The organism is Streptomyces sp. NPDC026394 (assembly GCF_055567735.1).
This window is the reverse complement of record NZ_JBVHPX010000017.1, coordinates 1-55,392: the sequence shown is the minus strand read 5'-3', so window position 1 is coordinate 55,392 and position 55,392 is coordinate 1. Positions and strand designations below refer to the sequence as shown.

The 55,392-nt window shown below is 72.6% G+C and carries 52 protein-coding genes and 2 pseudogenes (1 of these 54 only partly in view); 32 read left to right on the top strand and 22 right to left on the bottom strand.

The window, feature by feature from the left end; genetic code table 11:
- Positions 1-1,143: the 5' portion of a PEP/pyruvate-binding domain-containing protein gene (locus ACZ4QV_RS30630; RefSeq protein ID WP_361151914.1), read on the bottom strand. 879 nt of this gene lie to the left of the window's left edge; 1,143 of the gene's 2,022 nt are visible here — the first part of the coding sequence; its start codon is at positions 1,141-1,143; its stop codon lies beyond the left edge, outside the window.
- Positions 1,140-2,624 (bottom strand): ATP-grasp domain-containing protein, encoded by a 1,485-nt coding sequence (locus ACZ4QV_RS30625; RefSeq protein WP_361151917.1) that lies wholly within the window; start codon positions 2,622-2,624, stop codon positions 1,140-1,142. Before ACZ4QV_RS30625 ends, ACZ4QV_RS30630 begins: the two co-directional genes overlap by 4 nt.
- A 360-nt stretch (positions 2,625-2,984) precedes the next feature.
- Here ACZ4QV_RS30625 and ACZ4QV_RS30620 point away from each other — a divergent pair, with 360 nt between their 5' ends.
- Both ACZ4QV_RS30620 and ACZ4QV_RS30615 read left to right on the top strand, forming a co-directional pair.
- Complete coding sequence (locus ACZ4QV_RS30620) at positions 2,985-4,274, top strand: PAS domain S-box protein (RefSeq protein ID WP_361583583.1); 1,290 nt, start codon at positions 2,985-2,987, stop codon at positions 4,272-4,274.
- 1,326 nt (positions 4,275-5,600) lie between these two features.
- Positions 5,601-5,795, top strand: a complete 195-nt coding sequence (locus ACZ4QV_RS30615) for a hypothetical protein (RefSeq protein WP_361151922.1) — start codon at positions 5,601-5,603, stop codon at positions 5,793-5,795.
- Positions 5,796-5,886: 91 nt separating this feature from the next.
- On the opposite strand, the gene ACZ4QV_RS30610 is transcribed toward ACZ4QV_RS30615, so the two are convergent.
- A complete protein-coding gene (locus ACZ4QV_RS30610; RefSeq protein ID WP_467763683.1) occupies positions 5,887-6,885 on the bottom strand; it encodes a hypothetical protein in 999 nt (332 codons plus the stop codon).
- On the bottom strand, positions 6,882-7,229 hold the full coding sequence (locus ACZ4QV_RS30605; protein ID WP_361151926.1) for a PadR family transcriptional regulator: 348 nt from the start codon (positions 7,227-7,229) through the stop codon (positions 6,882-6,884). The genes ACZ4QV_RS30610 and ACZ4QV_RS30605 overlap by 4 nt, the downstream gene beginning before the upstream one ends.
- 773 nt (positions 7,230-8,002) lie before the next feature.
- On the opposite strand from ACZ4QV_RS30605, the gene pcaDC reads away from it, so the two are divergent.
- From pcaDC to ACZ4QV_RS30590, 3 genes are all read left to right on the top strand, one after another.
- Positions 8,003-9,298: a bifunctional 3-oxoadipate enol-lactonase/4-carboxymuconolactone decarboxylase PcaDC gene (pcaDC, locus tag ACZ4QV_RS30600; RefSeq protein ID WP_361591462.1), complete on the top strand. Its 1,296-nt coding sequence runs from the start codon at positions 8,003-8,005 to the stop codon at positions 9,296-9,298.
- Between the two features lie 71 nt (positions 9,299-9,369).
- A complete protein-coding gene (locus tag ACZ4QV_RS30595) occupies positions 9,370-10,023 on the top strand; it encodes an MBL fold metallo-hydrolase (protein WP_361160416.1) in 654 nt (217 codons plus the stop codon).
- A gap of 30 nt (positions 10,024-10,053) precedes the next feature.
- Positions 10,054-10,833: an exodeoxyribonuclease III gene (locus tag ACZ4QV_RS30590; RefSeq protein ID WP_361160418.1), complete on the top strand. Its 780-nt coding sequence runs from the start codon at positions 10,054-10,056 to the stop codon at positions 10,831-10,833.
- A gap of 31 nt (positions 10,834-10,864) precedes the next feature.
- On the opposite strand, the gene ACZ4QV_RS30585 is transcribed toward ACZ4QV_RS30590, so the two are convergent.
- Positions 10,865-12,661 (bottom strand): SGNH/GDSL hydrolase family protein, encoded by a 1,797-nt coding sequence (locus ACZ4QV_RS30585; protein WP_361618621.1) that lies wholly within the window; start codon positions 12,659-12,661, stop codon positions 10,865-10,867.
- A gap of 131 nt (positions 12,662-12,792) precedes the next feature.
- On the opposite strand from ACZ4QV_RS30585, the gene ACZ4QV_RS30580 reads away from it, so the two are divergent.
- On the top strand, positions 12,793-13,215 hold the full coding sequence (locus ACZ4QV_RS30580) for a DUF6278 family protein (protein ID WP_361160422.1): 423 nt from the start codon (positions 12,793-12,795) through the stop codon (positions 13,213-13,215).
- 53 nt (positions 13,216-13,268) lie between these two features.
- Here ACZ4QV_RS30580 and ACZ4QV_RS30575 read toward each other — a convergent pair whose 3' ends face one another.
- Entirely contained in the window at positions 13,269-14,024 is a 756-nt protein-coding gene (locus ACZ4QV_RS30575; protein WP_361160424.1) for a GntR family transcriptional regulator, read from the bottom strand.
- 297 nt (positions 14,025-14,321) lie between these two features.
- Between ACZ4QV_RS30575 and ACZ4QV_RS30570 the strand changes: the two genes are divergently transcribed.
- The 4 genes from ACZ4QV_RS30570 to ACZ4QV_RS30555 are packed head-to-tail and all read left to right on the top strand — an operon-like array spanning position 14,322 to position 17,517.
- Positions 14,322-15,065 (top strand): amino acid ABC transporter ATP-binding protein, encoded by a 744-nt coding sequence (locus ACZ4QV_RS30570; protein WP_361591505.1) that lies wholly within the window; start codon positions 14,322-14,324, stop codon positions 15,063-15,065.
- Between the two features lie 14 nt (positions 15,066-15,079).
- The gene (locus ACZ4QV_RS30565) at positions 15,080-15,994 is read left to right on the top strand and encodes a glutamate ABC transporter substrate-binding protein (RefSeq protein ID WP_361160427.1); all 915 of its coding nucleotides are present in this window, start codon (positions 15,080-15,082) and stop codon (positions 15,992-15,994) included.
- 15 nt (positions 15,995-16,009) lie between these two features.
- Positions 16,010-16,654, top strand: a complete 645-nt coding sequence (locus ACZ4QV_RS30560; RefSeq protein WP_361591465.1) for an amino acid ABC transporter permease — start codon at positions 16,010-16,012, stop codon at positions 16,652-16,654.
- A complete protein-coding gene (locus tag ACZ4QV_RS30555) occupies positions 16,651-17,517 on the top strand; it encodes an amino acid ABC transporter permease (protein ID WP_361160432.1) in 867 nt (288 codons plus the stop codon). Before ACZ4QV_RS30560 ends, ACZ4QV_RS30555 begins: the two co-directional genes overlap by 4 nt.
- Positions 17,518-17,571: 54 nt before the next feature.
- On the opposite strand, the gene ACZ4QV_RS30550 is transcribed toward ACZ4QV_RS30555, so the two are convergent.
- The 3 genes from ACZ4QV_RS30550 to ACZ4QV_RS30540 form a co-directional block, all read right to left on the bottom strand.
- Entirely contained in the window at positions 17,572-19,224 is a 1,653-nt protein-coding gene (locus ACZ4QV_RS30550) for an alpha/beta fold hydrolase (protein WP_361591468.1), read from the bottom strand.
- Positions 19,225-19,375: 151 nt separating this feature from the next.
- Positions 19,376-20,590 (bottom strand): globin domain-containing protein, encoded by a 1,215-nt coding sequence (locus tag ACZ4QV_RS30545; protein WP_361591470.1) that lies wholly within the window; start codon positions 20,588-20,590, stop codon positions 19,376-19,378.
- 136 nt (positions 20,591-20,726) lie between these two features.
- Positions 20,727-21,173, bottom strand: coding sequence for an RrF2 family transcriptional regulator (locus ACZ4QV_RS30540; RefSeq protein ID WP_361160439.1), 447 nt, complete (start codon positions 21,171-21,173; stop codon positions 20,727-20,729).
- 274 nt (positions 21,174-21,447) lie between these two features.
- Between ACZ4QV_RS30540 and ACZ4QV_RS30535 the strand changes: the two genes are divergently transcribed.
- Positions 21,448-21,855, top strand: a complete 408-nt coding sequence (locus ACZ4QV_RS30535; RefSeq protein ID WP_361160442.1) for a four-helix bundle copper-binding protein — start codon at positions 21,448-21,450, stop codon at positions 21,853-21,855.
- A gap of 63 nt (positions 21,856-21,918) precedes the next feature.
- On the opposite strand, the gene ACZ4QV_RS30530 is transcribed toward ACZ4QV_RS30535, so the two are convergent.
- Positions 21,919-22,320: a DnaJ family domain-containing protein gene (locus ACZ4QV_RS30530; protein ID WP_361160445.1), complete on the bottom strand. Its 402-nt coding sequence runs from the start codon at positions 22,318-22,320 to the stop codon at positions 21,919-21,921.
- Positions 22,321-22,525: 205 nt separating this feature from the next.
- Between ACZ4QV_RS30530 and ACZ4QV_RS30525 the strand changes: the two genes are divergently transcribed.
- Positions 22,526-24,094, top strand: coding sequence for a carboxylesterase/lipase family protein (locus ACZ4QV_RS30525; protein WP_361160447.1), 1,569 nt, complete (start codon positions 22,526-22,528; stop codon positions 24,092-24,094).
- A 32-nt stretch (positions 24,095-24,126) separates the two neighbouring features.
- On the opposite strand, the gene ACZ4QV_RS30520 is transcribed toward ACZ4QV_RS30525, so the two are convergent.
- Complete coding sequence (locus ACZ4QV_RS30520; protein WP_467763682.1) at positions 24,127-24,870, bottom strand: hypothetical protein; 744 nt, start codon at positions 24,868-24,870, stop codon at positions 24,127-24,129.
- 250 nt (positions 24,871-25,120) lie between these two features.
- On the opposite strand from ACZ4QV_RS30520, the gene ggt reads away from it, so the two are divergent.
- The 5 genes from ggt (at position 25,121) to ACZ4QV_RS30495 (ending at position 30,659) form a co-directional block, all read left to right on the top strand.
- Positions 25,121-26,965, top strand: coding sequence for a gamma-glutamyltransferase (ggt, locus tag ACZ4QV_RS30515; RefSeq protein WP_467763681.1), 1,845 nt, complete (start codon positions 25,121-25,123; stop codon positions 26,963-26,965).
- A gap of 140 nt (positions 26,966-27,105) precedes the next feature.
- Positions 27,106-27,579, top strand: a complete 474-nt coding sequence (locus ACZ4QV_RS30510) for a MarR family winged helix-turn-helix transcriptional regulator (protein ID WP_361160454.1) — start codon at positions 27,106-27,108, stop codon at positions 27,577-27,579.
- Between the two features lie 122 nt (positions 27,580-27,701).
- Positions 27,702-29,297 carry an amidase gene (locus ACZ4QV_RS30505; RefSeq protein WP_467763680.1) on the top strand — a complete coding sequence of 532 codons (1,596 nt, stop codon included), beginning with the start codon at positions 27,702-27,704 and terminating at the stop codon, positions 29,295-29,297.
- A 62-nt stretch (positions 29,298-29,359) separates the two neighbouring features.
- Complete coding sequence (locus ACZ4QV_RS30500; RefSeq protein ID WP_467763692.1) at positions 29,360-29,992, top strand: TetR/AcrR family transcriptional regulator; 633 nt, start codon at positions 29,360-29,362, stop codon at positions 29,990-29,992.
- An 82-nt stretch (positions 29,993-30,074) separates the two neighbouring features.
- Positions 30,075-30,659, top strand: a complete 585-nt coding sequence (locus ACZ4QV_RS30495) for a hypothetical protein (protein ID WP_467763679.1) — start codon at positions 30,075-30,077, stop codon at positions 30,657-30,659.
- A gap of 239 nt (positions 30,660-30,898) precedes the next feature.
- Here ACZ4QV_RS30495 and ACZ4QV_RS30490 read toward each other — a convergent pair whose 3' ends face one another.
- Positions 30,899-31,603: a beta-ketoacyl-ACP reductase gene (locus ACZ4QV_RS30490; RefSeq protein WP_361160463.1), complete on the bottom strand. Its 705-nt coding sequence runs from the start codon at positions 31,601-31,603 to the stop codon at positions 30,899-30,901.
- A 346-nt stretch (positions 31,604-31,949) separates the two neighbouring features.
- On the opposite strand from ACZ4QV_RS30490, the gene ACZ4QV_RS30485 reads away from it, so the two are divergent.
- Positions 31,950-32,750, top strand: coding sequence for an MmyB family transcriptional regulator (locus ACZ4QV_RS30485; RefSeq protein ID WP_361160466.1), 801 nt, complete (start codon positions 31,950-31,952; stop codon positions 32,748-32,750).
- Here the strand turns inward: ACZ4QV_RS30485 and ACZ4QV_RS30480 are convergent.
- The 4 genes from ACZ4QV_RS30480 to ACZ4QV_RS30465 form a co-directional block, all read right to left on the bottom strand.
- Positions 32,732-33,664 (bottom strand): MBL fold metallo-hydrolase, encoded by a 933-nt coding sequence (locus ACZ4QV_RS30480; protein ID WP_361638992.1) that lies wholly within the window; start codon positions 33,662-33,664, stop codon positions 32,732-32,734. The two genes, ACZ4QV_RS30485 and ACZ4QV_RS30480, sit on opposite strands and share 19 nt — an antisense overlap.
- Before the next feature lie 247 nt (positions 33,665-33,911).
- Positions 33,912-35,531: a VWA domain-containing protein gene (locus tag ACZ4QV_RS30475; protein WP_467763678.1), complete on the bottom strand. Its 1,620-nt coding sequence runs from the start codon at positions 35,529-35,531 to the stop codon at positions 33,912-33,914.
- A 13-nt stretch (positions 35,532-35,544) separates the two neighbouring features.
- Entirely contained in the window at positions 35,545-36,744 is a 1,200-nt protein-coding gene (locus ACZ4QV_RS30470; protein ID WP_361160474.1) for an AAA family ATPase, read from the bottom strand.
- A 208-nt stretch (positions 36,745-36,952) separates the two neighbouring features.
- On the bottom strand, positions 36,953-38,509 hold the full coding sequence (locus ACZ4QV_RS30465; protein ID WP_467763677.1) for an FAD-dependent oxidoreductase: 1,557 nt from the start codon (positions 38,507-38,509) through the stop codon (positions 36,953-36,955).
- 288 nt (positions 38,510-38,797) lie between these two features.
- Between ACZ4QV_RS30465 and ACZ4QV_RS30460 the strand changes: the two genes are divergently transcribed.
- The 3 genes from ACZ4QV_RS30460 to ACZ4QV_RS30450 all read left to right on the top strand — a co-directional run bounded on the left by ACZ4QV_RS30460 (position 38,798) and on the right by ACZ4QV_RS30450 (position 42,217).
- Positions 38,798-39,877 (top strand): hypothetical protein, encoded by a 1,080-nt coding sequence (locus ACZ4QV_RS30460; RefSeq protein ID WP_361591486.1) that lies wholly within the window; start codon positions 38,798-38,800, stop codon positions 39,875-39,877.
- Positions 39,878-40,019: 142 nt separating this feature from the next.
- Positions 40,020-40,874, top strand: a complete 855-nt coding sequence (locus ACZ4QV_RS30455) for a nitrilase-related carbon-nitrogen hydrolase (RefSeq protein ID WP_361160484.1) — start codon at positions 40,020-40,022, stop codon at positions 40,872-40,874.
- On the top strand, positions 40,871-42,217 hold the full coding sequence (locus tag ACZ4QV_RS30450) for an aspartate aminotransferase family protein (RefSeq protein ID WP_467763676.1): 1,347 nt from the start codon (positions 40,871-40,873) through the stop codon (positions 42,215-42,217). Before ACZ4QV_RS30455 ends, ACZ4QV_RS30450 begins: the two co-directional genes overlap by 4 nt.
- A gap of 160 nt (positions 42,218-42,377) precedes the next feature.
- Here the strand turns inward: ACZ4QV_RS30450 and ACZ4QV_RS30445 are convergent, their stop codons facing one another.
- Both ACZ4QV_RS30445 and ACZ4QV_RS30440 read right to left on the bottom strand, forming a co-directional pair.
- Positions 42,378-42,581, bottom strand: a complete 204-nt coding sequence (locus ACZ4QV_RS30445; RefSeq protein ID WP_030020385.1) for a cold-shock protein — start codon at positions 42,579-42,581, stop codon at positions 42,378-42,380.
- A gap of 297 nt (positions 42,582-42,878) precedes the next feature.
- Positions 42,879-43,934: an NAD(P)-dependent alcohol dehydrogenase gene (locus ACZ4QV_RS30440; RefSeq protein WP_467763675.1), complete on the bottom strand. Its 1,056-nt coding sequence runs from the start codon at positions 43,932-43,934 to the stop codon at positions 42,879-42,881.
- A 204-nt stretch (positions 43,935-44,138) separates the two neighbouring features.
- Here ACZ4QV_RS30440 and ACZ4QV_RS30435 point away from each other — a divergent pair, with 204 nt between their 5' ends.
- Positions 44,139-45,050 carry a helix-turn-helix transcriptional regulator gene (locus ACZ4QV_RS30435; protein ID WP_361160493.1) on the top strand — a complete coding sequence of 304 codons (912 nt, stop codon included), beginning with the start codon at positions 44,139-44,141 and terminating at the stop codon, positions 45,048-45,050.
- Between the two features lie 267 nt (positions 45,051-45,317).
- On the top strand, positions 45,318-45,899 hold the full coding sequence (locus tag ACZ4QV_RS30430; protein ID WP_361160496.1) for a TerD family protein: 582 nt from the start codon (positions 45,318-45,320) through the stop codon (positions 45,897-45,899).
- A gap of 88 nt (positions 45,900-45,987) precedes the next feature.
- Here the strand turns inward: ACZ4QV_RS30430 and ACZ4QV_RS30425 are convergent, their stop codons facing one another.
- Positions 45,988-46,566, bottom strand: a complete 579-nt coding sequence (locus ACZ4QV_RS30425) for a TerD family protein (protein ID WP_030020389.1) — start codon at positions 46,564-46,566, stop codon at positions 45,988-45,990.
- Positions 46,567-46,899: 333 nt separating this feature from the next.
- Here ACZ4QV_RS30425 and hydA point away from each other — a divergent pair, with 333 nt between their 5' ends.
- Complete coding sequence (gene hydA / locus ACZ4QV_RS30420; protein WP_361160503.1) at positions 46,900-48,291, top strand: dihydropyrimidinase; 1,392 nt, start codon at positions 46,900-46,902, stop codon at positions 48,289-48,291.
- A gap of 21 nt (positions 48,292-48,312) precedes the next feature.
- Entirely contained in the window at positions 48,313-49,335 is a 1,023-nt protein-coding gene (locus tag ACZ4QV_RS30415; protein WP_361160506.1) for a TIGR03842 family LLM class F420-dependent oxidoreductase, read from the top strand.
- A 90-nt stretch (positions 49,336-49,425) separates the two neighbouring features.
- Here the strand turns inward: ACZ4QV_RS30415 and ACZ4QV_RS30410 are convergent, their stop codons facing one another.
- Both ACZ4QV_RS30410 and ACZ4QV_RS30405 read right to left on the bottom strand, forming a co-directional pair.
- On the bottom strand, positions 49,426-49,716 hold the full coding sequence (locus ACZ4QV_RS30410; protein WP_361619653.1) for a barstar family protein: 291 nt from the start codon (positions 49,714-49,716) through the stop codon (positions 49,426-49,428).
- Positions 49,717-49,840: 124 nt separating this feature from the next.
- Positions 49,841-50,134: a ribonuclease domain-containing protein gene (locus ACZ4QV_RS30405; RefSeq protein ID WP_361619655.1), complete on the bottom strand. Its 294-nt coding sequence runs from the start codon at positions 50,132-50,134 to the stop codon at positions 49,841-49,843.
- Positions 50,135-50,197: 63 nt separating this feature from the next.
- On the opposite strand from ACZ4QV_RS30405, the gene ACZ4QV_RS30400 reads away from it, so the two are divergent.
- From ACZ4QV_RS30400 to ACZ4QV_RS30380, 5 genes and pseudogenes are all read left to right on the top strand, one after another.
- Positions 50,198-50,611, top strand: coding sequence for a hypothetical protein (locus tag ACZ4QV_RS30400; protein WP_361160515.1), 414 nt, complete (start codon positions 50,198-50,200; stop codon positions 50,609-50,611).
- Positions 50,612-51,266: 655 nt separating this feature from the next.
- Positions 51,267-51,932 carry a hypothetical protein gene (locus tag ACZ4QV_RS30395; protein WP_361619657.1) on the top strand — a complete coding sequence of 222 codons (666 nt, stop codon included), beginning with the start codon at positions 51,267-51,269 and terminating at the stop codon, positions 51,930-51,932.
- Positions 51,933-52,161: 229 nt separating this feature from the next.
- Positions 52,162-52,482: a DciA family protein gene (locus tag ACZ4QV_RS30390; RefSeq protein ID WP_361619659.1), complete on the top strand. Its 321-nt coding sequence runs from the start codon at positions 52,162-52,164 to the stop codon at positions 52,480-52,482.
- Positions 52,483-52,511: 29 nt separating this feature from the next.
- Positions 52,512-52,856: pseudogene (locus ACZ4QV_RS30385) on the top strand (glycosyltransferase family 2 protein); the annotation flags it as partial.
- A gap of 136 nt (positions 52,857-52,992) precedes the next feature.
- Positions 52,993-53,268 (top strand): hypothetical protein, encoded by a 276-nt coding sequence (locus ACZ4QV_RS30380; protein WP_467763674.1) that lies wholly within the window; start codon positions 52,993-52,995, stop codon positions 53,266-53,268.
- Here the strand turns inward: ACZ4QV_RS30380 and ACZ4QV_RS30375 are convergent.
- Entirely contained in the window at positions 53,241-54,176 is a 936-nt protein-coding gene (locus ACZ4QV_RS30375; RefSeq protein WP_361640438.1) for a GlxA family transcriptional regulator, read from the bottom strand. The genes ACZ4QV_RS30380 and ACZ4QV_RS30375 overlap by 28 nt on opposite strands.
- A 71-nt stretch (positions 54,177-54,247) precedes the next feature.
- Between ACZ4QV_RS30375 and ACZ4QV_RS30370 the strand changes: the two genes are divergently transcribed.
- A complete protein-coding gene (locus ACZ4QV_RS30370) occupies positions 54,248-54,583 on the top strand; it encodes a cupin domain-containing protein (RefSeq protein WP_467763673.1) in 336 nt (111 codons plus the stop codon).
- A gap of 10 nt (positions 54,584-54,593) precedes the next feature.
- Positions 54,594-55,106: pseudogene (locus ACZ4QV_RS30365) on the top strand (IS5 family transposase).
- Positions 55,107-55,392 lie beyond the last annotated feature (286 nt).

Below are 55,392 nucleotides of genomic sequence, written 5' to 3'. Positions count from 1 at the left end.
GAGCCGGGCCGCGAGGTGCCCGTACAGGTTCTTACGGGGCGGGCGGGGGCGGCCGTAGAACGCGGTGAGGTCGGCCGTGCGGCTGTCGAGCACGTGGTGCAGCTCTCCGAGGCTGGCCGCCTTGGTGCCGTAGCGGTCCCGGTCGGCGCTGCGCAGCCGGTGCAGGGAGAGGACGGGCGCGTCCTCCAGGAGCGGTGGTTCCAGGCGGATGCGCTGCTGGTGCCAGGCCGGGGCCCGCAGCTCGGGGGCCTGCTCCAGCCGCTCCAGGGTGATCTCGTCCTCGCGGACCCGGTAGCTGACCCAGGCCCCGTCCAGACCGTCCCTCTCGACGAGCTGGTCCAGGTCGCGGACGATCGCGTTGGGGATGCCCCATCCGGAGGCGAGGACGTTGGTGTGGGACAGCGGGGTGATGGGCGCGGTGTTGATGAATCCGGCCACCCGCTGCACGCCGTCCGGCAGGCAGGGCATGGCGACGATGTCCGACCAGCCGAGTCCGCCGGCCGCCGCCTCGTACTCCGCCACGGTCTCGAAGCAGCGCAGCCGGCCGGTGGCTTCCCCGGCGTTGAGCGGCACTCGGACCTTGGAGCCGAAGAGCTGGTGGCCGAGGATGCGCGGCACCCGCTGCTCACTGACCGAGGCCAGTGCCTCCTCCTGACCGTGGTTGGCGGGCTTGAGCAGGAGCGGCAGCCTGCCGTCGACGCGCTCCCGGACGAAGCTGTAGAAGAACTCCAGCAACTCCCCGTGCATGGTGTCGGCCTCGGTGGTCTCCAGCACGAGGAAGGTGCCTTCGCGGCCCTCCCGGCCTTCCCGGTCCTCGTCGGTGTGCAGGGACAGCACTCCGAGCAGGAAGCGGCGCTCGGGGTCCATGTAGACGGACGCGTTGAACTCGTCGAGCCGGGCGTCAAGTTCGGAGAGGTCCATGCCGAGGACACGGGTGGCGATGTAGTTCACGTGGAAGGGGTGGGCGGCCGTGTCGAGCAGGTGCCAGGTGGCCTCGGCGCGGTCGACGACGACCTTCAGGTACGGGTGGCCTGCCAGGACCCCGGACAGCGTACGGAACAGCGGCAGCGAGAGGTTCTCCCCGACGACCGTGCGGTCGGTCGCGGGATCCGCGACGCTGACGGGGAGCGGAGTGGTGGTCATACGGCGACCTCCTCGGACGGTACGGCCGGCCGGACGCGCGGGCGGGTGGGGGATGGCAACGGAGTGGCCGTGGACGTGACCGTGGCCGGGGGCCGGGCGGCCGGAGCCTCGGACCGCGGCGCGGCGGGTACGGCGGGCGGCAGCACGTCGGGCAGCGCGTCCACCAGAGCCGTGAAGTCGCGCAGCACGGTGCGCGCGTCGGCGGCGGAGAGCAGGCACAGGGCCGCCATCGTGTTGGCGCCGCCGGCGGGGTCGTAGACCGGTACGGTGCTGCCGTCGGGCAGGGAACTCTCCGGTACCACCGAGAGCGTGCTGCCCGCGCTCAGCGCGACGGCCTCCTGCACCACGGAGAAGTCCCACCGCCTGCGGTCCCGCCAGGCCGCGCCGCGGCCGTCCACCGCGAGCACGACTAGGGAGCCCGCGGCGCCCCGCGCCTGCTCCGGGCCGAGGACCCGCTCGGGCCAGGCGACCGGACGGCCCAGAAGATGGTCCACGAGCATGCCGACGACGTCGAGCCCGAACACCTCCTCGATCTGCGGGACGGTCATCGCGCCGCCGAACCGGGCGGCCGTCTCGATCAGCCACATGCGCCCGTCGGCGCCGAGCTTGATCTCGGTGTGCGTGCCGCAGTCGCGCAGGCCGAGGGCGTCGACGGCCTCCCGGGCGAGGGCGACGACGCGGTCCTGGAGGTCCGCGGGAAGCGACGCGGGGGTGATGCCGGCGCGCTCGGTGAACGGCTGCACCGTCGGCATCCGGCCGCTGACGCAGACCGGCCGGAAGACGCCGCCGGTCACCACGCCCTCGACGCTGACGTAGTCGCCCCAGCCGGGCTCGTCGAACCAGCCCGCGGTGTCGCCGGTCACGATCTCCTCGACCACGAAGTGTCCGGCTGCCTCGGCCACATGGAGTTCGGCGAAGCCCAGCCGGGCGGACAGGGCCATGGTCTCGCGCGAGCGCCGCCAGGCGGCGTCGGCCTCCTGCGGGGAGCCGATGATCTGATGGGCGGTGGAACCGGCGCTCCAGGCCGCCTTCAGCAGCAGGGGAGCGGTCAGGGCGGCGACGGCCTCGTGGAGGTCCGCCTGGGTGGCTACGGGGCGGAACGCGGGCTGCGGCAGACCGTGCCGGTGCCAGGTGTGCCGCATCATCCGCTTGTCGCGGGCGAGCGCGGCGGCGTCTCCCGCCCCGGCGAGACCGAGCGCCTCACACGCCTCGGCGACGGCAACGACCGCGTACTCGGAGAAGGTGAGAACCGCGTCCGCGCCGACGGCTTCGGCTCGCGCGACGATCAACGAGACCAGGTCGGACCGCTCCGCGTCGGTGGGCAGCACGACCGAGGCGCACAGCCGCTCCGCGGACGCGGCGACCGACGGCGGAAGCGCGCTGAGCGCCAGCAGGTGCACGTCCGCCCGTGCGGCTGCCCGGGACAGGACATGGCCGAGCGGCGGACCACCCTTGGCGTGCACCAACAGCACCGTGCTCACGGAAATTCGTCTCCCATCGCTTGTTCTGTTCGCTCGTCCGTCCGGAGGCGTCGGGCCGGGACCCGGACACGGTGACGCAACCCGCGTAGAACACGGCGGGTAACCGGTGACACACACAAGGGAAACAGAAGGTGAGTGCCGGAAATGCCACCGGAGGCGGGCGCCAATCAGGCAAATGCCAAAGTCGTGGACATCGTTGGAGGGCGGACGAACGGTGGGGATCACCTGAGGCAAGCCGCCCCGGCGACGCGCTCACGTATCGCAGTCGGCCGATAACCGAGCATGGCCGGACTCCGCACGGGATAGGCATCGCCATGTCACTTCCCGCCACCCGGCGGGGACATGGACGGAAAGGCCGCCGTGGACGATCCCGGTCTCAGAGCACTGCTGGAGCGCCTCCCTGTGTCCTGGTGGGAGGCCGACGAGCAGGGGCGCGTCGAGGAGCAGGGCGGCGGGGCCTTCGCCGACCTGCCCACCGCGCAGCGCTTCCTGGACCGCGTGCGCCAAGAGCTGTCCGCTCCGGGGACCGCTCTCCAGGACGACCGCCACCTGGTCCGGTTCGACGGCCGGACCTTCGACGTGAGACGGCCCCAGGACGGGAGCCCGGGCTGGACGCGCGGGTTCGCGATGGAGGCCGGCACGCTGCCCGCGGGCGGCCGGCCGTACGCCGCTTTCGCGGACTTCGCCGATTTCGCACCGGCCGCGGCCTTCCTCCGCGACCGCGACGGCCGCTACTTATGGGCCAACCACGCCTACGCGCATCTCTACGGCACCACACCGGAGCGGGTCGTCGGCAGCCGTATCGAGGACCTCGACACCCCCTCCGACGCCGCCCAGTTCCGGGCCCTGGACCAGGAGATCCTCAGCCGCGGCAAGCCGGTCCGCCACCACCTGCGCTATCACCGTTCGGACGGCAGCACAGGACAGGCGGCCGGCCACCGCTTCCCGGCCCAGGAGAACGGCCGTACCTGTGTGGCCGGGATCTATGTCGACATCACCGACCACGTCCGCGCGACGAGCCAGCGCCAGGAGGCCGAGGAGAATCTGCGCGCGCTGCGGGATCACAGCGGCCTGCCCTGCGCGCTGCTCTCGGTCGGCGGCCGTATCGAACAGGCGGGTACGGCCGCCGCCGAACTGTTCCGGACACGCCTGTCCGACCTCGTCGGCCGCCGCGCGCACACTCTGCTCGCCGCCACGCCCGACCTCCGCCCCCTGCGTCGCGCCTGGGAGGGGCTGATCACCCGCCGCATCAGGCGGGCGGAGACCTCCGCCGTACTCCTGGACGCCGAGGGGCGCCAGCGCCGCGCACAGCTCCACCTGTCCACGGTGAGCGGGCCCGTCGGCCGTGTCGCGCACGTGTGGGCCGTCGTCACCGACCAGAGCATCGCCCACGAGGCCCACCCGCCGCTCACCGCCGCGCAGATCCGCATACTGTCCCTCCTCGCCGGCGGCCGCACCAACGGCGAGATCGCCACCTCGCTGAAGCTCTCCCGGCAGGCGGTCGACTACCACCTCAGCCGGCTCCGGGACCTGCTGGACGCCGAAACCAGGCCCGCCCTCGTCGCCCGTGCCTACGTCCTCGGCATCCTCGCCCCCCGCGCCTGGCCACCGCGCCCGGCCGCGACCCACGGCCCGCTCAGCTCACGCTGAGAGCCACGGGCCGCGCCCGCGGCCGCGGGCCGGCCACGGGAGGCAGCGAAGCCGGCGACTTGCCGGCATCGCGTCAGGCCCGCGCCGGCTCCTCGACGCCCGCCCAGGCCGGCAAAGGGGAACCCCGCCACGGTCACCTACCGCGTCCTCCGCCAGAAGCGCGCTGCAAACTGACGAAGGTGTCGGCCGTCAAGACCCGTACGCAGGCAATCAACCAGCTCAAGGCCGTCCCCATTACTGCTGATCTCGCCTTGCGGGAAGAACTGGCCGGACTGGGCAATGCCGGACTCTTCCGGGACCTCTGTCTGGTTCGCCGACGTGAGCGGTGCGGAGCAGGTGCCGTCGCCTTGGCCGCAACCGCCATCGGCGCAGCCCGCACTCGCCGGGCCGAGCAGCCCGCGACCGCGCCGGAAACCGCCGCACCGTACCCGGGCCGAGCGATGCCCCGAGCTGGCAGGAGGGCATGTGCGTTGAACGGGCTGACGTCCAGGGCGGTATCCGCGCCGGCCTGCCCTTGCGCCGAGGCGGCCCGCTCGTGTTGCGGTCTCCGCGGACTCTTGCCCCACCCTCCGGCAAACCGACTCACGGTCACCCTGCAAGCCGTAAAGGGGCGCGTCGTTCGGCACAGGGAATGCCGGTGGGCGACGCGACCTCTTCGATGGTGCGGGTGCTTGCGCCCGCACGGAGTCTCGCGTGGGAGGGCGGTGGGCCGCTGTGCGTCGCAGCAGCGGGTGTTCGGCGCGGCATCGACGGAGCGCCTCCCGGCCATGGCGGCAGGGCGCGCGCTGCTGTATCTGGCCTGGCGGGACGAACGCGATCGGGTGCTGTGGTGGGCGGTGAGCGACGGGCGGGTGGAGCGGGCCGCGCGCGGTACACCGGAGCCCGCTCCGGCCACGCCCCCGCGCGGCACCATACGGCGCGCGCTTTCCGAGGACGCCGCCCGCCGGTGGTCGCAGCCGGTCGCCGTACCTGTCCGCCCGCTGCGCGGGATCGCCTTCGCTTCACTCAGAGACTCAGAGAACCGTCCATGGCCGTTTGCGGCCCCATGTGGCCGCGTGTGGCGATGACGATACGACGCGAACCTGGTCCTGAGCGGTGTCTTTGCGCCAGTTCGGATGGGTGATCTGGTGGGACCGTACGGGCTGGGTCAGGCTACGACCGCACTGATCGCCTTGTCTGCCGCCCCAGAGGGGAACCATCGTGCGTACTCGGTACCGTTTCGCGGCTGTCGCAGCTTCCGTTGCACTGGCGGGTGGCGGCCTGCTGGGCATGGCCCCCCATGCCTCCGCCGCCACCGCAGCACTCTCCTGCAGCACACCCTCGTACTTGGTCGGAAGCGGAGGGCACCACGGTGCCTCCATCCGGTGCACCGGTTCGTCCTTCACCGGATACATCGACTGCTACAAGGCGAATTACGGCACCTACCGGCACTTCGGCAACCGCGTGCCGTCCGGTGGAACGTCGACCACCTGGTGCGACCTGAACGCGAAGGTGGTCGCGGCGGGGGCCACGCCCTCCTGACACGCCGCCTGACCTCCTGTCCCCGGCGCTGCTGCGGCCGGGGACAGGCAGGCCCTTCTCCGCCGGTCCCCGCGCACTGCCGCTGCGGGGGTCAGGTGCCGGAAGCGGCGGGCCCGTTGCTGCGTGTGGTGTGGCGTCGGCGGCGCACCACGGCGGCCGCCGCTACGGCCGTACCGAGGAGCGTCCCGGCGAGGAGGCCGCCGTACGGCACGCTGCCGAGAAGCCCGTAGTCGTGCCACAGCCAGAACAGCATGGCCGTGGCCACTCCCGCGGCCGTGAACCGCGCGCTTCGCCCGCGCCGTGCCAGCGCGGCGAACAGGAAGACCGCCAACACGGCCAGGGGTGCCAGAGCTTCCAGCCCCCACAGCGTCTGGGTGGCCCACGTCATCTCCCCGAGGGAGCCTGTGGCCCAGGCCAGCGTATGGGTGAGGAAACTCGCCACGGCCACGGCCGCGATCGCTGTCCGGTCGCGGACACGGACGGGTGGCAGGTCCTTCGGGCAGCACAGCAGGATCAGGGTGATCAGTACGGGACAGAGGATGTCCGAGGTGGCGAGCAGCGGGCGGTTCAGGTACCGGAAGTAGACGAGGTAGTCCGCCTCGAACACCCAGGTGGCCACGGGCAGGGCCACCACACCGAACATGGCGAGCATCCTTGCCGGCGCCCACCGTCCTGCGGCCCCGCACAGCAGTGCCAGCGCACAGGCCAGCGTGCCGCACTCATGGACGAGCCACACCACCCGGTCCGCCGTCTGCCCTCCGTCCGCCCAGTACTGCGCTGTCCAGCCGTCTGCCCACAGCGTGCTGTTGCCCAGCAATCCGAACAGGGCGGGGGCGCACACGACGGCCAGGACGTAGGGAGCGGCGGCGGCCAGAAAGCGCCCGGGGCCGTCCGCGGAGGTCAGACACAGGTGCACCCGAAGTGCGTGCCGGACCATGTCGGCCGCTTCTCGCAGGCGCACCAGACGCCCGGCGTCCCGGATCACGTCGGAATGGATGGCGGCGATCTCCGGCCCGTGCTCGCGGCGGTAGGACGCCGGGTACAGGCGCAAGAGCCGTGTGGTACGGGCCTGTTCAGGCGCCTCGGTCATGCGGTGGCCCCCTTCGGGCCGGGCCGGTGGACGGCGAGCCGGCGCTCGGCCTCGACGGCGGTGGCGCGCAGACGCTCGGCTTCGGCGGCCAGCGTGGCGCGGCCCTGCGGTGTCAGGGCATAGGTGCGACGGGCCCGTCCGCTGACGGTCTCCTCGCTGTGAACCTGGATCTGTCCGTCTTCGAGCAGGCGTTGCAGGGCGCTGTAGAGGGTGCCGGTTCGCAGTGTCACACGCCCGTCCGACATCTTCTTGACCTCCTGGGTGATCGCGTAGCCGTGGCGGGGCCGGTCCGCCACGGCGCACAGGATCAGTGAGGTCGGTTCCTGCAGAGATCTTCTAGTCACGTCCTCACCATAGGTCGCCCATCGGCATATGTCGACCAGTCACCTATGGCGCCTTGGAATCTGCGTCGGTCTGTTCAGCGTTTTGCTGCGCCCCGCCCGAGGCCGACCGCGCCCCGGCGGGCCTGCACCTCGGGGGCGCCCGGGCCCTCGCCGGTCGCGAACTGCACTCTCCCGACCTGCGGCCCCGGCGGCCGTTGGCGCCGGGGACACGGCGGTGGCCGCGTACACGAGTACCGCAGCGCCGATACACGAGCTCAACACCCGCTGCGTTCAGGTCTCTTCCGGCCGAGGAGAAGCTGGTTCTGGGGAGGCGTACGTCGGGTCCGGCTACGTGGTGGTACATGAGTCAGGGGAAGCTCTCTCGATGAGGCAGTTTCGTCGGCGCGCGCGTACTGGCTTACGGAGCTGGGTCGGGCACACAAACATCAAGACGACCATGAGGCGGTATGCCGGGCCGGACGTAGAGGGCCTCCACGGAGCCGCCGCCTCAGGGGACGGCCTGCACGGGGGCGAGAGGAGTCGAGCCGAACTCGGAGTCCGGCTACCGCTTGCGGACCGACAGCCATGAACGGGAGAGCCAGTCCGGCCGCGGCCAAGTCTCCTACCAGGCGCGCGCTCCCATTGCCGACGCGGTCACGCGTACACGCCAGTGAACGGATACCTGGCGGTTCGAGTGTTCCGTCAGTGTCCCGACCCGCTGTCGCAGGAGAGTCAAGACCGCTAGGTTCACCCTGGCGATATGACATCCCGCGACAGATGAGAGGGTCAGGCGGGTGAGTGAGACGACGGTGAAGACCCTGCAATTCCGCTCTGACGGCCCGGAAGACGCGCCTTGTCTGGTTTTGGGGGCGGCGCTCGGGACGACCTGGCACATGTGGGACCGGCAGATACCCGAGCTGACCCGTCACTGGCGGGTCGTCCGGTTCGATCTGCCGGGGCACGGTGGGTCGCCCGCGTATCCGGCGGCCTCCGTCGCCGAGCTGGCCGACCGGCTGGTGGCGACGCTCGATGTGCTGGGTGTGGAGCGGTTCGGATATGCGGGGTGTTCCATCGGTGGGGCGATCGGTGCGCAGTTGGCGCTCACCCGGCCGCAGCGGGTCACCTCGCTCGCTCTGATCTCCTCGTCGCCCCGCTACGGCACCGCCGACTCCTGGCGGCAGCGCGGTGTGGTGATCCGTACGAACGGGCTGGACCCGATCGCCCGTACCTCGCCCGAGCGCTGGTTCACGCCCGGCTTCGCGGGGGCCCAGCCGGCGATCGTCGAGTGGGCCGTCCAGATGGTGCGCACCACCGACCCCGGCTGTTACATCGCCGCCTGTGAGGCGATGGCCTCCTTCGACGTCCGTTCCTCGCTCCAGCGGATCGGGGTGCCCACCCTCGTCGTCGCCGGTTCCGAGGACCAGGTCACCCCGACCACCGACGCCCGCACCCTGGTGGCGGGCATACCGGACGCGAGTCTCGCGCTGGTTCCCGGTACGTCCCACCTGGCGCCCGTCGAGCAGCCCGCCGCCGTCACCGAACTGCTCATCCGGCACTTCACGGCGGCCTGGCACGACAAGTCGGGCGGCACGACTCAGACGGCGATCGGCGCCGCCGCGCCCAAGCCGGTGCTCGGGCCCGCCACGCCGCCCCCGCCCGTGGTGCCCGCGGCCATCGAGTCCGGTCTCGCCCAGCCGGAAGCGGTCCGGGGCGGCGCGTACGAGCAGGGCGTCAAGGTCCGCCGTGAGGTGCTCGGTGATGCGCATGTGGACCGGGTGGAGGCCGACACGGACGACTTCACGGGGGACTTCCAGGAATTCATCACCCGGTACGCCTGGGGCGAGATGTGGACCCGCGGCGGACTGGACCGGCGGACCCGCAGCATCATCACGATCACCGCGCTGGTCGCCCGCGGCCACCAGGACGAACTGGCGCTGCACACCCGCGCCGCGCTGCGCAACGGGCTCACCCCCACGGAGATCAAGGAAGTCCTGCTGCACACCGCGGTGTACTGCGGCGTGCCGGCGGCCAATGCCGCTTTCGCCGTGGCGCAGCGCGTCATACGGGAGGAGACGACGCCGGAGGGGTGAGGAGGGCGGGGCGAGGGCGGTGGGGGCCTCCCCTGAGGGCCCGCCGGGCACCCGCGCGGCAAGATGGGGGTATGGAACTCACGAAGAAGACGCACGCCTGTGTCCGGCTGGAGAAGGACGGGCAGGTGCTCGTCATCGATCCCGGTGTCTTCAGCGAGCGGGACGCGGCGGTCGGCGCCGACGCCATCCTGATCACCCACGAGCACATGGACCACTTCGACGAGGAGCGGCTGCGCGCGGGCATGGAGGCCAACCGGGGCGCCGAGATCTGGACCCTGGCCAGTGTGGCCGAGCAGATTTCCGCGGCGTTCCCGGGGCGGGTGCACACGGTCGGTGAGGGGGACGCGTTCACCGCCGCCGGGTTCGACATCGAGGTGCACGGACAGCTGCACGCCGTCATCCACCCGGACATCCCGCGGGTCACCAACGTCGGCTATCTGATCACCACCGAGGACGACGGCGCGACCGTCTTCCACCCGGGTGACGCGCTCACCGTCCCCCAGGGCCGTACGGTGGACACCCTGCTGCTGCCCGTGCACGCGCCGTGGAACAAGGTCTCCGAGGTGATCGACTACGTCCGCGAGGTCCGGCCGCGCCGCGCCATCGACGTGCACGACAGCTTGCTCCAGGACCACGCCCGTCCCGTGTACGACGGCCTGATCGACAAGCTCGGCGGCACCGATCACGCCCGCCTCACCCCCGGTGACCACACCGGTTTGAACTGACTGTCGGACCCCCGCTGTAGGTTTACGGACATGCGCATCGCGACCTGGAACGTCAATTCGATCACCGCCCGCCTCCCGAGGCTGCTGGCCTGGCTGGAGAACACCGGCACGGACGTGCTGTGCGTCCAGGAGACCAAGTGCTCGGCCGAGCAGTTCCCGTACGACCAACTGCGCGAGCTGGGCTACGAGGCCGCCGTCAACGCCACCGGCCGGTGGAACGGCGTCGCCCTGCTGTCGAAGGTGGGCCTGGAGGACGTCACCAGCGGGCTGACCGGCGGTCCGGAGTACGAGGGGGTCCAGGAGCCCCGCGCCGTCTCCGCGACCTGCGGCCCGGCCCGTGTCTGGTCGGTGTACGTGCCCAACGGCCGCGAGATCGACCATGCGCACTTCGCGTACAAGCTCCAGTGGTTCGAAGCCCTGAAGGCGGCTGTCGCCGAGGACGCGGCGGGCCCCCGGCCCTTCGCGATCCTCGGCGACTTCAACGTCGCGCCGACCGACGACGACGTCTGGGACACCACCGTCTTCGAGGGCATGACGCATGTGACGCCCGCGGAGCGCGCCGCCCTGGCCGCTCTGCGGGAGGCCGGCCTGTCGGACGTCGTGCCGCGCCCCCTGAAGTACGACAAGCCGTTCACCTACTGGGACTACCGCCAGCTCTGCTTCCCGAAGAACAAGGGCATGCGCATCGACCTGGTGTACGGCAACGAACCGTTCGCCAAGGCCGTCTCGGACGCCTACGTCGACCGCGAGGAGCGCAAGGGCAAGGGCGCGTCGGACCACGCTCCGGTGGTGGTGGATCTGGACGTATGAGTCCGGCCTGACGCCCTTCCGGCGGTCCGGCTCAGGGCCTGGGCAGCAGCGCCCGCAGGTCCACCGACTCCCCGAGCGCCCGCAGTCCCGCGTCGCCGGGGTGCAGGTGGTCGCCGCTGTCGTACGCGGGCAGCAGCCGCTGCGGGCGCCGCGGGTCGCGGAGCACCGCGTCGAAGTCCAGTACGGCGTCGAAGTCCGCGCCGCGTGCCCGGAGGGCCGTGTTCACGGCGGTGCGTCGCGTCTCGACCGCCGCCGTGCAGTCCGGGAAGCCCTCGCACGGCGCGACGGTCGCGGCCACCACGCGCAGCCCGCGCTCGTGTGCGCGCCGGGCGAGGGCCCGCAGCCCCGCCACGACCTCGTGTGCCGGAGTGCCGGTGCGCAGGTCGTTGACGCCCTCGAAGATCACGACCGTACGGACCGAGGGCCGCGCCAGCACGTCCCGCTCCAGCCGGTGCTGTGCGCTGACCCCGCTGACGTCGGTGCTCACGCCGTCACCCGGATAGCGGTCGGTGACGACCCGGTTCCCCGCGATGCCGCTGTTGACCACGCCGTAGCGCGGGAGTGCGTGCTGGGTCCGGAAGCGGCGGGCCAGCACGTCCGGCCAGCGCCGGTTGGCGCCCGCCGTCGAACCCTGGCCGTCGGTGACGGAGTCCCCAAGCGTCACGACCGTGCCCGGACCGCCCGCCACTTCCACCCCGGTCAGGAACGGCCAGCCGGTCAGCGTGCCGGGGTACGCCGCGGCGCCGCTGTCGCCCGTTCGGTCGCCGGAGCCCGGTGCGCTCACGTACGAGACCTGCTCGGACCGCCCGTGCACCGGCGCGGCCGTCACCGTGCCCGGCAGATACAGGCTGACCAGCAGGTTGCGGCCCGCGGGCACGGTGTACCGGAGGGGATCGCTGTACGCCTCGGCGCCGGCCGGGACCCGTACGCCGCGCTGCCCGCCGAACGTCAGCGGTACGGGTGCGCGGGCGGCTCCCGCGCCGCCGCCCGCGCCCTGTACGGCCACGCTCGCCGCCGCGAAGCCCACCGGCGCCGCCGCGAAGGTGTTCGCCAGCCGGACCCGTACCCGCGGCCCGCCCGTGCCGCTGTGCACGACCAGGCGCAGCGTCCGGCCGCCCCACGGACCGGCCTTCGCGTACCCGCCCGTGCTCGTTCCCCAACTGCCCGTCCACCCGGCACCGTTGTCGCGCACCGCCACCGCGAACACGTGCAGATCCGCGCCCGGCCCCGGGTCCCGGGGCAGTACGACGGCGGCCACCTCGCGCCCGCGCACCACCGGCACGCTCACCGCGTACAGCCGCGCCGGCTCCGCCCGTTGGCCGCCCGGCGTGTTGATGTGCGGCAGCGTCACCGCCTTGGTGGCCGGCGGGCCCGTACGCCAGTCCGGCGCGCTCAGCCGGTACGCGCTGCGCGACCCGTCCCGGTAGCGGACCGTGCCGGTGCCGGTCACCGCGCCGCCCGTCGCGGCCACCAGCAGCGACACCGCGTCGCCGCGCCCGTGCAGCCGTACGGTCTGGCCGTCGGCCCGTACGTTGTCGGGCCGGCCCGGCGCGGTGCGCGGCCACCGCAGCCGGGCCGCGTCGAGAGTCAGCACCCGGCCCGGCGTCCAGCCCGCCGCGGCCAGGTCCCGCGCGGACAGGGAATTGCCCGCGCCGTCGAAGTCCGCCGAGGTCGACGCGGACGGCTCGCTGATGGCCCTGTTGTCGAAGAGGCGCTCCAACGGCGCCGGACCGGCTGGCCGTTGGAGCGGCGCCGCCGGGGCGGCCGTGGCGCCCAGGGTGAGGGAGAGGGCCGGGGCGAGTGCCCCGCTCCACAGTCGTACGCGCATATGGGCGTCCTTCCGCGGGTACCGGTGACGAGTACGGGTCCGGCCGGAGCCGGTCGCCGGGTCGTTGATCCGGTCACCGGCCTGCCGCGCGCCTGTGGCCACCGTCCCGGCCCGGGTGGGACGCTACGCCCATGAACATGTCTTTCCTGGACAAGTGGCGCAAGCGGCCGGAAGCGGTCCCTGCTGTCGTGGACGACCCCGAAGGCGCGGCGATGCTCCTGGCGGAGTGCGAGCTGCTGCGTGCCCAGGCCCAGACCGAGGGCGTGGAACTGGACGACTCGGTGCATTCGTTGGAGGCGCTGGACCAGTTGCGGCCCGCGTGGCGTGACGACCCCGAGGTGGTGACCTGGCTCGGCAACGACGCGGGCTGCTACCTGGGTACGGTGCTGGTACGGACGGTGCCGGGCGCGGCCTGGAAGGTGTGGCCCGGCGGTGAGCCGGTGGTACGGCTGGCCTCCGGCCGGGAGGTGGACGTGGTGACGGCGGGCCGGGACTGGGCGGCCACCGGCGCGCCCGAACTGTGCCAGCTCTACGCGGAGGCCGCCGAGAGCTGACCCGCGCGGCAGGCGGAAATGCGACGACAGGCCCTGGACGGCCGGCGGCCCGGTCACACGAACCCGATGTCGTACGCGAGGCGCCACCGGTCGGCCCGTACGACGATGTCCGAGGTCTCGACGGCCCGCCCGTCCGCGTCGTAGTGGGTGCGTTCCACGGAGGTCACGCACTGCCCGGGGGAACAGCCCAGCGCCTCCGCCTCGGCGCTGGAAGCGGGCCGCGAACCCACGCGTTCCTCGGCGCGCACCACCCGGATCCCGATGGCGGCCATCCGCCCCCGCACCCCGCGCCGGGCGTAGGGTCCGCATTCCGGGAAGACGACGTCCGTGCCCTCGGTGATGGCGAGCGGCTCCCAGCTCGTGGCGAGTTGCACGGGCTGCCGGTTGGCCAGGTATTCGTACACCGACCGGACGACGCCGGTGCCCGGCACGATGCACAGCCGCCGCGCGACCCGGTCGGACGCCGCGTCCGTCGTCGAGGACACCTCCCAGGTCAGCGGCGTGCCCTCGGGTGACCCTTCCAGGGCGATCCGGGCGGCGAACGGGGAGTCCACGGCGCCCGTGGAGCGCAGCAGCGTCCCGATCGGCGCCCGGTCGGCGACGAACACCCCGCGCCCGAACTGGCCTTCCGCGTAGCCGGCGGCCTTCAGGACGCGGACCGCGCGGTCGACGGTCTGGTCGCTGGCCTCGTACGCCCGCTTGAGCTCGGACCGGGACGGAATCCGCGCGCCGACGGGCAGGGCTCCGTCGTCGATCTGGCGGCGGAGGTCGTCGGCGATGCGCTGGAAGACGGGTCGGTTGTCACCCATGCCCCACAGGCTAGGTACGCAGGCGGGCACTGTGTACCTAGGGGGAAGGCGCCGGGGCAGCCGCCCGCCGAGGGGGACGGGCCGGTGGTGCGGTGCGGCCCGGGCCGGTGGTGCGGTGCCGTCCGGCTGGCGGCGCGGGCCGGGGGCGCGGCGCCGGACGCGCGTGGGCACTTTCCCGAGTAATCAGGGGTTATCGCGGCATTCGTGCGTGTCAGGGGAAAAGTACTGCTTTCGGGCAGGTAGTTTGCGGGGTCTTGCGGTGTCCTGGCGGTACGGATGAGAGTGAGCAGGCTGCACATGGCCGGTGATGCGCTGATCGAGCTGCGCGGGGTCAACAAGCACTACGGAAAGCTGCACGTCCTCCAGGACATCGACCTCACCGTCGGCCGCGGCGAGGTGGTGGTCGTCATCGGGCCCTCCGGGTCCGGCAAGTCCACCCTGTGCCGCACCATCAACCGCCTCGAACCGATCGAGTCCGGCACCATCACCCTGGACGGCCGCCCGCTCCCGGAGGAGGGCCGCGAACTGGCCGGACTGCGCGCCGAAGTCGGCATGGTCTTCCAGTCCTTCAACCTCTTCGCGCACAAGAGTGTGCTGGCCAACGTGATGCTCGCGCCGGTCAAGGTCCGCAAGCGCAAGAAGGAGGAGGCCGAGCGGCGGGCCCGCCAACTCCTGGACCGGGTGGGCCTGGCCACGCACGCCGACAAGTACCCGGCGCAGCTCTCCGGCGGCCAGCAGCAGCGCGTGGCCATCGCCCGCGCGCTGGCCATGGAGCCGAAGGCGCTGCTCTTCGACGAGCCGACCTCCGCCCTCGACCCGGAGATGATCAATGAGGTCTTGGAGGTCATGCAGCAGCTCGCGCAGGAGGGCATGACGATGGTCGTCGTCACCCATGAGATGGGTTTCGCGCGCTCCGCCGCCAATCGGGTGGTCTTCATGGCCGACGGCCGGATCGTCGAGGACCGCACGCCGGAGGAGTTCTTCACCGCGCCGGAGAGCGACCGCGCCAAGGACTTCCTGTCCAAGATCCTCAAGCACTGACCGGGGGCGCCGCCATGCACCAGACCCGAACCGCCCTCGTGGCGCTCGCGCTGACCGCGGCCGCCCTGCTGGCCGCCGGCTGCGGCAGGTCCGGCAGCCCGCCGGTCAAGGGCCCCAAGGGCAGCGAACTGCCCCGCTACGCGACCGCGGAGGGCTTCCGGCTGCCCGCCTCCGCGACCTGGCGCAAGGCCGAGAGCCGCGGCCGGCTGGTCGTCGGCGCCAAGGAGGACCAGCCGTACATGGGTGAGCGGGACCCGGCCTCCGGGACGTACACCGGCTTCGACGTCGAGATCGCGAAGATGATGTCCGCCTCCCTCGGGTTCGACCCGAAGACGATCCAGTTCAAGACCATCGCCTCCGCCAACCGCGAGACGGCCCTGCAGAACGGCCAGATCGACTTCTACGTCGGCACCTACACCATCAACGCCAAGCGCAAGCAGCAGGTGGGCTTCGCCGGGCCGTACTACATGGCGGGCCAGGGCCTGCTGGTGCGCAAGGACCAGAAGGGCATCGACGGGCCGCGGGACCTGGCGGGCCGGAAGGTCTGCTCGGCGGCCGGTTCCACGCCGTACCAGCGCATCCAGGCGGACTATCCCAAGGCCGACCTGGTCGCCTACGACACGTACTCGGTGTGTGTGGACAACCTGCTCACCTATCAGGTCGACGCCGTCACGACCGATGACGCGATCCTCATGGGCTACGCCGCCAAGGTGCCCGACGAGCTGAAGCTGGCCGGCAAGCCGTTCTCCGAGGAGCCGTACGGCATCGGCGTGCCGCGCGGGGACACCGCGCTGCGCCTCGCGCTGGACGACGCGCTCGCCGCCCACGAGAAGAACGGCGACTGGAAGAAGGCGTACGACGCGACGCTGGGCCTGTCCGGCGTCCCCGCCCCGCGGCCGCCCGCCATCGACCGCTACCCGGCGAGCTGAGGACGAGGACCGCCCATGAACGTGCTCACGGACAACTTCTCCCTCTACGGGGAAGGGCTGCTCGGCACCGTCGAACTGACCGTCTTCGCCTCGCTGCTCGCACTGGTCGTCGGGGTGCTGATGGCGGCCTTCCGGGTGGCACCGGTCGGTTCGCTGCGGGTGTTCGGCACCGTGTGGGTGGCGGTGCTGCGCAACACACCGCTGACGCTGCTGTTCTTCGCGGTGCTGCTCGGTCTGCCGCGCTTCGGCGTCGTCCTGCCCTTCAAGATTTTCGCCGTCCTCGCGCTGGGCTGCTACACCTCCGCCTTCATCTGCGAGGCGGTGCGCTCCGGCATCAACACCGTGCCGGTCGGGCAGGGGGAGGCCGCCCGCAGCCTCGGTATGACCTTCTCGCAGGTCCTGGGCGACGTGGTGCTGCCGCAGGCGTTCCGTACCGTCATCCCGCCCGTCGGCTCGACGCTCATCGCCCTCGCGAAGAACTCGGCGATCGCCGGTTCGTTCAGCGTCGTCGAACTCCTCGGCACCTACAAGACGCTCAACGAGCTGGGCTACAGCATCATCTGGACCTTCGTCTGGATCGCCGTCGGCTATCTGATCGTGACCCTGACCATCAGCGCGCTGTTCAACGTGCTGGAAAAGCGCTGGGGGGTTCCCCGATGACCGCCACCACCGCCCTTTACGACGTCCCCGGACCGCACACCAGGCGCCGGCACCGGCTCTACGGGGCGGCGGCGACGGTGGTGATCCTCGCCGTCCTCGCCTGGGCCGGGTACCTGCTGATCGACACCGGCCAGTTCAGCGCCCGCAAGTGGACCCCGTTCGCGTACGTGGGCATTCAGAAGCTGCTGCTCGAAGGGCTGGGCAACACGCTCAAGGCGTTCGCGTGCGCGGCCGTGCTGTCGCTGGTGCTGGGCGCGGTGCTCGCCGCGGGCCGGCTCTCCGACCACGCACCGGTCCGGTGGGTGAGCACGCTGCTGGTCGAGTTCTTCCGGGCGATGCCCGTCCTGGTCATGATCTTCTTCGTGTACGTGGCGCTGAAGGCGGAGCCGCTGTACGCGCTGATCGCGGGACTGACGCTGTACAACGGCTCGGTGCTGGCCGAGGTGTTCCGGGCCGGTGTGCACTCCGTCGACCGGGGGCAGCGGGAGGCCGCGTACGCGCTGGGCATGCGCAAGACGCAGGTCATGACGTACGTCCTGGTGCCGCAGGCGGTCCGGGCCATGCTGCCCACGATCATCAGCCAGCTCGTCGTCGCCCTGAAGGACACCTCGCTCGGCTTCCTGATCACCTACGAGGAGTTCCTGCACGCCGGCAAGCTGATCGCCTCCAACCTCGACTACGACCTGCCCTTCATCCCGGTCGTCATGATCGTCTCGCCGATCTACATCGGCCTGTGCATGCTGCTGTCGTGGTGCGCGTACCGGGTCGCGAAGCGGCAGCGCAAGAGCCCGAAGACGGACGCGGTGGACGTCAACGCGCCGGAACCGGGGACGCTGCTGCCGGGGGCACAGCAGCAGCGATGACGCCCGGGCCCGGTCCTCGGTCAGGCAGCAGCAGCGTGGCCCCCGGCCCGGACCTCAGTCGCGTACCGGCACCGACACCCACGACGGATCGTTCGCGGGGGAGGAGAAGGTGAGCTCGGCACCGGACGGGTTGTGCTCGATGTAGAGCGGGTCGACGGAGTCCACGACCACGGCCAGCCGGTGGCCCGCCGGGACGTCGTACGCCGTCGAGAACAGCTCCAGGTCGGCGCCGAACGGCTTGCCCGGAGCCTTGTCGTGGAAGGTGAACGGCGCGTGCGAGACCAGCTTGCCGACGCCGAGCGGCCCCACGTCGTACAGGTAGGCGATGCCGGTGCCGCTCTCGGCGGTGCCGGTGACGGTGGTGTGCAGCTTCGCCGTGCCGCGTACGTGCTGCGCGGAGGTGTACCGCTCGGACTGCCACACGGCGGCGGCCGAGCGCGGCAGCAGCGGGATCGAGGCCATCGGCGGCAGCCGGAGGAACTGGTCCAGCAGGCTGGAGAGGAAGATCGTGCCGCCGTTGGCGCCGGAGTCGCGGTGGGTGCCGATCCGCTGCGTGCCGTTCAGCGCGATCCTCCGGTTCCCGGAGGGCACGTCCTGCCAGCTCTTGTACCCCTCGTAGGCGCCGGTGGAACGGGACTTCAGTTGTACGGGCGCCTCGCGGTCGACTCCGTTGTCGGCGCCCTTGAGGTAGCGGTCGAACCAGCGCTTGGTGTGGTCCCAGGTGTCGTTCGGCAGTCCGAGCAGGCCCAGGCCCTCGGCGGTGGCGTGGTCGCCGGGCCGGAACTCCAGCCGCTTGGGCCCCTTGAGCTTCTCGTAGAAGTCGGCGTACTGGTTGGGCGGGAAGAGCGAGTCGCCCCAGGCGTTGCCCAGCATGATCGCCGCGCCATTGGCGTTGATCTTGTCGAGGTAGGTGACCGGGGACCGCTTCGCGCCCCACTTGATCATGTCGCCTTCCTTGGCCAGGTCGGAGGCGAGGAAGTCCTTGAGGATGGTCTTCAGCTCCGGGCTGGGGCGCCCGGTGACCGCCCCGAGGCCGCCCAGCAAGGCGGCCGCCTGCTGATGCTGGGTGCGGCCGCTGTAGATCGAGTCGATCAGGTCGGCCCAGCCGCTGAGCGCCGCGACCACCTTGACGCGCTTGTCGAACGCGGAGGTCAGCAGGCTGATCCCGGCGCCGTACGACACCCCGCCCATGCCCACCTTCGCCGGGTCGGCCGCGGTGTGGGCCAGCGCCCAGTCGATGACCTTGGAGGCGTCGGCGATGTCCGGGGGGCCGGCCGTCTCGATCTGCCCGCCGGACTGCCAGAAGCCGCGCGAGTTGTAGCCCACCACCACGTACCCGGCGTCGGCGAGCTTCTTGGCCTGCACGACGTACTCGATCTGCGGCATGCCCCAACTGGTGGGCAGCACGATCAGCGGGTAGCGGCGGCCGGGCACGGCGTCGCCCGGGGTGAAGACGTTGGCCTTCAGGGTGATGCCGCCGTCGCCCACGATGTCGACGAACTTCACGTCGGGGAACTTCGCCGCGAGGTGCTGCTGCGTGGCGGCGCCGGTCGCCTGGGCGCCCGTGGCAGGGGCGCTCGCGGCGGGGGCGGGCGGTGCGGTGGTGGCGGAGTGCGCCAGGGGGGCGCCCGCGAGGGGGGTGGTGGCGAGCACGGCGGCCGAGACGGTGCCGACGGTGGTGCGCAGCGTGGTGCGGGAGGGCGACATCTACTGCTCCTAGTGCTTCAAGACTGAAGTGACTGGAGAGTAAGGTGCGCTTCTTACCGCTGGTAACCCGTCGGTAGGTTACGGATGGGTAACGTCCGGCTGTGCCGGGCCGGACGGTGCGCCCGGCCGACAGGCCGGGCGCACTTCCTGGTCAGAGGCCCAGGTCCGGACCGAACACCTCGTAGTGGATGTCCGCCGCGGCCACCCCCGCGGCGAGCAACTGGCCGCGGGCCTCCTTCATGAAGGGCACCGGGCCGCAGAGGTAGGCGACGGCGCCTTCCGGGACGTCGATCCGGCTCAGGTCGATCCGCCCCTCGTGCCGGGTGACGACGCCCTCGCCGTCGCCCGCCCCGGCAGCGGCCTCCGGCTGCTCGTACCAGACCTCGGCCGTGGCGTGCGGCAGCTTCCCGGTGAGCTGCCGCAGTTCGGCGCGGAAGGCGTGGGTGGCCGGGGTGTGGTCGGCGTGGACGGAGACGACGCGGCGGTCGCAGCCGTCGGCGGCGAGCCGGGACAGGATGCCGATCATGGGGGTGCAGCCGATGCCGGCCGAGACGAGCAGCATCGGGCGGTCGCTCTCCTCCGGCACCACGTCGCCGAACGGGGCGCTGACGCGCAGGACGTCGCCGCTGTGCAGCGCCGTGTGCAGATGGTTGGAGACCTCGCCCGCCGGGGAGCCGGAGGCGTCACCGGTCACCCGCTTCACCGAAAACTGAAGGCCGCCGTCCGGCTGTCCGGACAGGCTGTACTGCCGTATCTGCCGGGCCCCGTCGGCGAGCTGCACCTGTACGGAGACGTACTGGCCGGGCCGGGAGGCCGGGACCGGGGCGCCGTCCACCGGCTGGACGACGAAGGTCACCACGTCCTCGGTCTCCTGGAGGCGGCCGACGACGCGGTACTCCCGCCAGACGTCACCGTCCGGCGTGCCCGCCGCTTCGTACAGGCGCTTCTCGGCGGCGATGAGGGCGTTCGCCATCAGCCAGTACACCTCGTCCCAGGCCGCCGCGACCTCCTCGGTGACGGCCTCGCCCAGGACCTCCACGATGGCCGCGAACAGGTGCTCGTGCACGATCGGGTACTGGTCGGCGCGGACGCCGAGCGAGGCGTGCTTGTGCGCGATGCGCTCCAGCATCGCGTCGGGGCGCTCGTCCGGGTGCTCCACCAGGTACGTGGCGAAGGTGGCGATGGAGCCGGCGAGCGCCTGACGCTGGCTGCCGTTGGCCTGGTTGCCGCGGTTGAACAGGTCGCGCAGCAGCTCGGGGTGGGCGGCGAACATCTTGTCGTAGAAGAGCGGGGTGATCTCACCGATGGCCGCTCCGACCGCGGGAAGGGTGGCGCGGACGGTTTCGGCGGACGTGGACGACAGCATCGGGTGCTCCGGTTCTCGGGAAGTGCTGAGGGGTCGGTGGTGGTCGGTGGGCACGCGGTGGCGCAAATAACTTGCATCTGAGATTCGTATTTCGCCGCCAGCGTACGAGCCGGGGTGGCGGTGTGCGTAGGGCCGTTCAGCCCTCCGGCCGGGGAGTCAGGCCGAGCAGCACAGGGCCGGTCGGGGAACCCACCAGGTCCTCGATGGACAGCGGATCGAGCGCGGCGAAGAACGCCTCCTGCGCGGCACGCAGGGCGCCGCGCAGGCGGCAGGCCGCGCGCAGCGGGCACGGCGGATCGTCCTCGCACCCCACCACGTCGCCGACGCCCTCCAGTTCGCGCACCAGGCGGCCCAGGGAGCCGGTACGGCCCTTCCGGGTCAGGGACAGGCCCCCGTTGCGTCCGCGCCGGGCCTCCACGACGCCGAGGTGCTGGAGTCTGCTCACCACCTTGGCGGCGTGCGTGTACGGGACCTGGACGGCGCCCGCCACCTCGCGGGTGGTCGGCGCGTCACCCCGGTCGTCGAGGACCGCCAGCCGCATGGCGATGCGGAGCGCGATGTCGGTGCTCTTCGTCAGTCGCACGAGCACACCGTACTGAATTGGATTTTTGGATGCCAATTTGGGGTGCGGCGGACGGGGCGGGCGGGACCGGGCATGTCGCGCGGGACCGGACGAGCCGGTCGGACCGGACCGGCCGCGCGCGCCGGGGGAGCGGCCGCCAAGACGGGCGGCCGCGTGCCTGTCCCCCCGCGCCGGGCAGCAGTACGGTCGGCCCGAAGGGCATCCACGGGCCACCCTCCGGCCACCGGGATGCGGTGCCGGAACCGGCCCCGAACCACCGCGCCTGGAGGCCGCCATGCTCCCGACCCGCACCCTCCTCGACAGCATCACCACGAAGGCCCGGCTCGGCACCGACGTGCTGGCCCCGGCCACCGACGCCCTCGCCGAGTGCGAGAAGGCCGTCCTCGTCTGCGCGACGGGCATGCTCGCCTCCGACGAGCCCGACCGGATGCGGGAAGCGGCCCGCGCCGACCTGGACTGCCACGACGTCGTCGGAGCCACCCTGCGACTGCTGCTCAGGGAAGGCGGCGGCGAGACCCGGCTGCTGGCCGCGCAGCTCGACGCGTGCGCGATCGCCTGCGAACGCAGCAACGAACTGTGCCGGGCACACGCCGGCCGTCACGAGCACTGCCGCCTGTGCACCCAGGCCACGACCCGCGCGATAGACGCCTGCCACGGTGTACGGGAGGCACTGCGGCCGTAACTCAGCCGACCGGGCCGGGGGCGGGGAAGGACGCTGCGCCCCCGGCGCGGGCTGCCCGGCCCGCTACGTCCCGCGCCGTTCGCGCCACTCCCGTACGACGCTCTCCACGTCGTACGGCTCCAGGTTGAGCGGCGGGCCGGGCGGCGGCTGCCGGACCGCCTCCTGGATCTTGGCGTTGATCTCGCCGATGATGCGCCGCACCGCCCGCTCGGAGGGGGCCCGCGCCGCGGCCTCCCGGGCGTCCTCGGCCTCCTTGCGCAGCGCGAGGGTGGGCGGCAGGAAGGAGAGGTTCTCCCGGCTCATCTTCTCCTTGACCCACCACATGGCGTCGTACGGTTCGTCGAGGCCGGTCAGCGGCTTGCCGAAGCCGGGCAGGCCGGTGAACTCACCGCGCTCGGCGGCCTCGCGGATCTGCCGGTCGGCCCAGGTCTCGAAGCTGACGCCGGGGGGCTTGCGCTCGGTCATCACGGGGCTCCCTGGGGTGGGAATGCGGCCGGTCACCCTCGGCCCCGGGGTGCGGGGGCCGTCCGTACACAAGTACCACAGGGGGATGTCGCGGGCGTGGCCGACTGCGGGTGTCCGGGGCGGGCGGCGGCGCCGTGTACGCGGGTGGCCGTCGGTGGCGTAGAACGGTCTGTGCGGGGGCGATCCGGAGGAAAGGGCGTGACCGATGGCCGCAGTCGGCGAGTGGTGGCGGGCCGTGGAGACGGAGCGGGGGCGCGTGCGCGGCGTGCCGGCGCCGGTGGCGGAGGGCGGAGCGGCCCCGGGGCGGCGGACCGGGGGCGCCGCGGCCGGGAGTGCGGCGGACCTGCCGTCGGTGGCCGCCTTCCGCGGCGTTCCGTACGCGGCGTCGCCGGTCGGCGGACTGCGCTTCGCGCCGCCGCGCCCGCACGAGGGCTGGACCGGCGTGCGGGACGCGGTACGCCCCGGGCCCGCCGTGCCGCAGGGCCCGTCCCGGCTGGAGCGGGTCATGGGGCCCCGTACACCCGACTGGAGCGAGGACGGCTGCCTGACCCTCAACGTCTGGAGCCCCGCCGAGCCGTCGGGCGCGGGACGGCCCGTACTGGTGTGGTTCCACGGCGGCGGGTTCACCAGCGGGTCCGGTGGCTGGGACTGGTACGACGGTGCCCGGCTCGCGGCGCTCGGCGACCTCGTGGTGGTCACGGCCAACTACCGTCTCGGGCCGCTCGGCTGGCTCTTCCTGCCCGAGGCGGGCGTGGCCGGCCTCGGGCTCCAGGACCAGGCGGCGGCACTGCGCTGGGTGCACGAGAACATCGCGGCCTTCGGCGGCGATCCCGGCCGTGTCACCGTCGGCGGCCAGTCGGCGGGCGCGTACACGGCCCTGTCCCTCGCGGTCGCCCCGGAGACCCGCGGGCTGATGCGCCGGGTCGTCGCGCAGAGCGGCCCGTGGGGCCTGGAGCCTCAGGACCCGGCCGAGGCGGCCGGGATCACGGCCGACTACCTCCGTCTGCTGGGGCTGCCGGACAAGGCCGCCGTACCCGGCAACGAGGCCGCGGCGCTGCGGGAGTTGCGCGCCCTGCCGGTGGAGCGGCTGCTCGCCGCGTACGCCCGGCTGGCAGCGGACCGCGCCCGCCCGGGCCGCCTCACACCGCTCATGTACCCGGTGCTCGGCGGCACCGGCCTGCCGGTACCGCCCGTGCAGGCCGTGGCCGAAGGTGGCCTGGGCAGCACCGGGTTGCTGATCGGTACGGTACGGGACGAGATGACCGCGTTCCTGGCCTTCGACGCCGAGGCCCGGGCGTTCACCCGGGCCGACGTCCTGCGGATCATGCGCGAGGACGCCTGCGGCGACTCCGACGCGGCGGCCGTCGCGTACGACGACCTGGCGCGGCTGCGGCCGGACGCGTCCCCCGTGGACCTCCTGGCCGAGGCGGCCACCGGCTGGATGTTCCGGGACGGCGCGACCGCCATCGCGGAGCAGCGCGCCGCGCAGGGGACGCCCGCGTACGTCTACCGCTTCGACCGGGCCCCGGACGGTGACGACGGCACGCTCGGCGCCACCCACTGCGCGGAACTGCCGTTCCTCTTCGGGACGTTCGACGCCTACCCCGAAAGCCCGATGCTGGGGCACACCGGCGCGGAGGACCGCCGTCTGGCGCACGCGTTCGGCGGCGCGCTGGCCGCCTTCGCGGCCACCGGCACGCCCGACGGGCCGGGGCTCGCGGACTGGCAGCCCTACCTCGGCGGGCCGGCGCCCGAGGTGATGTACTTCGGCTGACCCCGAGGGCCCGTGCGGCACAGCGGCGGTCGTCACACCCCCGCCCGGTGCCCCTTCGGCTCGGCCGGCGCCAGCGCGGCCTTCGTCACGTCCGCGACCAGCTCCACCACGTCGGGGCCGTACGCCTGCGAGTTGACGACCTTGAGCAGCAGGCAGAACTGCCCGTCGGCGCCGTACTTGCGGGCCAGCCGCGCCCGGTTGCGCACCAGGTGCCGTACGGCGGCCCGGTGGGTCACCGGGCGCTGCCCGGCCGCGAGGAAGACCGGGCGGCCGCTCTCGACGGCGGTGAGCCGGGCCAGCAGCACGTACTCCACCGCGCCCGGCTCCATCCGGTACGTCGAGCCGCCGACGGCGAAGGTGCCGCGCCCGATGCCGTGTTCGTCGCCGGGGTGGACGGCGACGCCCGGCAGCAGGCTCGCCAGGTACGCCGCGAGCCGCCTGTGCGCGGTCGGGTCGCCCACGCAGAACTCGGTGCGCGCGCCGAAGCCCTGGAGCCCGGTGTCGTGCGGCGCGACCTCCGCGTGCGCGCCGCAGGTCTCCACCACCGAGGCCAGGCCGAGCAGCGCGAGTGCGTCGTGCCGCGGGATGCTCCAGTGGGCCGAGGTGCTGTCCCGGTGGGTGACCAGCACGCATTCCGATCCGTCGGGCAGCCCGAAGAAGCTCTGCTCGCGGTCCAGCTTGCGGCGCGCCACGGCGGCGTGCGCGGCCCAGCCGGCCGCGGCACCCACGACGAGCGCGGCCGCCGCCACGGTCACGAGGAGCAGGGAGTCGTCCATGGCGGGGGAGCGTAGCGGCTGACCGGGAGTGTGTTCGAACGCGGGGCGGGCGGCTGGGCGGCCTTGCCCGGGTCCGTACGGGCATGCGGGACAGCGTCCGCTATACGGCGCCCCGTACCGTTGCGCCCCGGCGGGCCGATCGGCCGTTCGCGCCCCTTTCGCGCCCCGCGCTCGCGCCCTCTGTCGCCCCCGTGATCACGCGGGTAGGCTCCGGCCCCTGCCGCCCGAACAGGCCAGGAGGGAACGCCGCATGACACCTGCCCGACGTCTTTCCGCGCTGGGAGTGGTCGTCGCGCTCGCCGGCTCGCTGACCGCCGTCCCGGCCTCGGCCGCGTCACCGGCCGCCACCGCGCGGCCGCCTGCCGCCGACCCGTCGACGGCCGCCCCGGCCAAGACCCCGCCGAAGGTCCCCGTGGCGGCCGGCTACGGCGGCGCGGTCTCCAGCGTGGACGCCGACGCCTCCGCCGCCGGTATCGAGGTGCTGCGCAAGGGCGGCAACGCCGTGGACGCCGCGGTCGCCACCGCGGCGGCTCTCGGCGTCACCGAGCCCTACTCCGCCGGGGTCGGCGGTGGCGGCTACTTCGTCTCGTACGACGCCAAGTCCCGCACCATACGGACCCTCGACGGCCGGGAGACCGCGCCGCGCAGCGCGGACAGCGGCCTCTTCCTGGAGAACGGCAAGCCGATCCCGTTCGATCAGGCGGTCACCAGCGGCCTGTCCGTCGGCACCCCCGGCACGCCCGCGACCTGGGACACCGCGCTGGAACGCTGGGGCACCCGCCCGCTGCGCGAACTCCTGAAGCCCGCCGAGAAGCTCGCCCGCGACGGCTTCACGGTCGACGAGACGTTCCGCTCGCAGACCGCCGCCAACGAGGCGCGCTTCCGCGACTTCCCCGCCACCGCCCGCCTCTTCCTGCCCGGCGGCAAGCTGCCGGTCGTCGGCTCCACCCTCAAGAACCCCGATCTGGCCCGTACGTACAAGGAACTGGGCGACAAGGGCGTCGACGCGCTGTACGACGGGCGGCTCGGCAAGGACGTCGTACGGACCGTCCGGAAGCCGCCGGTGCGTCCCGGCGCCGAGCGCAAGGTGCGGCCCGGGGACCTGACGGCGAAGGACCTGCGGGAGTACGAGGTGCGCCGCCAGGCGCCGACCAAGGCCCGCTACCGGGGCCTGGACGTGTACGGCATGGCGCCCGGCTCCTCCGGCGGCACCACCATCGCCGAGGCGCTCAACATCCTGGAGCACAGCGACCTGTCGAAGCTGAGCCAGAAGGAATACCTGCACCGCTACATCGAGGCCAGCCGCATCGCCTTCGCCGACCGCGGGCGCTGGGTCGGCGACCCGGAGTTCGAGGACGTGCCGACGCGCGGCCTGACCTCGCAGCGCTTCGCCGACTCCCGGGCCTGCCTGATCAAGGACGACGCGGTGCTCACCAGCCCGCTGGCGCCCGGCGACCCGCGCGACCCGCGGCCCTGCGAGGCCGGCGGACGGGCCGCTCCGACGACGTACGAGGGGGAGAACACCACCCACCTGACCGTCGCCGACAAGTGGGGCAACGTCGTCGCCTACACCCTGACCATCGAGCAGACCGGCGGCAGCGGCATCGTCGTACCGGGCCGCGGCTTCCTGCTCAACAACGAGCTGACGGACTTCTCCTTCGCCCCGGCGAACCCGGCCGTGCACGACCCGAACCTGGCGGGCCCCGGCAAGCGGCCGCGGTCCTCGATGTCCCCGACGATCGTGCTGCGGGACGGCCGTCCGGTGGTGGCCCTGGGCTCGCCCGGTGGCGCGACGATCATCACGACCGTCCTGCAGAGCCTGCTGAACCACCTGGAGCGCGGCATGCCGCTGGTCGACGCCATCGCCGCGCCCCGCGCCAGCCAGCGCAACGCGGCAGCGACCGAGCTGGAACCCGGCCTGTGGGACAGCCCGGTCCGCGCGCAACTGGAGGCCATCGGCCACCGGTTCACCCGCAACCCGGAGATCGGCGCCGCGACCGGCGTGCAACGCCTGCCGGACGGCCGCTGGCTGGCGGCGGCGGAGAAGCAGCGGCGCGGTGGCGGGGCGGCGATGGTGGTACGCCCCGAGGGGTGAGGCCGCTGCCGTGAGCGGAGGTGCCGGGTCCGGTGGGTGACGCGTGGTCGCGTGTCGCTCACCGGACGCGTCGCGTCCGCCCGAATCCGGGCACAGCGGGAGCATAAGCGCGTTAAATAACCGTACGATATGTTTTGCGGGTGAACGACGACCTGAACGACCACCCGCCTCCCTCCCCGGACGGCGACCTGGACGTGGACGCCTTCGCCACCGCGGTCGAGTACTTCAACCGCTTCTACGTACGGCTGCCCACGCCGGAGAAACTGTCCCTCACGACCCTGTCGGTGCTGGACACCCTCGCGTACGCCGAAGGGCCCATGCGGCTCACCGAACTGACCAGGACCGAGCAGGTCAGCCAGCCCGGCATCACCCAACTGGTCACCCGGCTGGAGCGCGACGGACTCGTCGAACGCCGCCCCGACCCCAGCGACGGGCGCGCCGTCCTGGTCCGCATCACCGAGGCGGGACGGCGGATCGGCCGCTCCCGGCACACGCACCGGACGCGCCACCTGGAACCGCTGGTGGCGCAGTTGACCTCCGGGCAGCGGCAGGCGCTCGCCGAAGCGCTGCCCGCCCTGACCCGCCTCGCGGAACTCGGCCGGCACCGGCCGTGACGCCGCGGGTGCGCCCTTGAAGCGGGTGCGCCCTTGAAGCGGGCGTGCCGTTGAAGCGGGCGCGGCCCCCGGTTACCGTCGAAGCTGTTCGTTCGAACGAACAGTGCCGCCGAGGGGGAGCCATGGGCATACGGGACACCGGCACCAGGGAGTACGAAGGACTGGCCGAGCAGGCCGCGGCGCTGGCGGCGGGACAGGTGTCCTCGGCCGAGCTGGTACGCCGGTCGCTGGCCCGCATCGACGCCACCCAGGACACGGTCAACGCCTTCCGCCGGGTGCGCGCCGAGGCAGCCCTCGCCGAGGCCGCCGCGGCCGACCGGCGGCTGGCCGCGGGCGAGCGGCTGCCGCTGCTCGGCGTGCCGGTCGCGGTCAAGGACGACACCGATGTGGCGGGCGAGCCCACCGCGTTCGGGTGCGCCGGGGAGTTCCCGCCCAAGCGGGCGGACGCCGAAGTCGTACGGCGGCTCCGCGCGGCCGGCGCGGTCGTCGTCGGCAAGACCAACGCGTGCGAGCTGGGGCAGTGGCCGTTCACCGAAGGACCCGCCTTCGGCGACACCCGCAACCCCTGGAACCCGGGCCACACGCCCGGCGGTTCGTCGGGCGGCTCGGCGGCCGCCGTCGCCGCGGGCCTGGTCCCGGCCGCCCTCGGCACGGACGGCGCGGGCTCGGTCCGTATCCCCGCCGCCTGGACCCACCTCGTCGGCATCAAGCCCCAGCGCGGCCGCATCTCCACCTGGCCCGACCCGGAATCCTTCCAGGGCATCACGGTGCTGGGCCCGCTGGCCCGTACGGTCCGGGACGCGGCCCTCCTGCTCGACGCCGCCGCCGGCCACCACGACGGCGACCTGCACCGGCCCCGCCCGGTCGCGGCCCGCGCGGCGGCCGACCGCGACCCGGGACGGCTGCGGATCGCGCTCTCCTGGAAACCGGCCTTCACCGGTACGCCCAAACCGCTCCATCCGGAGGTGCGGTCCGCCGTCACCGCCCTCGCCCGCACCCTCGCGGGCCTCGGCCACCACGTCGAGGAGGCCGAACCGGACTACGGGCTGATCGGCCTCGCCTTCGTGCCGCGGGCGACGGCGGGCGTACGGGAATGGGTGGCGCGGGCGCCCGACCGCGCGCTGCTGGACCGCCGGACGCGTGAGGCGGCCCGGCTGGGGCGGTTGCTCGGCGGGCCCGTGCTGCGCCGGGCCCGGGTGGCGGAACGGAGGCAACACGGGCGCGTGGGAGCCCTGTTCGGCCCGTACGACCTCGTCCTGACACCGACCACGGCCGCGCCGCCGCCGCGCATCGGCACGCTCGCGCGGATGAACGGCTGGCAGACCGACCGGGCCATGATCGCCGCGTGCCCGTACGCCTGGCCGTGGAACGTCCTCGGCTGGCCGGGCGTCAGCGTCCCCGCCGGATTCACCGTCGGCGGGCTCCCGCTGGGCGCCCAACTCCTCGGCCCCGCCCACTCGGAGCCCCTGCTGATCTCGGTGGCGGCCCAACTGGAGGCGGAGTTGCGCTGGTACGAACGGTGGCCCGAAGCGGCGGCGGTGGAGGGCGCGGCGGAGAGCGCGGTGCCGGTGCCCGCGACGGACGGCGGCTCGGGGGTGCGGGGGCGGGCGCGGCCGCGCGGTCCGAAGGTGGTGGTGGACCGGTTCCGGACGGTGGGCGGGCCCGGGCCGGCGGACACGGTGGGCGGATCCGGTCCTGCGGACGCGGTGGGCCGGTGACGGCGCGCGAGGCCGGGCCGAGACGTACGGAAGCCGAACCGAGACGTACGGAAGCCGGGCCGGTGCGGGAGCCGGGCCCCTCCGGCGCGCCGAAGCGGGCGGGAGACACCCGGCATCGCATCATCGGCGCCGTCCTGCGCATCATCGGCCGCGACGGTGTCGCTGCCGTCACCAACCGGCGCATCGCCAGGGAGGCCGGTGTCTCGCCGGGGTCGGTGACGTACCACTTCGCGACCCAGCACGACCTGCTGCGGGAGAGCCTGCTGCGGTTCGTCGCCGAGGAGACCCGGCGGTTCACCGAACTGGCGGCGGACAGCCGCCTCGACCGGATCGGGCTGCCCGAGGCCGCCGCGCTGGTCGGGCAGGTCGCGGGCGGCACGGAGTTCGACAGCGAGCACATCGCGCCGTTCGAACTGTACGTCCAGGCGGGCCGCGACGAGCGGCTGCGGGCCGCGGCCGTCGAGTGCTTCGCCGCGTACGACCGGCTCGCCGCCCGCATCCTGACGGCGCTGGGCGTCGCCGGCGCCGAGCGCCTGGCGGGCACCGTGGTCGCCCTGGTCACGGGGCAGCAACTGCGGCGTCTGGCCACCGGCTCGACCGCCGAGGACCTGGTCGACGCGTTGCTGCTGCTGGCCAGGGGTGCGGCACCGGCGGCCCCCTCCTTCGTTCCCGCGTCGAGGGACCGCGGCGTCTGAGTACGCGTACTCATGACCGTTACGGCGCGTACGGGCACAATCTGCCCTTGTCCGCTGTGCCCCAGCCAAATCGGAGTGATCTGTGAAACGCCTGGCCGCAGCAGGAGCGGCCGCAGCCGCTGCCGCGCTGCTGACGCTGACCGGTTGCGGCACCGAGCGCGCCACCGGGGCTGAGGGCACGACCGGTTCGAAGCCTGCCACCGGCCCGGAGCACGCCACCGGCTCCCGTCTCTTCCAGGACATCGCCGCCCGCTGTGCGGGCGCTTCCACGCGTCTCCCGAGCCCTCCGGCGAGTGATCCGCCGGGCGGCGTCGCCCAGGACCCCGAGAACTCGCGCTACGCGGAGAACCACGGCTACCGGCAGACGGTGCAGCTCACGCCGAACGCCCGCTGCCGGGGGACCGCGCACGCCGAACGCGTCGCCGCGGCGCTGCGGAAGGCCGGTCCGGCCGGAGTGCGCGACGAGGGGGACCTCGCGGCGCTGCTCGAACGGCTCGCCTACCCGAAGGACGGCACCGGCGTCCACCGCTCGGGCGGCTCCCTCGGCTTCACGCTGTCCCTCCCGGACGGCCCGTGCCTCACCGGCCGTCTGGGCCCGCCGCTCGACATCGAGCCGCACGGCGCCTACATGGAGGGCGGCTGCGAGGAGCCCCGGGGCGGCCACTGAGCCCGCCCGTCGGACGAGTCGGCGTACCGCGCCGGGGCGGCGGCCGGCCGCGGCCGTCCGTGCTGTGCCTGTGAGACGCCGGCGACCGGCGTCTCACAGGCTCCCCGCCGTCCCCCGGTGCGTGAGCGCCTGACCCCCGTCCAAGCACTCACGGCACCGCCCCTCGTGGGGACAGGTCTGTCCGCCCGCGCCGGAAAGGGCGCGGGGATGTGGTGAAAGTGTGCGGCTGCGCGCGGGGCTCAGTGGCCCATGCCGGCGCCGCCGTCCACCGGGACGACGGCCCCGGTGATGTACGACGCCTCGTCGCCGGCCAGCCAGCGCACCGCCGCGGCGATGTCCTCGGGGCGGGCCATTCTGCCCAGGGGGATCTGTTCGACCATGGCGTCCAGGCGTTCCTGGGGGAGCGCCGCGGCCATGTCGGTCCGGGTGAGGCCGGGGGCGACCACGTTGGCGGTGATGTTGCGCGAGCCCAGTTCGCGGGCGAGGGAGCGGGCCAGGCCGACGAGTCCGGCCTTGGCCGCCGCGTAGTTCGCCTGGCCGGCCTCGCCGCGCAGGCCGACGGTCGAGCCGACGAAGACCATCCGGCCCTTGCGGGCCCGCAGCATGCCGCGGGTGGCGCGCTTGGCCAGCCGGTACGCGGCCGTGAGGTTGGTCGCCACGACGGCCTCGAAGTCGTCCTCCGACATCCGCATCAGCAGGGCGTCGCGGGTGATGCCGGCGTTGGCCACCAGGACCTCGACCGGGCCGTGCGCCTCCTCGATCTGGCGGAAGGCCGCCTCGACCTGCTCCGGGTCGGTGATGTCGCAGGGGACGCCCAGGACACCGGCCGGCGGCTCGCCCGAGCGGTACGTGACGGCGACCTTGTCCCCGTCGGCGGCCATGGCTTCCGCGATCGCCAGCCCGATACCCCGGTTGCCACCGGTGATGAAGACGCTGCGGCTCATGGATGCCTCTCGGTTGCTGCTGGGACGCCCGGCTCCCGCCGGCGGCGCGGTGGCGGTGCGGCCGCGGGGATGCCGCGGCGCGGGTGCCCTCGCGCGGTCAGTCACTCTGGCACAAACCGATTGATCGTTCTCGTCCGGCGCCGGTCACCTGCGGTGACCGGCACCAGGAGTTCCGGTAGGCACGGTGCCGGTCCGGAGAGTGGGATGGGGTGATTTGCTGGATTTACTGCACATTGCGGGGCGGGCGGGCCGGGGAGGGACGGGTCCGGCGCGTAGCGACGCCGGGTTAAAGTCGGCCGTAACTTTTCGATCCCTTTACCGAATCCCGCGGGGAGTTTGGCAATATATGTCCAGTAAGCACCTGCTCGGTGACTTCCTGCGCAACTGGCGCAGCCGCCGGGACCCCACCCAGGTGCCCGGTTTCACCGCCACATTCGGCCACCGGGACCGGCGCGGCGTCACCCAGGCCGAGACGGCGGCGCTCACCGGGGTCACCGAGGGCTGGTACCGCAGGCTGGAGTCGGGAAGGATCGAGCGGCCGAAGGCCGAATGGCTGGAGCGCATCGTGCGCATCCTCGACCTCGACGAGGCCCAGCGGCACACCCTCTTCGTCTACGCGCGGGGCCAGGTACCGCCGCCCCTGTACCGCCCCGACGGCTTCGTCGACCCGTCCACGTCCGCGCTCATCCAGGTGCAGCCCTGGCCGGCGTACCTGTCCGACGCGGCGTGGGACGTGCTCCTGTACAACACGGCGTGCGAGCAGGACTGGCCGTGGATGAAGCACGGCGTCAACGTCATGATCTGGGCGCTGACCTACCCCGAGGCCCGCCTCCAACTGATCGACTGGGAGGAGTCCTGGGCCAAGCCGATGGCGTCGCAGCTCCGGCTGGCCGCCGCGGAACAGCCGGACAACCGGAGGCTGGCGGAGGTCGTCGCCGAGATCAAGGAACGCGACAAGGTCGCGGCCCGGCTGCTCACCGACGACCTCACGACCGTCACCCACCCCGACGGTGACCGGCGCTGGCTGTACCTGCCCGGCCACGGGGACGAGGAGTTCGAGGTCACCTTCCGCTGCTTCGCGCCGCTCAGCGACCGTACGCAGCGGTTCATGCTGGTGGTGCCGTGCGACTATCCGGCGGCGAGCTGAGCCATCCCCTCGACCAGCTCGAACGTGGTGGACGGGACGTTCTCCGCGCCCGCCTCCCGGTAGGCCGCGGCGACCGCGGTGAACAGCCGCTCGGGGTGCGCCAGGCCGCCGGCGTACTCCTGCTGGACCAGCCGGGCCGCCTCGGCCAGCTCCGTACCCTTGCGGGCGTGGGCGGTGGCCGTGTCCATGATCCGGGACAGCCGGTCGCGGAAGGCCGTGACGCCCGCCCGGTCGGTGATCCGGCCGTGGCCGGGCACGAAGGTCGTGGCGCCGGTGGCCAGCAGGGTGTCGCAGGCGGTGACGCAGGACGTGAGCGAGCCCGACCAGACGATCATGTGGCCGCCGTCGAACAGCGCGTCACCGGTGAACACCACCCCGTCCTCGGGGACGTGCAGCGCGACGTCGCCCGCGCTGTGCCCGGGGCCGAGGTCGAGCAGCCGTACCGCGGTGCGGCCGACGGTGAGGTCCAGGCTGCCGGTGAAGGTACGGGTCGGCGGGGTGACGGTGATGCCGCCGAAGTCGAACACGCCGAAGTGCTCGACGGCGTAGGCGGTGACCGCGGTGGTCGGCTCGCTGCGGCTGAGGGCCGCCAGCATGTCCGGGGTCATCTCCTGGCACAGGTGCGCCGCGGACGCCTCGGACGTGATGATCTCCGCGTCCGCGACCAGCTCGTTGCCCCAGGTGTGGTCGCCGTTCTGATGGCTGTTGACCACGGTGGTCACCGTCGCGTCCGGTACGGCGCCGGCGATCGCGTCCAGCAGCTCCCGGGTGGCCCGCAGCGTGAACTGCGTGTCCATCAGGAGCGCTTCGCCGTCGGACGCCACGAGCCCGCAGTTGCTGAATCCCCAGGCGGTGCTGTCGTGCGTCCACGCCCAGGTGGTCGGGGACAGCGGGACGAGGCGGGGCGTGCTCAAGGAAGGTCCATTCTCTCGTGGGCGGGCCGGCCGCTGCCGCCGTCGGCGCGGCGTACGGGCCCGGCGGTGCACCCCGACGGACGAGGACACCCCGGCCGGCAAGGGGCCAATGTACTCACCACCTGGGGGAAACACCCACTCAAGATGGCTGATTCCTCGCGTTGCGGCTGATAGTGCGGCCTGTGCCGGGGGCGGCGCGGGCGGCACGGTGATCAGTCTCACCCGCGGCGCCGCCCGGGAGGCGGCGTCAGATCACCCGGAAAAGATCGGCGGCGGTGTGCACATCGGTGAAATCCTCGACGGAGCGGAGGTTGTCGCACAGGGCCTCCAGAACCGAACCGGTCTCGGCGGCGCCCGGCGCGCCGATGGCCACCCCGAAGACCCGGAAGCCCAGCCGGCGCTTGGCGTCGTTCCAGTCGCGCGTCCATTCCTCGGTGACGTCGCACTCGTCGTCGGTGAGCAGCACGATGTCGCCGCGCTTGCGGGCGGCGTCGCCGAACTCCTCCTCCAGCAGCTCCCGGGCGGCCGACAGGGGCGTCTGGTAACTGGTGCCGCCGCCCAGGAAGGATTCCGCGAACGCGAGCATCCGGTCGATGCCGGGCGGTTCGCCGGCCGGGAAGCGGAAGACCCGGAGCCTGTCGGCGGCGGAGAACAGGATGCCGACGAAGTCACGCCCGGCGTGCCGGGCCTGGTCCAGCAGCGCCAGGGCACATGCCTTGGCCCACGCCTCCCGGGTGCCGCCGCCGGGCCCTTCCGTGTACATGGAGTGCGACGTGTCGACGCACGCGATGATCGCGCCCTGTCCGGCGGTCTGCTCTCCCTGACTGTCGTAGAGCATCAGCTCCCCGGCGGCGTAGCGCGCGGCGAACACCGCGCGCAGCGCGGGCAGGCCGAGGCTGGCCAGCTCGGAGGGGACGATACGGGACAGATCGTCGCCGAGTGTGATGCCGACCAGCTCCCCGGCGGTGTTCTCGACCTTGCGGGCGCGCTCACCGCTCGCCATCTGCCGGAAGCGGCCGATCAGGTCGGCCCACCGGGCGAGGCGGCTGGTGCGCAGCCGCTCGGCGAGCCGGGCGCGCTCGTCGAACGGCAGCCGTTCCAGTTCGCCGGCCCCGACTCCCCAGGCCCGCATCAGCGCGGCTTCCTCCTGCACGGTCTCGGCCGCCTCCGCCACCGCGTTCCCGGCGGCGGCACGGATGCCGGGGGCCGCCGCCGTGCGGGCCTGCGCGGCGCCCTGGGCGGCCCGCCGCCCGGCGGCCTCGGCGGCTTCCGCGGCCTCGACCGCCTGTAGTACGGCGTCGGCGGCCGGGCCCGGTACGGTGCCGTCCTCGGCGGCCCCTTCGGCGGCCTGCCGAAGTGCCTCGCCCACGGCGGCCACCGCGCCGTCGGCGGCCTGCCGGGCCCGCTGCGCCCGCTCGGCCCGTGTCTGGGCGCCCCGGGCGTGCTCCAGCATCCGGCGGAGCGCGGTTGCCTGGGCGAGTACGGCCATGGCGGCGGCGTAGGGGTCGCCGGCCGTCTCCCGGTGCAGCTCGGCGAATTCCGGCGACTCCACCAGTGAGCTGACGACCTGGTGGTTGACCAGCCGGGACGGAGCCATCTCCGCGGGCTCCCGCAGCCGCGGGCCGGTCTTGTAGGCGGCCAGGAACACGTCGGTCAGCAGGTCGGCGCTGCCGTCGTGGTGCCCGCCCAGCTCCTCGGCCAGCTCACGCAGCCCGGCCGCCTGCGCGTAGGTGTCGCGCCAGGTGAACCGGTCGAACCGGTCCGCGACCACGGCCGTGGTGTGCTGCCCGGACACCGCGCCGGACCGGCCCAGCCACGTCCCGGCCCGGCTCACCAGCGCGTCGAGCCGGCCCGGTGTCCCACCCATGATCCGCAACCCCTCAGCGCCTGACCTGCACCATGCTCGCGTCCACGCCGAGGGCCTCGGTCAGGACGCGGGCGCGGACGGCGCGCTGGCGGCCGGCCACCCGGTCGATCGCGGCGGTGGAACGCCCGGCGCCCGCCGCCTCCTCGCGCAGCTTCTCCAGCCGCTGGCCCGCCCTGGCGAGCTTGTGGTGGGCGTTCTTGATGACCCAGTCGCTCAGCGCCTCGCGGGACTGCCCGGCCATCGCGTCGAGTTCGGTCTCCAGCTCCTCGATGGTGTCGGCCAGGTCGAGCGCCTCCTTGGCGTCCGGGTTGACCAGGTGCAGCACTTCCCGCTCGACGATCGGGCGTTGGGCGGGGGAGTCCCACAGTACGTGCGTCAGTACCGACAGGTCGTTCTCGGCGACCGCCGCGCGGCCGTCGAGGTAGGCGGACGCCTGGAGCAGGCCCACCGCCTGCCGCCAGCGACGGTCGGAGGCGACGAGTTCCTTGCGGCGCAGGGCGGCCCGCAGTGTGCACACCGCGTCCACGATCGCGTCGGGGACGTCCACGGCCGGGACCGCGGCGGTCACGGCGTGCTGCAACGCGGCCAAGGCGACGGTGGTCCGCTGCGGTGCCGCGGGGCGGCGGACGGCGGAGCGGACCAGCGCGGCGAAGTTCGCGGGGTCTTCCAGGTACCCGACCTCGATCCGCACCAGCAGCCGGTCGTAGATCGCTGCCGTGTCCTCGCCCGACGGCAGTTCGTTGCTCGCCGTGATGGCCCCGATCAAGGGGCAGTGGATCGGTGCACCGCCGCTCTCGGGATGGTAGATCCGCTCGTTGAGATAGCCCAGCGTCTCGTTCAGCGCCGCCGTGGAGCACTTGAAGATCTCGTCGATGAACGCGACGTGCGCGGTCGTGGCCCGGCCCTCGTACACCTGGCGGTACTCGCCCCGCGCCAGCGCGGCGACGTCGACGGGGCCGAACATCCGCGTCGGCGCGGTGAACTTCGACAGCAGGATCTCCCAGTAGGCCGCTCCCTCGATCCGGCCCGTGAGTTCCCTGGCCAGCTCGGACTTGGCCGTGCCGGGCGGCCCGAGCACCAGCGAGTGCTGCCCGGCCAGCAGCGCCACCACCAGCGTCCGCACCACGTCGGCCCGCTCGTAGAAGCGGTCGGACAGCTCCTCGCTGATCGCCCGCAGTCTCCCGGCCGTGGCCGGCGCGCCCTCCGCGACCATCCTCAACTCCCTGCCTGCGACACCCTGCCGGGCTGACGAGACGGCCCTTGTATCCGGGTTCCCCCGGTTTCCCCGGGGGCCCGGGAGCCACGGCGAAGTGACGCGTGGCCGAGGGGACGGCGGTGGCGCCGGGCTGATCTCGGAAGCGGACCTTTGTCCGAGCAAGATAGCGCGAAATCCGGAGGGCGCTTCCGGGACCACGTCCCGCCTACTCCACCTCCCGCGCCTCCAACGCCTCGGTGGCCGGGCCCTGGAGGACCGAGCCGTCCGGTGCGAAGCGCGAGCCGTGGCAGGGGCACTCCCACGCCTTCTCCGTCGCGTTGAAGGCGACCAGGCAGCCCAGGTGGGTGCAGCGCGCCGACACGGCGCGGGCCGTTCCGTCCTCGTCGCGGTAGACCGCGCAGCGGCGGCCCCGCACCCGTACGACCGCGCCGGTGCCGGGCGCGACGTCCGCCGCCGAGTCGACGTGCGTGGAGCGCAGCCGGTCGCCGACGAAGTGCAGGCCGGTTTCGGCCTGGTGCTTGAGGAAGGCGGGGGCCTCCCGTACGGTGCTCCACAGCCGGCGGGGGTCGTACAGGCCGGCCCACGGCGGCGGATCCCCGGCGATCAGTCCGGCCAGCAGGCGGCCGGCGGCCACGCCGCCGCTCAGGCCCCAGCCGCCGAACCCGGTGGCGACGTAGGTGTGCCGCGCACCCGGGTGGAACGGGCCGATCAGCGGAACGGTGTCGGTGGCGTCGTTGTCCTGGGTGGCCCACCGGTACGCCACCTCGGTACCGGGGAAGTGCCGGTGCGTCCAGGCGGTCAGCGCCGCGAACTTCTCGCCGGCGTCGGCCGTGCCCGACTTGAAGGTCTCGCCCGTGACGATGAGCAGCCGCTGTCCGTCGCCGTACGGCGCGGTACGGACGGACCGTTTGCCCTCCTCCTGTGTGATGTACATGCCCGCCGGGTCGCGGCCGGCGTCGATCGGGGCGGCCACCACCACCTCCCGCCGCGGCGACAGACGGGTGAACAGCAGGGCACGGTCGAAGACCGGGTAGTGGGTGGCGACCACGACGTCCCGCGAGGTCACGGTGGCGCCCGTCTCCGTCGTCACCCGGCAGGGCGACCCCTCGTGCAGGCCGGTGGCCCGGGTGCGCTCGTGGATGACGCCGCCCCGGGAGCGGAAGTCCTCCGCCAGCGCGAGCAGGTACTTGCGCGGATGGAACTGGGCCTGGTCCTCGACCCGCACCGCGCCCGCCACGGGGAACGGCAGCCCGGTCTCGGTGACGAAGGAGGCCGGCAGCCCGGCCGCGCGGGCGGCATCCGCCTCGGCGCGCAGTTGTCCGGTGCCCTCCGGGTCCCGTACGTACGTGAAGGCGGGCCCGCGCTCCAGGTCGCAGTCGACACCGAGGAGCCGGGCGGTCTCGACGACGTGCTCGACCGCGCCCTGCTGGGACCGCGCGTAGTGGCGGGCTCCCTCGGGGCCGCGGGTGCGGCGCAGCCGGTCGTAGACCAGGGTGTGCAGCGCGGAGAGCTTCGCGGTCGTGCAGCCCGTGACCCCGGCGGCGATCCGGTCCGCCTCCAGCAGGACGACACGGCGGCCGATCCTGGCCAGCTCCCAGGCCGTGCTCAGCCCGGCGATCCCCGCGCCGATCACCGTGACGTCGGCCTCGGCGTCCTCGGTGAGCGGCGGGTGGGACGTGCCGGGTGTGGTGGCGATCCAGTACGACTCGCCCAGGCCGGACGGTCCACCGTGGTCGGTCGTGCGACTGCCGTTGTCGGTCATACGACAGCGGGTGCCCCGCCGGACCCGCCCGAAGCACGGCCGCGCCCCGGCTCCCCCGGACGGACCTGCGGCCGCTCGCGCCGGCGGACCGGTGCGTATCGGCCAGGTCCGCGGACCGGGCCCCGCCACCGAGAACGGCGGACCTCCGGGCCACCCGTGCGGGAGGCCCGCGCAAACCGGCCGCGGCCCGACCGCGATCCAGGCCGAAACCCGGCTGGTGCCGAGTGCGGTGCGGGCGTGGGGTGGGGACGGGCGGGTGTACGGGGGCCGGGGGAGGGAGAGCGGACCGTGGCAGGGGAACAACCGGGGACGCCGGTGGAGGAGTTCGCGCGGTTCCTGCGCGGGCTGACCCGGCTGCTCGACGAGACGGCCGGGTGGTACGGGGTCTTCACGCTCCGCGACCCCGAAGGGGTACGGGCCTGCCTGGACGGGAGGGACGTACCGCCCTGGGACGTCGTGGAATCGCTGCTGCACGATCTCGCCGAACGGCGTGGCGCACACACCGTACGTACCGCCGGGCCACGGGCGCGCAGGCTCCACCACGAGGCGGTCGCGGCGTACGACGCCCGGCCGGACGCCTTTGCCCGGCTGGAGGACCGGCTGGACGTGATGCTGCGCGAACGGCAGTACGCGGCGCTCCGCGGCCGGGAACTGCTCGCCGAACTCCGGGCGGCGGCCGGGGGCCCCGGGACGGAGCGGCTCACCGGCGAACTGGCCTGGGCCCGCGACGACCACGCGCGGTCCGGGGCCCGGGCCCGCGAACTCCAGGCCCGTATCGACGCATTGGCCGAACAGGCGGCGGCACCCCGCCCGTCCCCGCACCCCGCCCCGCCCCCTGCCCCCGCCGCCCCTCGCACCTCCACCAGCGCCGCCCGGCTCGCGCGGCTGCGGGCGGCCGGGCGCGGCGGGGAGGCGCACGCCCTGCTGTGCGCCGCCGCGCACGCGCCCCCCGCCGAGCTGCCGCTGCTCATCGCGGAGCTGGAGCACGCCGGGCTGGTGACGGAAGTGCCGACGCTGCTCTGGGAGGCGGCCTGTCTGCCGCCCGCCCGGCTCGCCGCTGCCGCCGACGCGCTCGCCGCCGCCGGGCGTACGGCCGAGAGCGCACGCCTGCTGCGCCAAGGCGTCACCCGCCCCGTCGAGGAAGTGGCGCACACGGCGCTGGCGCTGCTCGGCGCGGGCCGCCCGGTCCAGGCCAGGGAACTGTTCGCGGCGCTCGTCCGGGCCCGTACCCCCGAGGAGGCGGTGGAGGCGACCGCGAGCGCGCCGGGCGAGCTGACCCCGCTGCTCCTGGACGCCGCCGCCGGAGTCTCGCCGCACCGGCACCGCGACATCAGCCACGCCCTGCGCGCCGGCGGCCCGAGAAGCTGACGCCGGCCCGGCGGCCGGTCCGGCCCCGCGTCCCGCCCTCGGGGGAGATGGTCTTGCCTCGCCGCTGCACGGGGCCTACGGTCGCCTCCACACGCGTAGATCCGCATGGCCCGTGGCCGACGGCTCGACGAAGGAGCAGCTCATGGCCGATGTTGTCCGTAACGTCGTACGCGCCGCACTGGTTCAGGCGTCCTGGACCGGCGACACCGATTCGATGATCGCGAAGCACGAGGAGCACGCCAGGGCGGCGGCCGCGCAGGGCGCGCAGGTGATCGGCTTCCAAGAGGTCTTCAACGCCCCGTACTTCTGCCAGGTGCAGGAGCCGGAGCACTACCGCTGGGCCGAGCCGGTGCCGGACGGCCCCACCACCCGTCGGATGCAGGAGCTGGCCCGCGAGACCGGCATGGTGATCGTGGTGCCGGTCTTCGAGGTCGAGCAGTCCGGCTTCTACTACAACACCGCCGCCGTCATCGACGCCGACGGCACCGTGCTCGGCACCTACCGCAAGCACCACATCCCGCAGGTCAAGGGCTTCTGGGAGAAGTACTACTTCAAGCCGGGCAACCTCGGCTGGCCGGTCTTCGACACCGCCGTGGGCCGGATCGGCGTCTACATCTGCTACGACCGCCACTTCCCCGAGGGATGGCGCCAGCTGGGCCTGAACGGCGCGCAGCTCGTCTACAACCCCTCCGCCACCTCCCGTGGCCTGTCCGCCTACCTCTGGCAGCTCGAACAGCCCGCCGCCGCGGTGGCGAACGAGTACTTCGTCGCGGCGATCAACCGGGTCGGCGTGGAGGAGTACGGCGACAACGACTTCTACGGGACGAGCTACTTCGTCGACCCGCGCGGGCAGTTCGTCGGCGGCGTCGCCAGCGACACCAAGGAGGAACTGGTCGTCCGCGACCTGGACTTCGGCCTGATCGACGAGGTGCGGCAGCAGTGGGCCTTCTACCGCGACCGCCGCCCCGACGCGTACGAGGGCCTGGTCCGGCCATGACGGCCCCGCGCGCGCCCCGGAACGGCTCCGGGACCCCCGGCCCGGCCGCCGACCTGCGCTCCCGGCACCGCGCCGTCCTGCCGGACTGGCTCACGCTGCTGTACGAGCGGCCCATCGAGCTGACGCACGGCGAGGGCCGCCACGTCTGGGACGCGGACGGCAACCGCTACCTGGACTTCTTCGGCGGCATCCTGACCACGATGACCGCCCACGCGCTGCCCGAGGTGACCAAGGCGGTCGCCGACCAGGCGGGCCGCATCCTGCACACCTCGACGCTCTACCTCTCCCGCCCCATGGTGGACCTGGCGGAGCGGATCGCCGCGCTCTCCGGCATCCCCGACGCCCGGGTCTTCTTCACCACCTCCGGTACGGAGGCGAACGACACCGCGCTCCTGCTGGCGACGGCGTACCGGGGCTCGAACCAGATCCTGGCGATGCGCAACAGCTACCACGGCCGGTCCTTCTCGACCGTCGGCATCACCGGCAACGGCGCCTGGTCACCGACCGGCCTCTCGCCGCTCCAGACGCTGTACGTGCACGGTGGCGTGCGCACCCGCGGCCCGTACGCCGGGCTGTCCGACGCCGCGTACATCGATGCCTGCGTCGCCGACCTGGAGGACCTGCTCGGCCAGACGGCAGGTGTCGCCGCGCTGATCGCCGAGCCGGTGCAGGGCGTCGGCGGCTTCACCTCGCCGCCCGACGGGCTCTACGCGGCCTTCCGCGAGGTGCTGGACCGGCACGGCATCCTGTGGATCTCCGACGAGGTGCAGACCGGCTGGGGCCGGACCGGCGACCACTTCTGGGGCTGGCAGGCGCATGCTGGCAACGGCCCGCCGGACCTGCTGACCTTCGCCAAGGGCATCGGCAACGGCATGTCCGTCGGCGGTGTCGTCGCCCGCGCCGAGGTGATGAACTGCCTCGGCGCGAACTCCATCTCCACCTTCGGCGGCAGCCCGGTCACGATGGCGGCGGCCCTGGCCAATCTCGACCACCTCCTCGAACACGATCTCCAGGGCAACGCCCGGCGGGTCGGCGGCCCGCTCATCGAGCGGCTGCGGGCGGCCGGCGCCGGGCTCGGGATCGTACGGGAGGTGCGCGGGCGCGGCCTGATGATCGGTGTCGAACTGGTGGCGCCGGACACCGGTGAACCGTCGCCGCGGGCGGCCGACCTCGTCGTGGAGGCCGCCAGGGAGCGCGGGCTGCTCATCGGCAAGGGCGGCCTGGCGGGCGCCGCGCTGCGCATCGCGCCCCCGCTGTCGCTGACCGCCGAGGAGGCGGCGGAAGGCGCCGAGATCTTGACGGAATCCTTGCGGGCGGCCGAACGCGGACTGTCGTCCGCCTGAATGTTCCGGCCGGTTCCGATCGGTTCCGGAGGGATTCCCGGGCCGCGCACCAAAAGACGCGAGCCGGAGACCTACCCTTTCGGGTGAAGCTCCGGCTCGCGTCTACGCAGTCCTACCGTCGCGGCGGCGGTCCGCTGGGACCGGCCGGCCTGCGCGTCGGTCAGGCGAGGACGATGTTCTCCGCCTGCGGGCCCTTCTGGCCCTGCGTGACGTCGAAGGAGACCTTCTGGCCCTCGACGAGCTCACGGAAGCCCTGGGCCTGGATGTTCGAGTAGTGGGCGAAGACGTCGGCGCCGCCGCCGTCCTGCTCGATGAAGCCGAAGCCCTTTTCGGAGTTGAACCACTTCACGGTGCCGGTTGCCATGTCTTTATCCTTCGATCGAGGCAGTTGAGGATTCCGCACTGCGCGGTTTCCAGGGTCGCCGCAATTGAGCCCATCCGGATGTGACCGGCAGAAACAAAATGCGCCCGACGGTCACATACCGTCAGGCGCACATAACGTTTATGGGTACCAAAACTGCAACTGATTCGAAGGTAGCACGGAACCAGTCGCCGGAACAGTACCCACGGTGATTTCCGGGTGTCGCCCGGGTCGCGTCGGCGGTGTCCCGGGGTGCCGCCGCGGCGGCACCCCGGGGAGCGGGGCCGGGCCCCGCGGCCGTCAGATCGTCGCGGTGTCGATCACGAAGCGGTAGCGGACGTCGCTGGCGAGCACCCGCTCGTACGCCTCGTTGATCCGGTCCGCGCTGATCACCTCGATCTCCGAGGTGATGCCGTGCTCGCCGCAGAAGTCCAGCATCTCCTGGGTCTCCTGCAGGCCGCCGATCAGCGAGCCGGTGAAGGACCGGCGGTTGCCGATCAGGGCGAACGGCTCGACGGACAGCGGGTGCTCCGGCACGCCGAGCTGGACGAGGGTGCCGTCGGTGCGCAGCAGGCCCAGATAGGCGTTGAGGTCGAGCTGCGCGGAGACGGTGTTGACGACCAGGTCGAAGCTGTTCGCCAGCTCCTTGAAGGTCTCCGGGTCGGACGTGGCGTAGTAGTGGTCGGCGCCGAGCCGCAGGCCGTCCTCCTGCTTGCGCAGCGACTGGCTCAGCACGGTGACCTCGGCACCCATCGCGTGGGCGATCTTGACGCCCATGTGACCGAGACCGCCGAGACCGACGACGGCGACCTTCTTGCCGGGGCCGGCCTTCCAGTGCGCCAGCGGGGAGTACAGGGTGATGCCGGCGCACAGCAGCGGCGCGGCGGCGTCCAGCGGCAGGCTGTCCGGGATGCTCAGCGCGTAGTTCTCGTCGATGACGAGGTGGGTGGAGTAGCCACCCTGGGTGGCCACGCCGTCCCGGCCGACGGCGTTGTACGTGCCGACCTGGCCCAGCTCGCCGGTGCAGTACTGCTGGAGGCCGGCCAGACAGTTCTCGCACTCCCGGCAGGAGTCGACGAAGCAGCCGACGCCGACCCGGTCGCCGACCGCGTACCGGGTCACCTCGGAGCCGACCTCGCTGACCACGCCCGCGATCTCGTGGCCGGGGACGATCGGGAAGTGCCCGCCGTCGCCCCACTCCGCCCGCACGGTGTGGATGTCGGAGTGGCAGATGCCCGCGAACTTGATGTCGATGAGGATGTCGTGTGCGCCCAGCTCACGGCGCTCGATGGTGGTGCGCTCCAGCGGAGCCTTCGGGGCGGGAGCTGCGTATGCGGGAACAGAGGTGCGGTTCATGTACTCCACGGTGGACTTGCATGCCCGGAGCAACCAGTACCCCGTTGAACCTACGCTCGGCGTTCCTACTACTGCGAGGACCACCCTGGCGGCACGGGGGTGACGCCCCCTGACCCCAGGGCGTCCGGCGCCCCGACCGGACGGCGCCCGGTGCCCGTCGGCCGTCGATACCGCTCCCCGGGCGACGCCCGTCATAATTCAGGGATGGACCAGCGCACCGAACTGAGCGAATTCCTCCGCTCCCGCCGCGCCAGGCTCCGGCCGGAGGACGTCGGGCTGGCTCACCACGGCGGGCGCCGCAGGGTGCCCGGCCTGCGACGGGAGGAGCTGGCGCAGCTGGCCGGGGTCAGCGTGGCGTACTACATACGGCTCGAACAGGGGCGGGGACAGAACGTCTCCACGGCGGTGCTGGACGCGATCGCGGACGTGCTGCGGCTGACCCGGGCCGAGCGCTCCCACCTGACCCACCTGGCCGGACCGGCCCCCCGGCGCCTGCGCCCCGCTCCCGGTCCGCAGCGGATCCGTCCCGCCTTCCAGGACCTGATCGACGCGATGGACGGCGTCCCCGCGTACGTGGTCGGCCGGCGGCTGGACATCCTCGGCTGGAACCGGCTCGCCCGCGCCCTTCTCGGTGACTTCGCCGCGATGCCGGCCGAGGAGCGCAATCTGGCCTGGCAGCTCTTCCTCGCCCCGGCGGCGCGCGAGCTGTACGCCGACTGGGCGGAGAAGGCGGCGCATGTCGTCGCCCACCTGCGGCGGGACGTCGGCCGGTTCCCGGAGGACCCGGAGCTGTGCGCGCTGATCGACGAGCTGTCCGCGCGGAGCGCCGACTTCCGGCGGATCTGGGCGGCACACGACGTCCAGGACAAGGGCTTCGGCAGGAAGCGGCTGACGCACCCGTCGGTGGGGCCGCTGTCGCTCGCGTACGAGACGCTCGCCCTGCCGGCCGATCCGGACCAGCAGCTCATCACGTACCACGCCGAGCCCGGATCGCCGTCGGCGCGGGCGCTGCGCAGGCTGGCGGAAGGGGCGGCGGAGTCGGACGCACGCCTCGCGGAAGAGCCGGGCCGCCGCCTCCCGCAGCCGCCGGCGGAGCGGGTGTCCTCGGTGCCGTGAAACGGCGACGCGCCCTGTTGCCCGGGCGCCCGGCTGGGTACCGTACGACTGGGCCCCGCTGTGAGCATTCCGGCGGGGCCCGCCAAGTGCGGAACGCCCGGTGCCCGCGGCCCGTACCGGCTGCCGGGCGCCTGTGTTCACCCGCTCCACCGTGCGCGTCTTTACTTCTCCATTACCTCTACAGTGCTGTAGATTTTTGATCCCCGGCCGGTGGCGACGGCCGCCGCCTGCCCAAGGCACGCCATCCCGACGCAGGAGTGACAGCACATGACCGTGAACCTGGACAAGGGTCAGAAGATCAGTCTGAGCAAGTCCGGCGGAGGCGAGCTCAGCGTCGTACGGATGGGACTCGGCTGGCAGGCCGCCGCCCGCAAGGGCTTCCTCGCCAAGCTGATGGCCCGCGAGATCGACCTGGACGCCTCGGCCGTCCTCTTCGCCGGGCAGGAGCCCGTCGACGTCGTCTTCTTCCAGCACCTGGTCAGCGACGACGGCTCCGTGCGCCACACCGGCGACAACCTGGTGGGCGGCGCGGGGCAGGGCGGCGACGACGAGGTGATCCTCGTCGACCTCCAGCGGGTGCCCGCTCGGGTCGACCAGATCGTCTTCACGGTGAACTCCTTCACCGGGCAGACCTTCGCCGAGGTGCAGAACGCGTTCTGCCGCCTGGTCGACGAGACCAACGGCCAGGAGCTGGCCCGCTACACCCTGACCGGTGGCGGCCCGTACACCGCGCAGATCATGGCGAAGGTGCGCCGGGCCGGCGGCGGCTGGGAGATGGCTGCCATCGGCGAGCCCGCCAACGGCCGTACCTTCCAGGACCTGATGCCGGCCATCGCCTCGCACCTGTAGGCACGACGCGGGGCGCGCCCGGACGGGCGCGCCCTTCCGTGTGCCCCTTCCGTGTGTCGTTCGGTGTGCCGCTTCCGTGTCTCGCGGGTCAGCCGACGTTGACGCCGTAGTCGGTGGCGATACCGGCCAGCCCCGACGCGTAGCCCTGGCCGATGGCCCGGAACTTCCACTCGCCGCCGCGCCGGTAGAGGGCGCCGAAGACCATCGCCGTCTCGCCCGCCGCGTCGTACGACAGCTCGTAGCGGCACATCTCGCGGCCCGTCAGGTTGTCCACGACGCGGATGTACGCGTCCTCGACCTGGCCGAAGCTCTGGCCGCGCCGCTCGGCGTCGTGGATGGAGACGGTGAAGACGACCTGGCCGGTCTCCTCGCCGAGCCGGTCCAGGTCGATGAGGATCTGCTCGTCGTCGCCGTCGCCCGCGCCGGTGAGGTTGTCGCCGGTGTGCCGGACCGCGCCGTCCGGGCTGGTCAGGTTGTTGTAGAAGACGAAGTGCGCGTCGGACAGGACGCGTTGGTCGGTGCCGCAGACGACCGCCGAGGCGTCGAGGTCGAAGTCCGCGCCGGCGGTGGGCCGGGCGTCCCAGCCCAGGCCGACGGTGACGTCCGCGAGGGGAGTGCCGTCCTGGTTGAGGACGACGTTCTGGCCCTTGCTGAGGCTGACGCCCATGGTGCTGTGTCTCCTGTTGCGTGTGCGTGCGGTCCGGTGTGTCGTGCTGTCCCCCATCGGGCAACGCGGCGGGAGAAGGCAGGGTTCCCGAGTTGCGCAATCAATGAAGTAAGAGCGCCCGGCCGTCGGTCGGCTCCCCTGAACTGCGGTCATGGTGTTGCCACGGTGGGTGACATGCTTCTACGGTCGGCTGCACGGCCGCGCTCTACGGGTGTAGACCGGTCATGACGCGGCGTCACCTGGGGCGGTCCGCCCGGACGGCAGAGCACGCCGGGCCGTGTCCCTTCCGGCGCCGCCGAGCACCACTGGTGTGTGGAAGGGAGAACCGGAAGCATGACCCGTACAGTCGTCCGCGGCGGCCTGGTCGTCACGGCCGCCGAAGAAGTGCACGCCGATGTGCTGGTCGAGAACGGCCGTGTCGAGGCACTGGCCACCCCGGGCAGTCAGCAGTGGGCCGCCGAGCGCGTCATCGACGCCACCGGGAAGTACGTCGTCCCCGGCGGCGTCGACGCCCACACCCACATGGAGTTCCCGTTCGGCGGAACCGCTTCCTCCGACACCTTCGAGACCGGCACGAAGGCGGCGGCGTGGGGCGGCACCACCACGATCATCGATTTCGCGGTGCAGTCGAAGGGCGCCGCGCTGCGCGCCGGGCTGGACGCCTGGCACGCGAAGGCCGACGGAAAATGCGCGATCGACTACGCCTTCCACATGATCGTGTCGGATGTGAACGAGTCCACGCTCAAGGAGATGGACGGGCTCGTCGGCGAAGGCGTGACGTCGTTCAAACTGTTCATGGCGTATCCGGGCGTCTTCTACTCCGACGACGGACAGATCCTGCGCGCCATGCAGCGGGCCGGTGACAACGGCGGCCTGATCATGATGCACGCCGAGAACGGCATCGCGATCGACGTGCTCGTGCAGCAGGCGCTGGAGCGCGGTCAGGCCGATCCGCGGTACCACGGCGAGGTCAGGAAGGCGCTCCTGGAGGCGGAGGCGACCCATCGCGCGATCAAGCTGGCCCAGGTCGCCGGAGCGCCGCTGTACGTCGTCCACGTGTCGGCGCGGGAGGCGGTCGCCGAACTGACGCGCGCGCGGCACGAGGGCCTGCCGGTCTTCGGCGAGACCTGTCCGCAGTACCTGTTCCTGTCGACGGACAACCTCGCCGAACCCGGCTTCGAAGGCGCGAAGTACGTCTGCAGCACACCGCTGCGGCCGAAGGAGCACCAGGCGGCACTCTGGCACGGTCTGCGCGCGAACGACCTCCAGGTGGTGTCCACGGACCACTGCCCGTTCTGCTTCTCCGGGCAGAAGGAGCTCGGCCGCGGGGACTTCTCCAAGATCCCGAACGGGATGCCGGGCGTCGAGAACCGGATGGACCTGCTGCACCAGGCCGTCGTCGACGGACATCTCTCCCGGCGGCGCTGGATCGAGATCGCCTGCGCGACCCCGGCCAGGATGTTCGGCCTCTACCCGAAGAAGGGCACCATCGCGCCGGGCAGCGACGCCGACCTCGTCATCTACGACCCGCACGCCGAGCAGACCGTCTCGGCGGCCACCCACCACATGAACGTCGACTACTCGGCCTACGAGGGCAGGCGCCTGACCGGGCGGGTCGAGACGGTCCTGTCGCGCGGCGAACCCGTCATCACCGCGCGCGAGTTCACCGGCCGGGACGGGCACGGCGCGTACACCCCGCGCGGCACCTGCCAGTACCTGAACTGAACAGCGGAAGGGGCTATCACCATGGACTTCGGACTCGTTCTGCAGACCGACCCGCCGGCCTCCCAGGTCGTCAGCCTCATGCGGCGCGCCGAGGCAGGCGGCTTCACCCACGGCTGGACCTTCGACTCGTGTGTGCTGTGGCAGGAGCCGTTCGTCATCTACAGCCGCATCCTGGAACACACCGAACGCCTGACCGTCGGCCCGATGGTCACCAACCCCTCCACCCGCACCCCGGAGGTCACCGCCTCCACCTTCGCCACCCTCAACGACATGTACGGCAACCGCACCGTCTGCGGCATCGGACGCGGCGACTCGGCGATGCGGGTGGCCGGCCGCGCCCCCAACACCCTCGCGCGGATCAGCGCGACCATGAAAATCGTCCGTGCTCTAGGGCGCGGCGAGGAGGCCGACCTGGGCGGCGGCATGGTCGTCAAGTTCCCCTGGGTACGCGAAGGGGCGCGGCTTCCCGTCTGGATGGCCGCGTACGGCCCCAAGGCGCTCAAGATGACCGGCGAGGAGGCCGACGGCTTCATCCTCCAGCTCGCCGACCCGTTCCTCACGGAGTGGATGGTGAAGGCGGTACGCGCGGCCGCCTCGGGGGCGGGCCGCGACCCGTCCGACGTCAAGATCTGTGTCGCGGCCCCCGCCTACGTCACGGAAGACGACTCGCCCGAGGCGCTCGCCCACGCCAGGGAACAGTGCCGGTGGTTCGGCGGCATGGTCGGCAACCACGTGGCCGACCTGGTGTCCAAGTACGGCACGGACTCGGGCGCGGTGCCGCAGGAGCTGACCGACTACATCAAGTCCCGCGAAGGCTACGACTACGCCCACCACGGCCGTTCGGGCAACCCGGACACCGCCTTCGTCCCCGACGAGATCGTCGACCGCTTCTGCCTCATCGGCACGGCGGACGCGCAGGTCGAGAAGTTGCACAGGCTGCGTGAGCTGGGCGTCGACCAGTTCGCGCTGTACGCGATGCACGACGCGAAGGAAGCGGTGATCGACGCGTACGCCAGGGACGTCATCCCGAAGGTCAACGCCTGAACGGAGCGCCGCCGGGCCGTGCGCCGGTGAGACGGAGGGCCCGGGACACACCGGTGGGTGTGTCCCGGGCCCTCGTCGTGCGACGGCTCGCTACGCGAACGTCACCGAGAAGCGTTCCGCCGGCCCGTAGGCGAGATCCTGCTCCTGGACGCGGAGCAGCAGGCTCCGGAACTTCGCGAACTCCGTCTCACCCAAGGCGGCTCTGCTGAGCTCCGAGTCCGACCAGACCAGCTCGACCGGACGCTCGACATCCGTCGTGAGCCGGTCCCACAGGGCAGCCGGATTCCCGCCGTAGTAGGGGCCGAAATCCAGGGCCCGGGACAAGGCGGAATGCAGATCTGCCGCGGTGCGGACCGTCGCACCGTCGATTTCTGCTCGCATGTGCATCACTTCCATTCGGGCAGCGGGTGGAAAGTCCGGTAGTGGTCGCTGGTCACGAACGCGAGCCTGTCGTCCGGGTAGAGCAGTCGGGTTCCCGGCTGCCTCGGCCGGTTCATCATGTCGTTCAGGCCGACATCCGCTTCGTGCCACACCCGCCCCGGGCGGAGGGGAGCAAGTTGTCGCTGTTCTCGAACACGTCCCCACCGAGCTGTCCGCCCGGGACGCTGTTGCCCAGCGCCTTGCCCTTCTTCCAGCCGGCCTTTTCGGCTTCTTTCTTCGTCAGGTAATTGCCGGGCAGCTTCCCTGCCGCACGGAGGCTTTCCACCAGCGGATTGGCCGCCTCGGCAGCCGAGAGGGACGTACCGTAACGGATGCAGGTCGAGTTGTGCACCAGGACGGGGGCGCCGCCGGCCAGCACGGAATACGTGTGCAGGCCGGTGACGACCAGGTTGTACGGCCGGGCCCGTTCGGTGGAGGGCCGGTGGCTGGGGGGATGGGGCGGGAGCAGGTGGCGCGTTCGGCGCTGCCCGAGCTGCGGCAGGCCGGGGGCCTGGTGGACCGTGTGGTGCTGGACGGGTCGGGGCGCCCGGCGCCGGAGTGTGCGGTGGTGCCGCTGGTGCGGGCGCAGGCGGCGGGGGAGCGGCGGGATCCGCTGGCGTTGTCGCGTTCGGAGCTCGCGGTGCTGCTGGCGTTGTGCGAGGAGCTGTTCGCCCCGGCCTGGGGCGGTCAGGGCCGGGGGCTGCTGGCGGGGCGGTGCGGCAAGGGTGCGGCGATGGACCGGCTCGGGCTGCTGCTGATCGTGCTGTCGACGGCTCCGTCGGGGCGGCTGCGGCTGTGTCCGGGCACGGTGTCCGGCGACCGGGGCGTCCGGCGGCCACCGTGGCGCGGCTGCTGAGGTGTTCCGCGGATGCCGCGGCCCGGATGCCGGGCCGGTTCGACCGTGCTGGGCTGGCTCGGGTGTCGCGGGGGAGACGGCGGCGCGGATGCGGGGCCGTGGCCGGGTGTGTGGTGCCGGAGGCGAAGGCGCGGGGTCGCCGTACGGACGCCGACCGGCCGTACGGCGCGGGAAACGCCGGGTTTCGGGACCGCGCGGATACCGCACACCTTCACATGGGTCACCCTTCTGTGGCAGTTGAGGTGGGGGATGGTGCGGGTGCTTGTGGGTGCGCCGGCGAAGGCCGTGGTGGGTCCGGTGGGCGGCCGGAGCGCGCGTGCAGGCGTGAGGACCAGTCCGCGGACGGCCAGGGTGAGGCTCAGCCGCAGACGGCAGAGGGTGCGGGTGGCCCGCTGCGCGGCGACAAGCCGAACAGTCTTCCCGTCCCCATCCCTCAGCAGAACGGACAGCCCCAGGCGGCCGTTACAGGCAAGGTCTCGGCCGAGGCCCCCTCGGAACAGGAGCATGCGCGCATGCATGCTCCGCACCAGGCCCGGCCTGGGGTACGCCAAGGGGGCGCGGGGGTGGTTCCGCGGCCGCGCGCGACCTGGAAGCCGTTCTGTCACCGGTGCGGGTGCTCTGGGACCGGCTGGAAACGTCCGGGGCCCGTCGAGTGGTGGAGCAGGCGGTCCGCCGTGAACTACGCTACGCGGCCGGTGTCGTCGGCCCTGACCGCGCCGTGGAGATCCTGGCCGAGCGGCTGACGCGGCGTCTGGCGGCCCAGGCGGGCGGGCCGGACGCGGTGACCGACCCGGTCGGCTGGCTGCTCGGCCGCGGCCTGCCCAGGTCCAGCCCGTGTACGGACGCCCACTGCGACGAAGGCGTCCTGATGCCCACCGGCGCCGCGTGTGAACGGTGCGTCGACCTGCTCACCGACCGGCGCCGGCGCCGCGCCCGCGTCACCGGTCAGGTCCGCACCGAGCTGCCCGACGCCGACTCCGAGATACGCCGGCAGGCCGTGGAAGGTCGGCTGCGTGACGTGGTGACCGCGGACCTGGCCCGTGACGAGCAGCGCCGTCGACAGGCTGCCGAGGCCGAGGCCGCCCGCGCTGCGGCCGCGCAGCGGGCCCGGGACGAGGCGGAGGCCGCCCGTGCGTGTAGTTCAGCCCATCGCAGGACCAGCAGTTCCACTCGTCCGGGACCCGGTACAGCTCCCGCCAGAAACCGGTGGCTCGCCGTAAACGACGCAGTCCTCGCCACACCGCCCACACTCGAACACGAAGTTCACAAGCTTGCCCTCCCCGGCCCGTACGGGCCACAGGTCTCCCCTTGTCAGCAGTAGTGGCCCTGGGGAAGGCACCGGAAACCGGTCAAGGCGGACGGTCTCTGCTCCTGCCGGTGCGCTGCTGCGAGGAATCCGCCACCGCCACTCCCACGCGCTCCGCTGCCCCGGATCAAATGGGCAGTTGCTCGCGACGGGACGGAAACGTACCGTGCGGCCGACAAGCCCTGCCGTCCCGCGAGGTCTGCGCCCGCCATCGCTCTCAGGAGCTGGCCGGAGAGGTGGCGTAATGAACCAGATTCCCCAGGAACCTTCCGAGCTGGGCGCCTGGTGGCGTGAGGCGGTCGGCGAAGACCTGGCCTACTGGGTGCAGCCCGTCCGGCTCGACGCCGGCAGGCGGCTGCATGTGCGGTGCCTGACACGGGCCTGGTCGATTCAGATGAAGCTGCTCGGCCAGCCGGTGACGGCGCGCCTGAACGCGGCGTATCCCGAGCTGGTCGTAGCGGGGCTCGTCGCGGCCGCCGCGCCCCTTCGCCTTCTGGTTCTCGGGCCGGCGCACTGGCCGCACCACGAACTGCTGACCTCGTCGTTGGAGAGCGCCTGGTCCTGACCTGGTTCCAGGACTACCAGGTCTGGGCGATGGCCGCCGTCACCCAGTTCGGCCGCAACCTCACCTCAACCGTCAGCCTCGGCGAAAACGGCCAGTTCACCCGCCTTTCGGCGCTGGACGCGCTGGGCGAACGGCCCTGGTCCCAGTCACTGACCGAGGACCTGGACCTGGCCATCAGTCTGGCCGTACGGGGATGGCGCCCGCGCACCACCGCCCACGCCTGCGTCGACCAACAGGGGGTGAGCGACCTGCGGCGCCTCATCCGCCAGCGCACCCGCTGGTACCAGGGCCACATGACGTCCATCGTGCGGATGGGCGAAAACTGGCGGGCGCCCCGCATGCGGCACCTGACCGCCCTGGTGATGTTCGCCTACCTCCTCGTCCCCTGGGTCCTCGACCTGCCCTGGTCCCTGCTCTTCCAGTACTGCCTGATCTGGTTCCTGCGCAGCCCCAACGTCCTGGTCCTTCGGAGCAAAAGGACCTCGGCCCTCAACGCCACCTGGCTGAAGTGTGCCGGCCAACCTCACCGCCTGGTACCTCCTCGCCTCCGCCCCCGCCCTGGCCACCTCCTTCACCCACCTTCGCCGCGACAGGCAGGTCGGCCCCGGCCGGGCCCTCCTCCTGGGCCACTCCTTCGTCGTCATGAACTACCTGTCGTTCCTGTGCGCCTGGCGCGCCCTCTTCCGCATGCTCCGCGGCCACACCGGCTGGCCCAAGACCACCCGCGAGACCGAGCCCGGGGCGGGCAGTCCGGCGGATCACGGGACCCGGAGCGCTCGCCGGTAGGCGCCCGGGGTCGTGCCCGTTGCGGAGCGGAAGCGGCGGCGCAGGTTGACCGCGGAGGAGAGGCCGACGCGGGCTGCGATCGCCTCGACCGGCAGTTCCGTCTCCTCCAGCAGGGCGCGTGCCGCGGCCACCCGACGGGAGAGCAACCACGCACCCGGGCTCGTGTCGAGCTGGTCGGCGAAGCGCCGGGCCAGGGTGCGGGACGAGACACCGAGGTACGCGGCCAGGTCGGCTACCGACAGCGGTGTGCCGAGGCGCTCGTCGACCCACTCGAGCAGGCCGTCGAACGCGTTCCCGGGCGGAGGGGGCGGCGCGTACGGCGCTCGGCCGGCCTCGCGGCGGGGCGGCAGCACCATGTGCCGCTTGAGCACAGCGGCGTACGCGGCCCCGTGATCCTTCCGGACGAGGTGCAGGCACAGGTCGAACCCGGCGCCCGCGCCGGCGCTGGTGGCGACGTCACCGTGATCCACGTAGAGCCTGTCCGGTTCCACGCGCACCCGGGGGAACTCACGCCGCAGTTGCTCGGCACGCGCCCAGTGCGTGGTGGCCGAGCGGCCGTCCAGTAGTCCGGTGCGGGCCAGTGCGAACACCCCGGAGCAGATCGTGACCAGCCGGGCCCCACGCGCATGCGCCCGCAGCAGTGCCCGGCACACCGGGTCGGAGAGCGGCTCCTCCACCGGAAGCCAGCCCGGGACGATCACGGTGTCCGCGGTCTCCAGCGCCGAGAGGCCCTGCGACACGGTCATCGCGTACCCGCCCGTGGTCGGCACGGGACCGGGCGTCTCCGCGCACGTTTCGAATGCGTAGTACTGCGGCACCCCCGGCCGCTTCGTGCCGAAGACCTCGACGGCGCAGCCGAGCTCGAAGACCGACTGCACCGGCCGTACCAGAGCCACCACACGATGCATGGCAGGAAAGTACCCCATGGCGTCATCACAGTCTCTGTCTGCCCCGGCCCGCGCACGGCACTGTTGCAGGCATGCACCCTGAAATTCTCACGCAGGAGGGTTACACCTCCGTCTCTGTCGACGAATCCCCGGCCCGTGAGCTGTTCCCCGGGATCCGGCTGCGCCCCTTGTGGCGGGGGCCGACCGGCGCACACGCCAACGTGCTGGAGATGGAGGCGGGTACCTCCTGGCCGCACCGCGATGTCCACGAGCCGGGCCCGGAGGAGGTCTACGTGGTCGCCGGCACCTTCAACGACGGAGCACGCGACTACCCAGCCGGCACGTTCCTGCACGCCCCGGCCGGGTCGTGGCACGTACCCTCGACCGCCACCGGCTGCACGCTGTTCCTCTTCTACCCAGAGGGCTAGGCCGTTTCTGATGGCTCTTGTCGGGCGGGGTGGATCAGCTCCGGGGCCGGGCAGGCGTCGGGGCATGGTGCGACGGCACGAACTGACCGATGCGCAGTGGCGGGCGATTGAGCCGTTGCTGCCGGCCAACGGCAGGCCTGGCGGGCAGTGGTCCGATCACCGGACAGTGGTGAACGGGGTGTTGTTCCGGGCCCGCACCGGAGTGCCCTGACCGGATCTGCCGGAGCGGTACGGGCCCTGGCAGGCCGTTTACGAACGGCATCGCCGATGGTCGGCGGACGGCACCTGGCAGCGGATCCTGGCCGAGCTGCAGGTCGTCGCCGACGCCGGCGATCCCGACGGTGTCCTGGCCCGTGAGCTGGAGCAGGACTGGGCGGTGGACATCGACTCCACCACGTGCCGGGCTCATCAGCATGCGGCCGGGGCCCGTCACCGGCCGCCGCGGGACTTCCCGCAAAAGGGGGCGGGCCCGTGTGTGAGGCCGATGGGCGGGAGGCGCTGGGGCGCTCACGGGGCGGACTGACCACCAAGGTCCATCTGCCGGCTGACGACCCGGGCCCGCCCGCTGACCTGGCTCACCTCGCCGGGCCGGCGGGGCGACAGCCCCATGCTCTGGCCGGTGCTTCAGACGCTGCGCATGGCCCGGCGCGGGCCCGGCCGCCCACGCCGCCGTCCGGACCGGGTACGCGGCGACAAGACATCCCACGCGGATAAGTCAAGCCGCCGCTGCTTGGACCTCCGCTGGGGCTTGTGGGAAAGCGATCGTTTCGTTGTAGGTGTGACCGGTCTGGAGGCAGTGGAACAGCATG

Bases quoted from the DNA above. Each gene is read 5' to 3' on its own strand.
- ACZ4QV_RS30610 (WP_467763683.1), bottom strand. From the start codon at position 6,885: ATGACCGAGGCGCCTGAACAGGCCCGTACCACACGGCTCTTGCGCCTG.
- ACZ4QV_RS30595 (WP_361160416.1), top strand. From the start codon at position 9,370: ATGGAACTCACGAAGAAGACGCACGCCTGTGTCCGGCTGGAGAAGGAC.
- ACZ4QV_RS30590 (WP_361160418.1), top strand. From the start codon at position 10,054: ATGCGCATCGCGACCTGGAACGTCAATTCGATCACCGCCCGCCTCCCG.
- ACZ4QV_RS30585 (WP_361618621.1), bottom strand. From the start codon at position 12,661: ATGCGCGTACGACTGTGGAGCGGGGCACTCGCCCCGGCCCTCTCCCTC.
- ACZ4QV_RS30580 (WP_361160422.1), top strand. From the start codon at position 12,793: ATGAACATGTCTTTCCTGGACAAGTGGCGCAAGCGGCCGGAAGCGGTC.
- ACZ4QV_RS30575 (WP_361160424.1), bottom strand. From the start codon at position 14,024: ATGGGTGACAACCGACCCGTCTTCCAGCGCATCGCCGACGACCTCCGC.
- ACZ4QV_RS30570 (WP_361591505.1), top strand. From the start codon at position 14,322: ATGGCCGGTGATGCGCTGATCGAGCTGCGCGGGGTCAACAAGCACTAC.
- ACZ4QV_RS30565 (WP_361160427.1), top strand. From the start codon at position 15,080: ATGCACCAGACCCGAACCGCCCTCGTGGCGCTCGCGCTGACCGCGGCC.
- ACZ4QV_RS30560 (WP_361591465.1), top strand. From the start codon at position 16,010: ATGAACGTGCTCACGGACAACTTCTCCCTCTACGGGGAAGGGCTGCTC.
- ACZ4QV_RS30555 (WP_361160432.1), top strand. From the start codon at position 16,651: ATGACCGCCACCACCGCCCTTTACGACGTCCCCGGACCGCACACCAGG.
- ACZ4QV_RS30550 (WP_361591468.1), bottom strand. From the start codon at position 19,224: ATGTCGCCCTCCCGCACCACGCTGCGCACCACCGTCGGCACCGTCTCG.
- ACZ4QV_RS30545 (WP_361591470.1), bottom strand. From the start codon at position 20,590: ATGCTGTCGTCCACGTCCGCCGAAACCGTCCGCGCCACCCTTCCCGCG.
- ACZ4QV_RS30535 (WP_361160442.1), top strand. From the start codon at position 21,448: ATGCTCCCGACCCGCACCCTCCTCGACAGCATCACCACGAAGGCCCGG.
- ACZ4QV_RS30530 (WP_361160445.1), bottom strand. From the start codon at position 22,320: ATGACCGAGCGCAAGCCCCCCGGCGTCAGCTTCGAGACCTGGGCCGAC.
- ACZ4QV_RS30525 (WP_361160447.1), top strand. From the start codon at position 22,526: ATGGCCGCAGTCGGCGAGTGGTGGCGGGCCGTGGAGACGGAGCGGGGG.
- ACZ4QV_RS30520 (WP_467763682.1), bottom strand. From the start codon at position 24,870: ATGGACGACTCCCTGCTCCTCGTGACCGTGGCGGCGGCCGCGCTCGTC.
- ggt (WP_467763681.1), top strand. From the start codon at position 25,121: ATGACACCTGCCCGACGTCTTTCCGCGCTGGGAGTGGTCGTCGCGCTC.
- ACZ4QV_RS30505 (WP_467763680.1), top strand. From the start codon at position 27,702: ATGGGCATACGGGACACCGGCACCAGGGAGTACGAAGGACTGGCCGAG.
- ACZ4QV_RS30490 (WP_361160463.1), bottom strand. From the start codon at position 31,603: ATGAGCCGCAGCGTCTTCATCACCGGTGGCAACCGGGGTATCGGGCTG.
- ACZ4QV_RS30485 (WP_361160466.1), top strand. From the start codon at position 31,950: ATGTCCAGTAAGCACCTGCTCGGTGACTTCCTGCGCAACTGGCGCAGC.
- ACZ4QV_RS30475 (WP_467763678.1), bottom strand. From the start codon at position 35,531: ATGGGTGGGACACCGGGCCGGCTCGACGCGCTGGTGAGCCGGGCCGGG.
- ACZ4QV_RS30470 (WP_361160474.1), bottom strand. From the start codon at position 36,744: ATGGTCGCGGAGGGCGCGCCGGCCACGGCCGGGAGACTGCGGGCGATC.
- ACZ4QV_RS30465 (WP_467763677.1), bottom strand. From the start codon at position 38,509: ATGACCGACAACGGCAGTCGCACGACCGACCACGGTGGACCGTCCGGC.
- ACZ4QV_RS30455 (WP_361160484.1), top strand. From the start codon at position 40,020: ATGGCCGATGTTGTCCGTAACGTCGTACGCGCCGCACTGGTTCAGGCG.
- ACZ4QV_RS30450 (WP_467763676.1), top strand. From the start codon at position 40,871: ATGACGGCCCCGCGCGCGCCCCGGAACGGCTCCGGGACCCCCGGCCCG.
- ACZ4QV_RS30445 (WP_030020385.1), bottom strand. From the start codon at position 42,581: ATGGCAACCGGCACCGTGAAGTGGTTCAACTCCGAAAAGGGCTTCGGC.
- ACZ4QV_RS30440 (WP_467763675.1), bottom strand. From the start codon at position 43,934: ATGAACCGCACCTCTGTTCCCGCATACGCAGCTCCCGCCCCGAAGGCT.
- ACZ4QV_RS30435 (WP_361160493.1), top strand. From the start codon at position 44,139: ATGGACCAGCGCACCGAACTGAGCGAATTCCTCCGCTCCCGCCGCGCC.
- ACZ4QV_RS30430 (WP_361160496.1), top strand. From the start codon at position 45,318: ATGACCGTGAACCTGGACAAGGGTCAGAAGATCAGTCTGAGCAAGTCC.
- ACZ4QV_RS30425 (WP_030020389.1), bottom strand. From the start codon at position 46,566: ATGGGCGTCAGCCTCAGCAAGGGCCAGAACGTCGTCCTCAACCAGGAC.
- hydA (WP_361160503.1), top strand. From the start codon at position 46,900: ATGACCCGTACAGTCGTCCGCGGCGGCCTGGTCGTCACGGCCGCCGAA.
- ACZ4QV_RS30415 (WP_361160506.1), top strand. From the start codon at position 48,313: ATGGACTTCGGACTCGTTCTGCAGACCGACCCGCCGGCCTCCCAGGTC.
- ACZ4QV_RS30410 (WP_361619653.1), bottom strand. From the start codon at position 49,716: ATGCGAGCAGAAATCGACGGTGCGACGGTCCGCACCGCGGCAGATCTG.
- ACZ4QV_RS30390 (WP_361619659.1), top strand. From the start codon at position 52,162: ATGAACCAGATTCCCCAGGAACCTTCCGAGCTGGGCGCCTGGTGGCGT.
- ACZ4QV_RS30375 (WP_361640438.1), bottom strand. From the start codon at position 54,176: ATGCATCGTGTGGTGGCTCTGGTACGGCCGGTGCAGTCGGTCTTCGAG.
- ACZ4QV_RS30370 (WP_467763673.1), top strand. From the start codon at position 54,248: ATGCACCCTGAAATTCTCACGCAGGAGGGTTACACCTCCGTCTCTGTC.